Here is a 55,696-nt window from a genome sequence, read left to right on the forward strand (position 1 = left end):
AAGACGCTCGACTGGGATAACCCAGCCGAGCGCCTACGTGATCTACTGACCGCCTGAATCTGGATCGGTGTTGCGACGATCACTAGAACCCAAGCACTTGTCGGGGGCCCGCCGTCGTTCACCTCAAGGTCGGCACACCGCACAGTTGCCGAAGCTAAGAGGTCATCTCAACTGGCTTGATCGTTAGGCTGGCCGCCATGATGGCGATGGTGGAACGGTCTGGTGCCGACGGGGTTGTGGGAGCTGTTCCAGCGGGTGGTTCCGGCTGCTCCAGTACGCCCTCAGGACGGTGGCCAGCGTAGGTACGGGGACCGACAGGTGCTGGCGGCCATCGTGTTCGTGGCCATGACGGGCTGCACGTGGCGGCAACTACCGTCGGATTTCGGTCCTTCTGGGACGACTCAGCACAGGCGGTTCACCGAGTGGAGCCGGGCCCGGGTATGGGGCAAGCTCCACCGCTTGGTCCTGGACGAACTCGGCGCGCGCGGCGCCTTGGACTGGTCGCGGTGTGCGATCGACTCGGTCAACATGTGGGCAAAAGGGGGTACCTCACTGGCCCGAATCCCGTAGATCGCGGTAAGAAAGGATCAAAAATCCATTTGATCACTGAGCGGACCGGTCTACCCCTGTCCATCGACATCTCCGCCGCGAACACCCACGACAGTCAGGGCCTGGAGCCTCTGGTGCGAGGAATCCCGCCGATCCGGTCCCGGCGCGGCTCCCGTCGGCGACAGCCCGCCAAGCTCCACGGTGACAAGGGCTACGACTATGAACGCCTGCGCCGATGGCTCCGCTCCCGGAGCATCACTCCGCGCATCGCTCGCAGGGCATCGAGTCCTCCCAGCGGCTGGGCCACCGCCGTTGGACCGTGGAGCGCACGGTGGCATGGCTCGCCGGATGCCGCCGCCTGCACCGCCGCTACAAGCGCAAGGCAGAACACTTCCTGGCCTTCGCCGGGATCGCCGCCGCCCTGATCTGCTACCGCCGTCTTGCCAGGTAGACGGTCCACCAGTTCTCTGTATCCCGTTGCAGCGGGCCGTTTTGCGGACCAGCATGGCCGTCATGGAGCGGCCACGGCAGATCATCGAGTGCGGAGACTTCGTCCTGCGATGTTGGCGGGGGCAGAGCGACTTCGCTCCGGCATTCAAGTTGATCGAGGAGTCTCTGGACCACTTGCGCCCCTGGGAGTCGTGGGTCGCCCGTCACAGCGCGAAGAGCACCCGCGAGTTCCTCGCGACGTCAGAGTCGAAGTGGACAAGCGGTGACGTGTACAACTACGCCATCGCCAAAAACGGCACTCTCATTGGCATGTGCCAGACCTACCGTGGGGCCGAGCCTCAAGGCCGGCGCCTGGGGTACTGGTTGCACCCTGCCGCAACTGGCCAGGGCATAGCTACCAGAGCAACGGCGGCCATGGTCACCGAGATGTTCACCCTGCCGGACGTGGAGTACCTGGAAATCGCGCACGACCTATCCAACACCTCCAGCGCCGCGATACCGCGCCGGTTGGGCTTCACCGAAGTCCTGCGTGAACAGGGAACACCGCCCGCAGTACCCTCCGGCAGCGGGATCGTCGTGGTCTGGCGGCTGAACCGTCCTACGCCGCTCGTTAACACTCCCTGCCCATAACCATCCGAACCGACCGAGCTCAGTTCCAGTCTCTTCGGCACCAAACGAGACGACCTCTACAGTTTGTTACACAAGGCTCTGAGCTGGGCATCTCATCTGTATGGCCGGGGTGTTAAGGGCTGAGCGGTTGTGGGTGGAGACGTTCACCGGGCTGCGGGTGCGGAAGGGCCGGGACGATGCTCGCATGACCGGGCTGAGCAGCGTCGGCCTCGCCCGCCAGGCCCTGGTCGCCGCCCGTGCAGCGGCACGGCACTACGACGGCGGCCAGAAGACCAAGCAGCGGCAGCAGCCGCGCCCGGTTCGTACAGTGCGCCGGGACCGGCGCGAGCTGATGGATCCGGGGCGGCGACCGGTGCGCCGGTCCGACCCGCGGCCCGCGATCCGCCGCTCCCCGGCATCGCGAAAAAGCTGACCATCAAGGCCGGGAAGAACGCGGGCAAGCACCCCTCGGTCGCCTCGCTGTACCGGGCGCTCGCAGAGGCCGAGGCCGTCACCGCGGACAGCGTCCTGGCGCTGCGGAGCAAGCCCGTACGCAAGGACAAGACCGCCCCCGTCCTCGAAGCAGCTTTCCAGGCCACCACCGACCACTGGGGCAACGCCAACTTCCACGTCAGCTTCTCCCACCTGGACCCCGGCACCTACGAGGCCGTCCTCAACGGGCAAGACCGTCAAGGAACGCGGCTGCATGGGGGGCCGCGAAGGCGCCACCGCGTTCTGTGGGCCAGCCGGCATCGCCGCCGGCAACTACTCCACCGTCCAGCCCTGCCCCATCCGTCTGGCCATCACCATCTGACCCGCGCGCCTGTGACCTGGGTGCGGCCCCGGCCACAGGCAAGACCAGCCCCCACACCGCCCGCCGACTGCGGACCGAACTGCTGCGCCGACATGCGGCGCGAGCCACCCTGCGCATTTGCGGAGAAGCCCGCAACCCACGCCGAACTCGAAGCCATAAGTGCGCATCGCCGCGGGTTCCCGGGCAGCGTCCTTCGCGATTCGGCGACCCGTCGGTTTCCGGGCAGCCGGGCAGCTGATCCGGCCGCTGATCCGCACGCTGCTTCCCCCAGACGAGGAAGCCGTCGCGTGCCTGCCGCGGATGGTGATGCCCGGCGACCCGGGAGTCGAGGTGGAGCCCCCAGCCGTGCACGGGTGTCACCGCCTGCCTCGTCGGCGTCGCGGCGAGCAACCTCGGCGCGGACGAGGAAGGAAGACGGCTTCCTGGCCACCGGAGACCGTCACCGACAGCAACCGACAGCAACCGCGTCAGCAAGGCCGCTTCCGGCCGGAACGAAGGAGCCGCCCCAGGGCGCGCCATCCGCGTGGTGTCCGGGTGAAGCGGACGCCGGGCCCGGCGCGGTATGCCTGCGGTGCGGTCGTGAGACTTTCACCTGGTGTGGCCGACCTCCGGGAAGTCGGGTGAGGGGCCGTCGAGCAGCCGCCCCCGGTCGCGAAGGTGGAGGTCGAAGAAGGCCCGCGGGTAGGCGCGTTGGAACGCCTGCGCCCGGTGCCGGGGAATTGTCCCGACGTCTGTCTCCAAGTCGTGCGGGGACATGCCCAGGAGAGGGGCGATCAGCGGGAGAATCAGCACGTCGTCGCCGAACGCCTGGTGCGCGGCTCCCCGCACGGTGAGGCAGAGCCGCCAGCCGCGCAGACGCGACCAGAACGCGCGCAGGGCGGGATTGTTGTCCATGCCGCCCTTCCCCGGGGTGTCCACGACCAGGAACGGGCGGTCGAGCCCGGCGTCCACCACGGGGCCCGCCGCGCCTCCGTCCAAGCTCGCTCCCGCCGTGATCCGCCCGTCGGTGAACATCGTGGCAGCGGTGGTGGCTCCGCCCAGGGAGTGGCCGAGCATCCCGACTCGCCGCAGGTCGAGCGTTCCGGGCAGGCCCGCGGGCAGCGGGGTGCGACAGACACCGGGGCGCCCGCTCGACCGGAGCACGGCGAGCCGGTCGAGGACGAACCGGATGTCGGCGGTGCGGACCGAGAGGGCCTTGGCGTAGTCGCTGATCCCGCCCGCGGGATTCATTTCGACCCGGCCACCGGGGAACTCGACCACCGCCGCGTCGTAGGTGTGGTCGACGGTGACCACCAGATAGCCGTGGCTGGCCAGGTCTTCCACGATGCCGGTGCCGAACGAGCGTGACGCGTTCGCGCCGGGAGAGTACAGCACGACGGGCAGGGGGCCCGGCGGGCCGCCTGCGGGAGCGCCCTCGTGCGCATGGGCGCGTCCCAGGCGCACCCGGCCGGGAGGCAGACCGAGGAAGCTCAGATACCGGTCGGCCGCCGCCGGCGGCATCCAGGGAACGGCGGGACGGATCGGACCGCCGCGAGCGGGGTACCAGATGCTGATCATCAACTGGCGGCAGGGGCGGGAGGGCACCCAGGGGTCCGGCCGTGTGGTGTCGGCCAGGTGGAACGAGACTGTGCCCAGCGGGTACGGGCCGCTCGGGGCCGGCAGTTGGAACCGCACGGGTTCCTCCTCCCGTGGTCGCGCGACGGCCGCCGAAGCGAGCAGGCCCGGGATCGCGGCGGCGGTGACCAGCCCGGCGCACGAGGTCAGAAGTGTTCTCCGGTTCATGCACTCCACTGTTCCGGCCGATGGGCCCGCCGGCTTCGTCCCCGGGCAGGAACCCGGTGTCAGCCCAGGAGGGTACGGCGGGCATCAGCCGCGCGGATGACTCAGCCCCTGAGATGACGTCCTCCGGGCTGACCGGCCCCGGGTCCCCCCATGGATAGCGTGGCGGTCATGGACGACGGGGAGTGGCGGCCGCTGGTGGCCGGACGTCTGCGGAAGGGGCACTGGCACGGCGTGGACACCGTCGCGGCCGTGCTCCTCGCCCTGGCGTTCGCCGCGAGCGAGACGCGGGGCGGCTGGGACACGGCCACCGTGGCGGCGGCGGTCTGGCTGCCGGTCGCGGTGCGGCGCCGGTGGCCCGTCCCGGTGTTGTACACAGTCCTGGCCGGAGCGGTCTGCGCCCTGGCGTTCACCGGCTGGGAGGAGTCATGGATCCCCGTCGGGGTCGCCCTGTACACGGTGGCGGCGCAGGAATCGCAGCGCCGCTCCGCGACGGCACTCGGCTGTTCGCTGGGCGCCGTCACGGCGGCCATGATCCTGATACCACGACCGGTCCCGGCGCCCGAGGCCGCCTCAGGCGCCGTCTTCGCGTCGCTGCTGATGACCCTGCCCTGGCTGATCGGCACCGCTCTCAGAGAGCAGCGGTCGTACGCGGAACTCGCCGCCCGGCAGGCCGTGGCCAACGAGCGCCTGCGGATCGCCCGGGAACTCCACGACGTGGTCGCCCACCATCTGACCGTCATCACGGTACGGGCCGAGATCGCCCGCGCGGTCACCTCCAGCAGCCCGCAGGAAACCGAGCGGACCCTCACACTGGTCGGGACCGCAGGGCGGACAGCTCTCACCGAGATGCGGCGCATGCTCGGCGTCCTGCGAACCCCCCGGGACGGAACCGAGCTGGGAACCGCCCCCGGCCTGGCGGACCTGATCACGCTCACGGGCGACGCGGGCCCGCGAGTGGAACTGTCCGCCGACCCGGATCCGCCACTCCCCCCGGGCGTGGAACTGACGGTCTACCGGATCGTTCAGGAAGCCCTCACCAATGTGGTCAAGCACGCGGGATCGGCGGACTGCCGGGTGACCCTGTCCCGGACGGACCCCGAAACCGTCGAGATCGAGATCGTCAACGACGCACCGCCCCGGCTCCCCCCACGGCTCCCCGGACGGCGGCCCGGCGGCGGGCACGGGCTGACCGGGATGCGGGAACGGGCAGCCATGTGCGGTGGAGTCCTCTCCGCCGGCCCTATGGCCACAGGCGGCTTCCGGGTGCACGCACGGCTGGCCTGCGGACGGGGGACAGCCCGGTGAACCCGCCGATCCGGGTCCTTCTCGCCGATGACCAGGCGCTGTTGCGGACAGGCTTCCGGCTGCTCATCGAAAGCGTGCCGGACCTCACCGTGGCGGGCGAGGCCGCCAGCGGCGACCAGGCCGTCGATCTCGCGCTGCGACTGCGGCCCGACGTCGTGCTGATGGACATCCGGATGCCGGGCACCGACGGCCTGGAGGCCACCCGGCGCATCTGCGCGGACCCGGACGCCGCTGGCACCCGTGTGCTCGTGCTGACCACGTTCGATCTGGACGAGTACGTGTACGCGGCGCTCCGCGGCGGAGCCAGCGGATTCCTCCTCAAGGACATCCTCCCCGCCGATCTGCTGACCGCACTGCGGGTGGTCGCCTCCGGCGACGCTCTGCTCGCGCCCACCGTCACCCGCCGTCTGATCCGCGAGTTCGCCGGACACCATGAGCCACGCCCCCGACTCGCCCAGGAACTGTCGGGCGTGACCCCAAGGGAACAGGAAGTGCTCCGCCTGGTAGCCCGGGGCCTGCCCAACCGCGTCATCGCCGAACACCTCGGACTGAGCATCGCCACCGTCAAAACACATGTGAGGCGGCTGCTGGCCAAACTCCACGCCCACGACCGGACCCAGCTGGTCGTCATCGCCTACGAAACGGGCCTCGTCTCCGCCACAAGCGGCAACCACCCATCCACCCACTGACACCCCGCCACCAGGCACGTAATGCCATCGGCCCGCCGACCCGGACACAGGCATGCCCAGCACGCGGGCGAAAATCACCAACTGCCGCCGTCCGCCATGGACAGCCAACAACTCCCCGACCACGCCCGGCGGCCAAGGAGGCGCTCGAAGCCCTCACCTTCGAGTTCGATTCGTGGTGCCAAGGTGGTTCCCCAGTTCACGGACACAGGACTGGAAACTCGGCCTTGACCCAAAGAGCACGGATAGCGGCGGACTTATCGTCGGTGGGGGCATCGTCGGTGCTCCAAATTTTGGCCTGGGTGGAGTTGTTGACGGATGGCCAGCCCGGATTTCCGGTGGTAGCGAAATCGGCCCACGCGCGCACCATGCGACGTGCCAGTCCAAAGTCCGCGTAGGTGGGTACGCCGCCTATGAGGAATGCCAGGCAGTCGCTGTCGGGGTTGCCGAAGGCGAAGGGGATGTCCGCACAGTGCCAGGCCCGCACGACTCCGTCCGGGCCGGTGCGCCGGCGATCGAAACGCGACAGGAACGCCCGGCCGCCGGCTTGGGCGTGAAGCTCGACGAGTCGGTTGCTGTACTCGCCGAACAATAGATCACCGAAGACGGCAAGGTAGACGTCGAGCAACGGGGCATGGGGCATCGCAGCGCGATAGCCGAGCACCAGGCCGTCAGGGAGACTGAAGTGTTCGGCGAAGAGGGCCAACTGTTCGTCGGTGGCGATCTTCGCGCTGCTTCCGACGGCGTCGAGCAACCAGTACTCCTCCGTGGTGTGGCAGACCAGCAGGTCCACGCCCCCGGGTCGCGCCGGCGGCCATCCTCGTGAGGGGGTCGGTGGGCAGGACATCGCCGTCAAGGACGGGGGCGTACAGCGAGGGATCGTAGTGACGGGATCCGGACGCGGGGTTCCGCCGGTAGTCGTCGACCACTTGGTCGGAGGCGGTGATCAGGGCCTGCGGAGTCGCAGATGTCAGGCCCTCGGGTGTGGCCGGGCAGCGCGCCGCCGCAGCGACCTCGCGGGTGGTTGCCGCAGCGATTTCGAGCGTGTAGTAAGGGCTGGCGGGGCTGTGGACGGTGGCACGGTGGAACAGGCCACGGGCGCGTTCCATCACCATCAGGCAGGCAACCGAAGCGGCCCCGGAGGACTGGCTGGCGACCGTGACGTTGCCCGGATCGCCACAAAGGCGGCGATGTTGTCACGAACCCAGGGCAGGGCGGCGACCTGGTCGAGCAGGCCCCGGTTGTCCGGGTAGACGGCTGCTTCGGCGGCGGGGATGTGGCCGAAGCCTTCGAAGCCGAGCCGGTAGTTGAGGGTGACCGGTGTCAGGGCGGTGGCGTGGTGCTCGCCCTTGCCGACGTCCAGGCCCAAATAGACGTCGACGGTCTCGTTCTCGGTCACGCGATCCTGACTCCCCAGCTCCACACCATCCCGGCCTACCTGCGGCATCAGCGTGCCGGCATCCACGTTACGGAGAGCTGCCTTACCCGGTGCGGGCTCGGCGCTCATGTCTCTGATCAGCGGTCTGCCAATGCCTCCGAGCCCGGTGACAGCACCCTTTCGATCACGACTGACGGGCGACCGGAATCATGCCGGGACCGGAGGCCGGGAGCCCCATTGCGGGGCCACGAAGAAGGTGACGGGGACCACATCGGCCCCTCGCCCGTCGATCGGGCCCTCCCGGGCTCGGTTGGGGTGTCGATGTGGTGGCCGTGTGCTTCCAGGGGTGGGCGGACTTCCTGTTCCGCGCGGCTGACGGTCATGGCGGTGACGCCGAAGAGTTGGCCCAGGAGGTCCAGGGTGGCGAGTTCGCGCGGGCTGGCGGGATTCCGCTCGGGTCCCGGTAGCTGAGCGGCGGCAACATGACCCTGTCGGCGCCGGGCAGTTGCATCGCTGTGGCGATCCGTGTGTCGGCGTTGACGTGCTTGAAGCCCGCGTACGTGCACTGGTTGGTGTGGAGTCCGGAGCACAAGGGAACGCGCGGGTTCAGGACGGTGTGGTGACCGGCGCCGGTCGGCCGGGGCGCTCGCACCGGCGGCGCTTGTCGGGGAGCAGCTGGGTAATGCCCTGACCGTCGCAGTGCTCCAGCAGGGGAACGGTGACGCGTCGGGTGGTGTCCAGGGCACGGCTCGCCGTTCCCACGGTGAACGGCTGGTCGAGTTCGCTCAGCCGCTCGGCCGCCAGCCGGGGGGCGTCCGGTAGCAGCACCACGTGTTCCGCGAGTCGCAGTACTGCTCCGTGGCGGACCGCCGTGGCGAGTTCGCGGCGACCGAAGCCGAGTTCCGTGAGCTGCTGGGCGTGGGGCGCGGCGAAGGGCCGGCGGGCCAGCTCCGTGGTGAGTCGGTGCACCGCGTCCGCTACAGCGGCGGGCAGCGCCGCGGGCCCGGCGGTCACGCGCCCGCGGCTCATCCGCAGGGGCGGCGTGACCAGTGCCTCCACCAGGGAGGCGGCCGGCAGCCCAAGACGGTGCCGAGCGGCCTCCACCGGCATGCCCTCCTCGGTGGGCCGCTCGGAGCGGTACGCGGTGACCAGTTCGGCCAGCCGGGCGCTCAGGGCGGCCCAGTGGGCGGGGTCCGCGAGCCAGTCGCCCGCGACCGGCGTGGTGTGGACGGCCACCCCCATCGCGGTCAACTCCCCGCGCCTGACCAGCAGCCGACGCCGTAGCTCGGCCGCCTCGCCCGGAGTGCCGCGAGCGTCGCCGAGTTCGGCCGCGCGCCGTGCCGCGGAGCCGCGGAGCCGCAGTTCCGGTGGCTGGGGGTCGAGCACCGTCAGGCCGGCCAGCACACGCCGCAGACCGGGATCACGCAGCACCGCGCGGTCACCGATACGGAGCGGCAGTGGCGCCGGAAGGGTCAGCCGGACGACGTCCGTACCGAGCGGCCGTACGCGTACGGGCACGGCCGCCGAGCCGATGTGGGCGACAGCGGTGCGGGGCAGCGCCGCGGCCGGTGTTCCGCCGTGGACGCGCACGTCGCAGCGGAGGCAGGGAAGGAAGCTGTCGGGGGTGAGCAGGGCGTCGCCGCGGCCCGTCGACTCCTTGTCGAGGTCCCTGACGTTGACGGCGACCCGGGCGGTGGCCCGCACCAGATCGGTCTCCTCGCCGAGGGCCTGCAAAGCCCTGACGCGCACGGTACGGCCGGTCTTGGCGGTCACCAGGACGTCGCCCCGGCGGAGGCGCCCCGCACCGAGCGTGCCGGTGACCACCAGCCCGCTGCCGCGCACGGTGAAGGACCGGTCGATCCACAGCCGCACCGGGGAGTCGGCGTCCCCGTCCGGCAGCCGCGCGGCCAGTCGGCCGAGGGCGGCGCGCAAGTCCGCGAGGCCCGCGCCGGTGCGGGCACTGACGGCCACGGCCTCGACGCCGCCGAGAGTGCTGGACCAAATCCGGTCCTGTGCCTGCGCCGTGGCGGGGCGGGGGTCGGCCAGATCGCAGCGGGTGACGGCGAGCAGTCCATGCCGTACACCCAGGGCGTCCACGGCGGCGAGGTGCTCGGCGGACTGCGGCTTCCAGCCTTCGTCGGCGGCGACGACGAACAGCACGGCGGGCACGGGGCCCACGCCGGCCAGCATGGTGGGGACGAACCTCTCGTGTCCCGGGACGTCGACGAACGCGAGCCTTTCACCCGATGGCAGATCCGTCCACGCGAAGCCCAGGTCGATGGTCAGACCACGGCGCCGCTCCTCTGCCAGCCGGTCCGGGTGGCTGCCCGTCAGCGCGTGGATCAGTGTGCTCTTGCCGTGGTCGACATGCCCCGCCGTCGCAATGACCCGCATGGTCACAGCCCCGCCGCGCGCAGCACCGCGGCAAGGATGTCGCCGTCGCACGCCTGCGGTACGCACCGCAGGTCCAGAAGCAGTCGGCCGCGCACCACCCGGCCGAGTACAGCCGGTTCACCGAGGCGCAGCGGCGTCGCCAAGTCGTCGGGGAGGCTGAGCGCACAGGACGGCAGGGCGGTCCCGGGGGCGCCGCCTCCTCCCACCACCGCCTCGCAGGGCACGACGTGCGCGTCCAGACCTCGGCGCGCCACGTCCTCGGCCAGGCGCAGCGTGCGGATGCGCAGCCGCGGCAGCGGCATGTGCACGGCCGCGTGCACAGGTGGCTCGGGACCGCGCAGTGTCGCTTCCAGCGCGGCCAGGGTGAACTTGTCCACGCGCAGGGCGCGGGCCAGCGGATGGCGGCGCATCCGCTCCACGACGGCGGCCCTGCCGAGGACCAGCCCCGCCTGCGGACCGCCGAGCAGTTTGTCCCCACTGGCGGTGACCAGTGTGGCCCCGGCGCTCAGGGACGTGGCCGCATCGGGCTCGTCCGGCAGCACCGGGTCGGGCGCGAGGAGACCGGAGCCGATGTCGACCACCACGGGCAGGCCCAGCGACGCCAGTTCGCCGGCGTCCACTCCCTGGGTGAAGCCGCTCACCGTGAAGTTCGACGGGTGGACCTTGAGGATGAAGCCGGTGTCCGGGCCGACGGCGTCCGCGTAGTCGGAGAGACGGGTGCGGTTGGTGGTGCCGACCTCGTGTATCCGGGCGCCGCAGGAGGCCAGCAGTTCGGGTATCCGGAAGCCGTCGCCGATCTCCACGAACTCGCCCCGGCTGAGCAGGATGTCGCGCCCCCGGGCCAGTGTCACCGCCGCCAGGGTCAGGGCGGCGGCTCCGTTGTTGACCACGTGCACATCCTCAGCGGCCGGCACCGCTTCCCGAAGGGCCGCCATGGCGCTGCGGCCGCGCGACGCCCGTCTGCCGGTTCCCAGGTCCAGCTCGACGTCCGTGTATCCACCGGCCGCCGCCATCGCCTCCAGCGCGGACCGCGACAGCGGGGCTCGTCCCAGATTGGTGTGCAGCACCACGCCGGTGGCGTTGTGCACGGGGCTCAGCCCGGCCGCGCGTGCCGGCAGCGCGGCAAGAGCGGCACGGACCGCGTCACCCGGGCCGATCCGTCCGTCGCGTACGGCCTGCTGGGCGATGGCGACCGCCGCCTTGACGATGGGCCTGCCCAACCGTGCGGACGCCTCGCTCAGCAGGGGATCGCCGAGCAGCACCGTGGCGCTCGGCACCTGCCGCCGAGTGTCCGTCGGCGGCTGCCGAACCTTGTCCGCCACCCGCGCCACCCCGATCGAAGTCAGCGGAGGCGGACGGGAATCGAACCCGCCTGGCCCGGTTTCCGGACCACACCGATTTTGAAGATCGGGAGGGGCACCAGCCCGCCCAACGCCTCCGGAGCAAGATTGTGATCGCCGCACGCTGCCGGGGCAAGGGGTGAAATGATCGTCGTATGACGACTGTTGGCCCCGCCGCCGGGTCCGCCGCGCCCGTACGGCTGACCGGGTACGCACGCGGCGGCGGCTGCGCGTGCAAGATCCCTCCGGGAGAGCTGGAGGCGATGGTCGCGGGACTGCTGCCGCCCCGGAGCCCCGGACACGCCCTGGGCGGCGACGAGGACCGGCTGCTGGTCGGACTCGACGACGGCGACGACGCCGCCGTCGTGCGCACCGGTGACGGCACCGCCCTGGTGTCGACGGCCGACTTCTTCACGCCCGTCGTCGACGACGCCCGCGACTGGGGCCGAATCGCCGCGGCCAACGCCCTGTCCGACGTCTACGCGATGGGCGGTCGGCCCCTCGTCGGGCTCAACCTGCTGGGCTGGCCCCGTGTCGTTCTGCCCACGGAGCTGGCCCGGGAGGTCCTGGCCGGAGCGCTCGACGTCGCCCGTGACGCCGGCTGCTTCGTCGGCGGCGGCCACAGCATCGACAGCCCGGAACCGCTCTACGGAATGGCCGTGACCGGCCTGGTGGATCCGGACCGGCTGCTGCGCAACGACGCCGGCCGGCCGGGTGTGCCGCTGACTCTGACCAAGCCGCTGGGTGTCGGGATACTCAACAACCGCCACAAGCGGACGGGCGAGGTCTTCGCGCACGCCGTCGCCGTCATGGCGGCGCTCAACGACAAGGCCAGTGCCGCTGCCCTGGCGGCGGGCGCCGTGTGCGCCACCGATGTGACCGGATTCGGTCTGCTCGGCCATCTGCACAAACTGGCCCGGGCCAGCGGCGTCACGGCCGTGGTGGACGCCGCCGCCGTCCCCGTGCTCGACGGCGCCCGGGAGTCGCTGCGGGCCGGGTACGTCAGCGGAGGCACCCGCCGCAATCTCGACTGGGTGCGTCCGCACCTGGACGCGGGACGGGCGAGCGACGACCAGTTACATCTGCTTGCCGACGCGCAGACCTCCGGCGGGCTGCTGGTCGCCGGGGAGATACCCGGACATCCGGTCATCGGGGAACTGGTGCCCGCCGTGGCCGGCACCACGCTGGTGATTCGCTGAGCGCTGCGGACGGCTGCGGGTCCGAGGACGAGGCCCCCGGGCCCGCGGCCCGGCCGCTACTTGTAGCGGATGTGCAGGTGGTTGTCGTGGTTCGGGTAGCTGGTGGTCAGTCCTTCCGAGATCAGCTGAGGATCGTTGAAGAAGATCAGCGCGACGTGGCCGGGGGCCTTCGCCCGGATCTCCTGCACGAGGCTGCGGGTGGCCGCGCGGTCGTAGGTGCTCGACTGCCAGGTGATACGCCCGGCGGTGCACTGCGCCGAGTCGGTGCGGATCGGCCACACGTCCATGTCCATCCCGACGTTGTGGCTGGCGTGGCCGGGTATGGCCCCGCCGTGCTCGAAGCCCGCGTCGCCGACCGGCAGTTTGCCGTTCCCGGTGGTGGCGAACGTGGCGGCGGCGGCCTCCAGTTGAGCGACGGCGCCGGCTGTCGCCCAGTGGGCGTTCGCGTTGCCGTCGGGGCTCTGTGCGCACATCGAGCCGGCACCGAAGTCGGTGTTCTCGTAGTGCCACAGCAGGTTCTGCCAGGTGGTCGGCCCGACGACGCCGTCCGCGCCGATTCCCGCATGGGACTGGAAGGTGCGGACGGCGGAGTCGGTGGCGGGTCCGAAGGCCCCGTCGGCCGAGAGGCCGGCGCCCCGCTTGGCGTTGAGCAGCGACTGGACGGCCTTCACGGCCGGCCCGTTGTCGCCCTGTCGTACGGTGATGGCGAGCGCGCCCCACGTGGCGGGGCCGACGATGCCGTCCGCGGCCAGGCCCTTGGACTGCTGGAAGCCCACCACGGCGCTCTGCGTGCCCGAGTTGAAGACGCCGTCCACCGCCACGGAGCGGCCGTGCGCGGCGAGCAGGTGCTGCAGCGCGACGACGTCGGAGCCCCGGTTGCCGTTGCTCGTCAGCGGGAACGCGGCCTGTGGGAAAGCGTTCGCGGGGACGCCCAGCCCGAAGAGCAGGCCCGCCATCGCGGTGAACAGCGTGATGATGCGTGCGAGTCGCCTCACGATTCCTGCCTCACGTTCCTGTTCGTTTCTCGGCTCACTTTCCTGCTCACTTCCCCGACTGAAGGGCGCTCCAGGTGGCGGGGCCGACGATGCCGTCGGCGCCCAGCCCGCGCGAGGACTGGTAGTCGCGTGCGGCCTGGGTGGTGCCCGGGCCGAAGGCGCCGTCGATGGCCACGGTCCGTCCGAGCGCGGCGGTCAGGGCGCGCTGCAGCCGGGTGACGGCCTCTCCCGTCGAGCCGTTCTGGATGGTCGGGGTGGATCCGCTGGACAGCAGAGCCGTCCAGGTCTTCGCGCCGACCACACCGTCCGCCCCAAGCCCCTTGCTGGTCTGGAAGTTCCGGGCGGCGGTGGTGGTGGCGGGCCCGAAGGCCCCGTCCGGGGTGCCCGGGTCGAAGCCGGCTGCCTTGAGCAGGCACTGGGCCGCCTTGACCTGGTCTCCGGACGAGCCGTTCTGGACGGTGTTGTACGCGGTGAAGTTGAAGTTCGCCCCGGTGCAACTGGGCGGGGGCACGGTGCCGTTGCCCACGTCCAGGTAGTCGCGGTCGATGGTGATCGAGTAGCCGCCGTAGGACTCCGTGACCTCACCCGCGTACTGGTGGATCCGCTGGTGGTTGGACCAGTAGGTGGACGGCACATAGGAGCCGGTGTTGGTGTCGGCGGCGCCGTTCCACCACGCGTAGAAGAGGTGGTCGACCCGTGTGTAGGCGCTGTTGTTGTACTCGCCGGCGGCGTCCTGGATGCCGGAGGCGGCGCTGGAGTAGAGGCCCGACAGATAGCCGCTGCTGTGCAGCCGCTCGGTCCAGCCGGACAGGTACGACATCACGGCCGCCTTGCAGGAGGCCGTGGAGTTGTACGCTTCGATGTCGCTGTAGATGGCGCTGCCCGCCGGGATACCGAGGTTCGACGCGGCGGTGATGGCGCCGGCCGCGGCGGTGACACCCTGGGACTTGGCCGTGGCCGGATCGGTGGAGATCTTCAGCGAGTAGCTGGTGCACGGTGCCTGGCGGCCGACGTCGATGGGGAACAGACGCCATCCGTTGTTGGTCTGGGCGGTCACCCAGCTCGCCGTCAGATTCGGCTGGGCGCAGCCCCGGAAGGAGCCACTGATGTAGACGCCGACCGCGCTGTACGGCGAACTCGCCTGCCAGGCGTTCATGGCGGCCTGCGAGGGCGCGGTACAGGCGTCGAAGCCCTTGCCGAGGTAGCTGCCCGGTTGCGGGCCGGCCGCGGCCAGGGGGGCCACGTCGGACCGCTGAGCCGCGCTGGGCAGCGCGGTGCGCTCGGCGCCTCTGGTGAGGTCGGCCGAGGCGAGAACGCCGCGCACCAGGCTCTCGGTCTGCGGGGTGTGGGCGGCGGTCACGAGGACGCCGGCGTCCTCGACCGCGATCTGGATGGTGTCGTTGCTGGACGCGGCGCTCGGGGCGGTGGCCTTGCCGCGCTGGGTTCGCGCGGTCGCCGCCGTCGCCTGGCCCGCGGAGCGGGCGGTGATGGGCTGCACGACGATGCCCGCCGTACGGCCGACGACTCCGGAGGGGCAGTCGTTCTGGTCGGCGGGCTCGCCCAGGTAGACAGCGGGTCTGTCGAACCGGAGGCAGGCGCGCGGGTTCTCGGCCAGATCGACCACCTGCCAGTCGGCGGGCACCTCGACGCGGTAGCCGTGGTAGGTGACGGTCTGCCGGCTCTCCGACGGGGAATCGGCCAGGGCGGGGCCGGGGACGGCGAACGCGCCGATACCGGCGAGCACCGCCAGCAGGGCCGTTCCGGCGCGGGCGCGCCAGGGGGTGCGGGACGACATCAGGGCACTCCAACTCGAAAGTGGGGGAGAAAATCTGAGGACTTGCGGGTCAGACGCCGCAATTGGGCGCGGACCAGGAGCGGCTGGCGCGTCCGTCCACGTGGGTGTGGTCGTTGTGGTCGGGGTAGCCGGGGCCGAAGATGCCGCCGAAGCCCTGATAGCGCGCCCGTTGGGCGAGCTGGCACAACGACGGGCTGCCGACCAGATCGGCGGCGTCGCCGTACAGATGCCGGCTGTTCGATGCGCCGCCCACCGCGTTGTTGCAGGCGGTCGAGCGGAATCCGCTGGTCACGACGAGCGGCACGTCGCCCATGGCGTGCCGCATGGCCTCCAGCTTCCACATCGTGCGCAGACCGTTGGACTTGGCCGTCGCGGCACTGACCGCACCGCCTGACCAGTCGGAGTTGCACGTGTTCAGCTCGGCGTAGGTGAAGTGGATGGGGGTGCAGTCCGGGTCCTGCAGTGCGTAGATCTTGCTGAACGTCTGGGAACCCGCGACGCCGTCCGCCGTCAGCCCGTACGCCTGCTGGAACTTGGTGACCGCTGCCTTGGTCCGCGGGCCGAAGTTGCCGTCGACGGTGAGGATCTCGCCGTAGTCGACATGCCCGGCCACCCGGATCTGCAGCTCGGTCACGTCGGAGCCCGACATGCCCTCGGACAGGGTGCGGCCCCACGTGTAGCACTCGTCGGCCTGGGCCGGGGCGGCCGTGACCAGCATGCCGCCCAAGGTGGCCGCCATGACCATGACAATAGAGAGAACAAGTTGCGTCGTACGCCTCAACATCGCACCTCCGCTATGAGTCCTTCCCGATGCCCCTCAAGAGGACTGAGGGGAGTTTGACGTCCAAGACCATCGCGTGTCCACACCGCCTTCACCTGCCACAGGATCAGACCTCCGGCACAACCGGCCCGCAGACCACGGTCGTTGCGTTCCGTGGTGCGACATGATGTTCGGCCCCGACGCGGAATCCCCGCCGCCGACCGGGGCCGGGCGAGCGCGGCGCTACCTGTTGGGCCAGGCTCGACATGCGGGAACGGATGGGGCGCGGGCGCATACGACCGCCACCATGACCGCCATGCCGGCGGGGCGGGTTCGTACAACCTCCGCGCCCTGTCACGACATCGGGCGATGACGCTATCGGAAGATCGCGCAGGCGGCAGCGGCGATCAGTGCGGAGCACAGGACGGTCATGCCCCTCAGCCGCCGCGCGAGCAGGTCGTCCCAGCGCTCCCCGTCTCCGGAGAGCCTGCGCAGAGCCGGGGTGAATGCCCGGCCCGCCCCGAAACCGAGTCCGGCCGCCAGGGCGGGCGCGTAGGAGCCCCCCGACAGCAGCACCGCGACCGCCATCGCGTACGGCGCGCTTGCCGACACGTAGGTACGCACGCCCGTACCGAGTTCGAAGCCGAACTGCAGGGCGCCGCACGCCAGATGGCGACGCAGTACGTCCTGCGGTATCTGCCGGGCGTTCTGCGGCATCCGTAGCGGCAGCTTGCCCGCGTCGCGCAGTGCGGCCAGCAGCGCGACGGCCACGATCAGCCCTTGCCGCACGTCGGCCGGGAGCGGTGTGAAGAGACCGGACAGGAGCCACAACACCCCGGCCGTCAGCACCCCGCCGACCAAGAGGCCGACGGTGAACACGCCGAGGACCAGCGCCTGTCTGTACGTTGCCCGCCAACCTGGCGAGGCCAGCGCGAACGCGCTGTTGCGCGTTCAAACCGAACCGGAGAGCGAGTAGCCGGCAAGACCGCCGGTGATCGCCCAGGTCAACACGGGGGCGTAGAGGACGGCGGCGATCGCCGCGATCCCCAGGGCCACCGCGGGCAGGGCGGGATCGGTGAGCAGCGCCCTTACGGCACGGGCGCCGCTCGGCCAGGCCACGGGACGGCCGGACTCGCTCATCTAGACGGTCCCGGTCAGTGTGAGCCAGGTGTTCTGACCGACCACACCGTCGGCGGTCAGGCCGTGCAGGGACTGGAACGAGACGACGGATTGACGTGTGAGCGAACCGAAGTTGCCGTCGACCGTCAGTGCCGAGCCGTACTTGTTGAGCTGCCGCTGCGCGCCGCGTACGGCATCGTTCACATCTCCTTGGCGCACGGTGACGACGAGTACCGGCCAGGTCGCCGGGCCGACGCTGCCCGTGGGGCTGAGTCCCTTCACCGACTGGAACGCGTCGACCTGCGCCTCGGTGTCCGGCCCGAAGATGCCGTCGGCAGTCGTCGGATGACCCTGGTGGGTGAGCAGGTGCTGGATGGTGTGGACATCGGGCCCGGTGGCGCCGCGACCGAGGGTCGGCCAGCTGATGGTGCCAGGGCAGTCACATTCGGTGGTCCAGCGGCAGATGGACTTCACCCAGCCGGAGCCGGTGTTGCGGTACCCGTCGTGGCAGCGCCGCTCGATACCGCAGCCGCAACTGCCGCAGGCCGCGCTGTAGCGCCACAGCCAGCCGTCGTAGGTACCGGCGTAGCACTGGTTGGGCCGCAGCATCCAGGTGACACCGTCCGACCGGTGGAATCCGGTGTTCGTCCCCGATGTCACGCACGCGTCGGCATAGATGGTGCTGGGCCCGCAGCCCGGGGAGCAGTTGTGGTCCGCGGCGTAACTCGGGCACGCACCGGTCCAGATGTCGTAACCGTCGGCATACGCCTGCCGGGCGGCGGTGAACACCCCCAGCGCGGCAAATCCCGCGGCGGTCGCCGCCTGCAGCATGGTGCGCCTGGACGGCGCGAAGGAGGGAAGAGCCCCGAGCCTGGCCCGGGAGCGGCGGCCACCGCTCCCGGGGCGGCGCAGCGTGGGTACGTCGTCCAATGAAGTCACGGCAGGCTCCTCGGCGTCGCGGGCTGGATGTCGTCGAGCAACCGCAACAGAGCGGTGGGTGAACCGAGCGGCTCCGAACGCGTGATCCGACCCTCCGGATCGATGGCCACCGCATAGGGGGTGGCGTGGATGTCGTAGGCCGTGAACAGCTCCGGACGGTGATCCCTGACCGGGACGACGCTCTCGTCCGCCTGCGGCCCCGCGCCCGCGTAGAGCCCGAGCATCTGCGGGACGGCGGCGCCCTGACGGACCGTCCAGGCGCCGGCCTCGGCGAGCACCTGTCCACAGGTACGGCAGTCGGCATCGAGGAAGAGCAGCAACCCGGCGCGGCCCGGCGTCAGGAGCGTCGAATCGAGGCCGGGCGCCGATACGCCGGGTGCGATGCCCACCCGCCCGGGGTGGTGCGGCTGCGTTCGTGACAGCTGGTGGACCTGCCTGATCAATCCCGAGACGACCAGCGCGAGCAGCGCGATCGCCGCCCACGAGGCGATCACGGCGCTGGTGGTGAAGTTCATCGGGTCGACACTCCTTCGGCAGTCCGGTGCACGGTGGTTCCGGTCGGCTGGTGAACAGTGGCCCCGGTCGGCGCGTGAACGGATGCCGCGCTCGGCTCGCGCAGGGCAGCGGGCAGGGACCACAGCAGCGCGGTGCAGGCACACGCGGCGAGCATCAGTGTGATCAGCTCCGCCGCGGAGAGCCGTACGGGGCCGGCCCCGGCGATGACCGTGCCGGCCAGCGCGAGCCCGGCGAGGGCCACGGCCCGCCGGGTCACCCAGTGGCTCAGGGGCACATCCTGGTGTGAACAGCCGCACGGCCCGCCGCCGCCGAGGGCGAGGACGTGCCGCGTGTAGCCGGCGTAGAGCCCGAAGAGGATCGTCCCCACGGCGAGTACGGCCTGCAGCCCCCGCTGATGACCCGTCAGCAGCGCGGCCGCGCCGACCACTCCCAAGGCGCCCTCCGCGAAGGGCAGGACGGCGGCCGCGAACCGGCGGAACCGCGGGCCCAGCACGCCGTGCGCCCGGAGCGCCTCACCCAGGGCAGCAGGACGGGCGGCGTGAGAGCTCGCACCCATGAGCAGGCTCAGTATGACGATCGAGGCGGTCAGCCCGCCGTAGAAGCCGATCACCGCCGGCTCACGCGGTGTGCCGCAGCGCGAGCCGCCCGACGAGTTCGGGCACCCGCTCGACGGAAGTCGACGCCAGCGGCACCAGCGTGGCCCAGATGTCGGTGGAGGAGAGCACGAAGAACGGGCTGCCGTCGGAGAGCGTGTCGCGGAACAGCTCACCTGACGCGACCGTCACCCCCTTCCAGGGAGGAAGTTGGGCGGTGTGCTCCTTCGTCCGCCGGGACAGTTCCAGCAGTCCGAGGCCGGGCAGCTCCTTGATCAGCGTCGCGGGCCGCGCGAAGGCGCTTCGGGCCGACAAATCCGGCTGAAGGCTGAGCCCGTACTCGCTCTCCGCGATACGCACCGCCCGGAGCAGCCCAAGCACCTCGGCCACGCTCAGGCCGTACAGCCGGGTCACGAGTGCGTGGCGCCGACCGCGCCACACAACGAGCGACGGCCGCTCCACGAGCCCCGATCGCGGCTCGCGCTCGATCGACTGGAAGACGCGCAGCGTACCCTTCTGGAAGGTGAGTTCGGAGTCGGGTGACGCGACGCCCAGGGAAGCCGCGACATCGTCCCCCAAAGAGGCCGGCCCGGCGGTGAACTCGACCAGTCGGCCACCGACCACCACCTCGACGGCCGAAGTACACGGCGACGCGAGGTCGAGATCGCCCTCCAGGTGATAAGTCCCGCCGTCGAGGGCGCGATGGGTGACGAACGATGCGACCATGTGCATCCTCCCGGGGAGGGCGGGGGGTCTGTGTGACACCGCTGCCGCAGGGGAACCTAGACAATAGTCATGCCCCTGTCAATCATGACGCAGGGCCGGCTCGGCGGTCAGGATGCGGCGGGGATCAGGGTTGTCAGGGCTCCTACGGGGCCCACGTCCGGGGTGCCTCGGGCCACCAGTGCGCCGCTGGTAGTACACACCGTCAGTCCCGACACTTGCTCGGCGAAAGTCACCTTTGAGCAGGTCGGGTTTTCGCAGTACAGGCGGCGTATGGACAAGTGGATGCGCACAGGCCAGCCTCCGGGCGTGACATCGGCGAGGCACCGTACACAGCGGCTGTGACACGACTGCACGGGCTTCGCCGGTGGTCGCTTGCGGCGAGTCCGCTCTGCGGACGGCGCCGTCGCGTGGTCGAAGACGCGCTGGCCAAGCGACGCAACCAGGTCGGTCATCCCTCTGGCCATCATGTTGACACGCCAGTCGGGGCCGCCCGGACGGTGCGGGAGCTGGCGGAGCTGATCAACCAGCTCTGCGGTCAGGCCACTCCCGGAGGGCGCCTGCCGTCGGCGTCCCTGCGCCGGGAGATTGTTGTGCTGAGCTGAAATGGCACCGGGCGGGTGCGCAGGGAGGACGCCGGAGCACTTGTCATCCCCGCCCCTTTGAAGGAGCAGGAGGAGGACAATTATCAGTACGTCGTAGGTACGGGCCATCCCCTTCAAGCCGGACATACTGGTTCGGCAATCACGTCGGCGAGCGCGCCACGTACCGCAGACAGCGCAGCGCCGAATGGGCATCAGCGGCTCCGTTGGCGGCGGCTCGTCGCGTACATCCGACGCGACCGACGCAAGGCACTGGGTTGACAGTACGGCTCACCGGCAGGGAGTGGGGATGGATCTGCGTCAGATGCTGCGCCACCGGGTCGGTGGACCTCGCCGTGGTCGCCCCGGACCGCCAGCAGCAACGCGGCCTGGCTGGGCCGTCCGCGCCGCCGTCGACCGCGCCTTCCGTGCGGCGGGCGTCGACCGGGACGCCGTCTTCGAGGTTAACGACATCGTCGCCACCTCCGAACGCGTCCGCCACGACCTCGGTGTCTGCGTGCTGCCCGAGCCCATCGCGGCCCGCTTCCCGGATCTGTCCCCGCGGCGCTTCGTCCAGCACGTCCCGCGCTGGAACGTGATGGTCGTCCACCGCGGCGGCGACCTGTCCCCGGCGGCGGGGGCGCTCCTGCCGTGGATCACCTGACAGGGAGAGAGCGAGCGACGGGAGTCCGCCGACCCGACGGTCCCCCGCACCCGCCACACCGTCGCAGTGACCCGTAGCCGTGCCCGCCGCACCGCTACCGTCAACGGGTCGTGCGGGGCCGGACGTTCCGCCGCAGACACCCGCCATGAGTCCAAGGCCACCCGCAGTTCCGGTCACGCCGCCGCGAAGAACCTCCGGCCACCCGGCGTTCCGAGCTGCGAGCGGGCCGCGAGGTCCATGCCCGCTCCGGACAGCGTGACCAGCTGGACCAGACGGTCCTCCTCCCACTGGGCCAGGCGCTCGGCGGGCAGCGGCCGGTCCGCAGCCCAGTCCCGCAACGCCGCCGCAAGGCCCGCCGCGTCACCGAACGCCTTGGAGGTACCGGACGCCGTGTGCGGCCGTACCGTTCCCGCCGCGTCGCCGATCAACGCCGCGTGGTCGGCGACCATCCGGTACGGCGCGAGGTCGAACACCGGCTGCATGAAGACGTCCGACACCTCGATCAGCCGCGTGAACTGCGGCGGCAGCGCCACCTCCGCCGTCGCCATCAGCTCCTTGCCGACCTCCGGCAGGATCTCCCCGGGCGGCAGAAACGTCGCGTACGTCCGCCCCGACCGACTCGTCAGCAGTCTGGGCAGATCCCGCTCGGCCACATTCGTGTACCAGACCCAGTTGACCCGCCGCGCCCCCTCGCTCACCTCGCCCCCGGCGCCGGGTACCAGGTAACACAGCATCTGCTGCCCCTCCGTGCCGAAGGACGTGAACCGCCCCGAGAGCAGGTCCAGCAACTCGTCCGGCACCGCCGACTCCGGCTCCAGCCCGCGCCAGGCCACATACCCGGAGTACGAAGGACGCGTCGCCGGATCGAGCAGCCGGCGCGTCGCCGAGCCGATCCCGTCCGCGCCGACCAGGAAGTTGCCCCGCGTCGCATACCCGTCCCCGAACTCCGCCGTGACCTCCGCACCCTCCACGGTGACCCGTCGCAGCCTGCTGTCCAGCTGGTAGCAGACACCGTCCAGGGGCTCGCGCAGCGTCCGGTAAAGGGTGTCCCAGGACGTCATCAACTGTGGCATCGCATAACGGTCCGGCTGCCCGTGCCGGTGCAGATACTGGCGCTCCCGCAGTTCCACGCACACCTCACCCGCCGTGACACCCAGCCGCCCCAGCAGGTCCTCGACCTCCGGCTGCATCACGATGCCCGCGCCCCGCGCCCGCATGTTCCCCGCCGACCGCTCGTACACGGCGACATCGGCGCCCACCGCCGCCAGCTCATGCGCCGCCGCGAGCCCGCCGAGGGACCCTCCGACGATCACGGCCCTGGCTGTCCTGCTCGGCTCCATCGCACGCCTTCCCGTAATCGCTCCGCCCGCACCCGCCGCCAGGCGGCGCGGTCTTACCATCCTGACCGGTCGCCCTGCCACTCGCACGGCCCTGTCCCCGCACACCCGGCAAACCCGGGCGGCTCTCATCTGCTCAAGAGATAACAGATATCGAGATCCATTGTCGGAAGCGGGGAAGCGATCCACCTCCCCCGGCGCTGACACCCCCGTGAGAGCGGCGAGCACGCCGCTCTCAGTAGGCAACCGACGAAGAAGGTCCCGTGTCCCAGTCATCCGTTCTGCAATGATCCGCACGGCAATGGACCGACGGCGCGAAGCCGAACCCCGGCTCCTCCACCGAAGTCCCGGGCTGGCTGGTCGCTCTGCTGGCCGTCGCCTCCGGCACGACCGTAACCAACCTCTACTACGCGCAGCCCCTGCTGACCTCGCTGCGCGAGGTCTTCCACGTCTCCACCTCCGCCCTCGTGCGCAAGCACCCGGCACTGCTGCGCCGCGGCCTGTACCAGGCAGCCATGTTCGCCGTGTTCAGCGCCTTCTGGACCACCGTGTCCTATCCGCTGATCGGTCCCGGCTTCCACCACTCCACCGTGGGTGTGGGCATCTTCGCCTTCGTCGGGGCGGCGGGTGCGCTGATCGCGCCGGTCGCCGGACACTGGGCCGCCCGCACGTGGGGCCGCCCGATGACGGGTGCGTCGTTCGTCGTCGCCGCCGGAGCGTTCGCCCTGGCGGGCTTCGGACAGCACAGCATCGTCGCCATCGCCATCGCCGCGATCCTGATCGACATGGTGGTGCAGACCACGCTGATCCTCGGCCAGCACACCATCTACGGCCTGGACCCCGATGCCCGTGCCCGCCTCAACTCGGTCTTCATCGCCACCTTCTTCCTCGGCGGCGCTCTCGGTTCCGAGGTCGGCTCCCTCGCCCACAAGGCGGCCGGCTGGGGCGGGGGTCAGCCTGTTCGGCGCGGTGATGCCGCTGCTGGCGCTGCTGTACTGGCTGACCGAACGGCGCTCCAGCGCGGCCGGGGACGCCACCGCGAAATGACATGGCACGGCGACGGCGACCTTGCCGCCCACCGACTCCGGTCACGTGTCCTCCCCCACCCCCGCTCGTCTCTCCCGCACGGCTTCGGGCCGGTCCTTCCTCTGTCGGAGGCACCGGCCCGAAGCCATGACAGCGACTACCACCCGGTCACCGACGCCCCGTCACAGCCCGAGGAACGCCCGTGCGTTGGAGATTAGGGTGTCCGCCGCCGGACCGTGGTCCGTGGCGAACCGCACCGGGTCGCTCTCGGCCATGTCGAAGGGACAGTCGCTGCGGCAGACAATCCCCTCCTTGGACGCGTGTCCGGCCAGCAGCCGCAGAAGATGCGGGTCGTGGGTGACCGTGTCGAAGTACAGCTCGCCGAACAGTTCGTCCGGCGGCCGGGTCGAGTCACGTCGTACGTCCGCCCGCGCGTGCCAGCCGTGCGTCCAGCGGCCCAGCAGGCCCGGCGCGCACCCGCCGCCGTGCCGCCAGGTCCCCCGTTTCGACGCCCGCATGTTCAGCGAGTCGATCGCGCACCGCGACCAGTCAATGGCGCCGCGAGCGCCGAGCTCATCCAGGACCAGGCGGTGGAGCTTGCCCCACACCCGGGCCCGGCTCCACTCGGTGAACCGTCGATGTGCGGTCGGCCCGGACGGGCCGAAGCCTGCTGGCAGTTGGCGCCACGTACAGCCCGTCGTGGCCACCAACACGATGGCCGCCAGCACCTGCCGATCCCCATACCGGCGTCGGCCACCGCCTTGGGGCCGTACCGGAGCGGCCGGGACCACCCGCTGGAACAACTCCCACAGCCCATCCGGAACCAGCTGCTCCACCATCGCCATCACAACCGCCAGCCTATTGACCAGTCCAGTTGAGACGATCTCTCAAGGGAGGCGCGTTGTCGACGATCGGCCAACTGAGCGACCGGAGTATGGTGCCGCTGGTTTGTCAGTGGGCGGTCGTACGCTCAGTCCGTGAATATTGATGATCTTGAGTGGCAGTCACGGGGTCTCGGTGGATACCCGTCCGTGTTGGTCGACCTGCTGGTAGAGCAGGGGCACGTAGAGCTGCTGGTCCGGGCGGCTTCAAGGGGAGCGTGGTCCTGCGCGAGGGCGGCCGCTCGCGAGCTGTGCAATATAGCGGAGTTCGAGCGGGCTCTGGGCGTACTAAATCCGTTTGTCGAGCTTGGTCGGGAGCCAGCACGCTGGGCGGCTGCCGACGTCGTGCTGCAGGCGGGACGGGTGCAGCAGGCGCTGGACTGGGTCCGCCCGGACGATGTGGGGCTAGCTTCGGAGCACGTGTGCCGCGACTTTGCGGAGCTGCTGGTCAAAGCGGGGCAGGTGGATGAGGCGATCGCCGTCCTCACCCCGCATCTGGACCGGTCGTGGATGCTGTCCGTCCTCTTCGAGCTGACCGAGGGACAGAACCGGGACGAGCGGGTCCTCGAACTGCTCGCACCGAGGGCCGAGCGGGCCCGCAGCGCCCGCGGTGAGGAACGATGGAACCTCGAGGCCAGTAATGCGCAGGGCCTTCAGGCCCAGGTCCTGGAACGCGCGGGCCGCGTCGACGAGGCCGTCCGGGTACTTGGGATGGACATAGCTGCCGGCCGCTTCCTGGTCCAGAACACGCTCACCGCCTATGCCGAACTCCTCCAGCGCAACGGCCGCATGGACGAACTGCGCGAACTGGGCATGGGGGAACACGCGCACGTTGGCTTGCCGTACTACGCCAGGGCACTTGAGGACCACGGTCAGGCCGACGAGGCCGAGACCGTCCTGCGGCGTTTCATCGCGGCCGACGAGTGGGACCGCTTCCGCTGGCCATTGATCGAACTGCTGAGGCGCCAGGGCCGGATCGAGGAAGCCGTCGAGGTGGGACGACCCACGTTCGACCACCACGACGCTTGCCCTCTCGAAGGCGTCATCCACCTTCTTGCCGAAGCCGGGCGTTTCGATGACGCCCTGGCCATCCTCGACGAGCGCGATGCCGAGTACATCGACGAGCACCCGTCCTGGTTCCATACGAACCGGATAGGGCTACTGGGCGAGGCAGGCCGGTACGAGGAAGCCCTCGCCTACGCCACCGTGCTGCCGACGGACCTGTACGGACTGACGTCCAGCACGGCCTGGATCCTGGAGCAGTCGGGACGCGTCGAAGAGGCTCTCGGCCTGCTCCGCGCAGATGCCGAGGTGGAGGCGTGGGAGGCGGCCGCGCTCCTCGTCAGGCACGGACGTGCGGACGAAGCAATCGACAGCATGCCCTCCATCGCCGATCTCCGCGCAGCCAGTCGGTGGGGGTAGTCGACACCGTTCTGCTCTTGGACCTGGCGCAGTGGCGAGATCCTATGTGGATGTCAGAGCGTGTACAGGTTCGCGAAATCGATGACGATGAGGGCACGCGGTTACTGCGGATCATTCGCAGGGGCACCGGGTCGGTGGTGACCTGGCGGCGGGCCCAGATGGTGTTGCTGTCCGCGCAGGGGGGTGCCGGTAGCAAGGATCGCCGCGGTGTCGTTCACCAATAGGACTCCGTTAGGTCTGTCTTGATCTTGGCGTTGTGGGAGTCCTGCTGGGCAGGGGTTGGTGGCAGGTGGTGCAGATGCCGGTCCAGCACCTCAGAGTGTTCTGGAGGGTGTCGAGGACCTGATAGCGAGTGAGGCCGGCGCGAGGACTTTTGGGGACAGGCGCTGTTCGGTGAAATAGGCGTGGGCGGCGGTCACGAGGGTGACGTGGTGATGCCAGCCCTGCCAGGTGCGCCCGTACGGGGAGGTGAATCTCGACGTGGACGCTCGGTTGAATCTGACCCTCAGGTACGGTGCCCGGCCTCCGTGGCGCGGCCGCGGGTGCTGCACCGAGTCGATCGGATGCGGGATCATGAAGCATGCGTCCGGATGCCTGGCACCTCACCGAAGACATCGACGACTTCCTCGCCCGCGCCGGAGACTTTCTCCGCTCGCGCCCCGCTCTCCACAACACGCCGCTCACCACACTGGAAAAGTGGCGGACCCAACCGGGCGGGTTCACCCCAGGAGCCGTCCTCTTCGGCCGACTGGAGTCGGCGGGCGAGACCCAAGCGATCTTCTACCGCCCGCCGACCCGCCGGCTGACCCTCACCCCACTCTCCCTCGAGCGGGCCGACGCCCTCGCCGTCCATCTGACCGGCCTCGGCCACACCCTCGCAGGCGTCACCGCGGACCACGACACCGCCACCGCATTCGCCGAAGCCTGGCAGCGGCACACCGGCGCGACGCCCACACTCCGCGTCCGGATGCATCTCTACCGCCTCGGCATCCTCACTCCGCCGAACCCGCTCCCCGACGGCCACAGCCGCCCGGTGGGCGAGCAGGACCACGACCACCTCATGCGCTGGTGCCGTGGGCTCGCTGCCGACCTCGGCGAGACCGTCACCATCGACGCCGCCTCCTGGGCCAGCACCCGCTTCGCCGAGAAGAGCTACACCTTCTGGGAGACTCCCGACGGCACCCCCGTCTCCATGGCAGGCGTGAACCCGATGATCGCCGGCATGGTCCGGGTGGACCCCGTCTACACCCCAGCCCACCTCCGCGGACGCGGATACGCAGCCGCCGTCACCGCAGAGGTCAGCCGGGCCGCGCGCGCCACAGGCGCCACAGAGGTCGTGCTCTTCACGGACGCGGGCAACCCCACCAGCAATGCCCTCTACCAACGCCTCGGATTCCGCCGGATCACCGACTGGGCTCCGTACGACTTCGCCTACGCCACACCAGAAGCCAGCTAGGAAGCAGGAACGCGACCGGCACAGACAACACCACACCATCCCCGGACTTCGCACCCAGCCCCTGCCGGCCGGAATGTCGATGAAGCGGACGGCACTCTGCGGCGTCGGCCGGAGCCGTCCGCCGTCGGCATCAAGGCGGTTCAAAGACAACAACGTTGGCTACGGGGTTGGGTGACGCGGTGGTCCGGCTCCGCTGCCGACAGGCAGACCTCGGCCAGAGCCGCCTCCCGGACTCGTCGACATCGAGGCCCGGGCCCGGCCGGTGCCCTCCCCAAGGCACCGAGAAGTGACGCAAGCGCTCTATAAAGCACGGCCTGGGTGCGTGACGGAACGTAGACAGTCGCGGCTCGACGGCCTGGCCGAGGTCCTGAAGGGTGTGGCTGTGGCCACCGCGATGCCGGTGTTCGCCCCTTCCTGCAAGTACCTCTGCGCTACACCTGTCCTGCGATCAGCGCTGCGGGAAGCTGCCCGTGCAGCACCGGTTCCTTGGGCAGAGTGAGACGGAACCGTTCCTCAACGACGGTGAGGGACTTACGGTGTGCGGTGTCCCGGTCCGTCTCACCGGGGATGCCCGCGGTCTCGACGTCGCCGCGGATCAGATCGGGGCGCGGCCCGCTGATCTCCAGTGACCAGGCCATGAACATGTCGAATCCACACATGTACTGCCCGTCATGGAAATAGGTGAAGACGGGCGGGGGCAGCTTCGGGTTCTCCTTCTCCCAGTACAGCTGGAATACGTCCGCTCCCCCGTCGGAGAGGCCGTCGGTGTATCCGGGGCCCATCCGGCCAGGCCAGTTGTCGCCGTGCGCTACCGCGAAGGCCAGCCCGCCGGCCTCCCCGTACCGCACCGCGATGCTGTCGCTGGTGCCTCGCTCCCGGTCCCGCCGAGCCAGGCGTGCCTCCACCTCAGCGGCGGTGTGTTCGCCCAGAGGGGCGGGCGCCTGATCGCCTGCAAGGCGGGTGACCAGCTGCTCCGGGGGCAGTCCGCGGGCGACGGTGATGCAGTAGCCGAGCCAGGACAGGTCAGTGCGGGCGATCCACGCGATGCCGTCGTCGTTCATCTTCTTCCTCCAGCGGATGCCGGGGGGCGGCGCGCCTGGCGTCGACCCCCGGCCGGTGCTACCGGACTTCTACCTGATGTCGCACTTCACGACGGCCTGGGAGGCGTCGCAGTTTCTCGAAGCCGGGCGTCTTCACAACAGATCCTCATCCAGCAGCCGAAGCTGCTTGGCGAAGGTCGAAAAACGGCTCATCGAGGTGGAGTTCACCCAACCCGACATCGTGGAACGGCCGCACACCTCCTTGAACGTCGGTGCGGCCCGGCGGTCATCGTCGAAGAGGTGCCAGTTGCCGCTCGACGTAAGCTTCCTGGAGAACGTCTGCAGGCACTGGTCTCCCGAGGCCACCGGGTTGGTGCCCTCCATGTCCGCCGGCATGCCACCGCTGTTGTACGTGGAGGCGAAGGCCAACTCGTCACAGGACAGTGTGTCGGACTCCGAGATGTCCGTGACCGTCGTGGCGGACTGATGGTCGGACTTCGCGGCCCACCCGTCGGGGCAGATCACCCTGCGGTTGGCGTCGGGGTCACGGCCCTACTTGTTGCGCTCGCCATGCGCGCCCGTGGTGCCGCGCCGGTCCGGTTGCCGGCGTCGGTGCGCAGGCGGCGGAAGACCTCGACGGAGGGCACCCCCTCCCTCAACTCGTACGGGTCCTTCACGCTGTCCACTTCCGATCGTGCGATGGGTGCGGGCCCGGTCTGATGCGGTGCTCGGCTCATTGGTCAGTGTCCTGCTTCGGCATGATCTCGGTGGTCGCTGAGCTGTGCTTCGAACCAGCCGTGCAGGGCATCGACCAGGGCGGGCTCGTCGGTGGTGCAGGTGAGGGTGGCCCCGTCGGACCGCTCCTTGTAGCGGACTTCGATGCGCTCGTAGCCGTCCTGAAGTTCCGCACGTCCCGGCATGCCGCAGGCGTAGCCGTTCGGCTTCGCCTCCGCGGCCCGCCCCTTACCGGGCCCTTAGGCGTGCGGCCTGGGTCTACTGCTGCTTGGCGGGGATCAGCCACCAGACGATGACGGCGGAGACCGCGGCCAGACCCGTGGCGACGAGGAACGCGTCGTCGAAGCCGGAAGCGGTCGCGTCTCGGGCGGCGATGCTCGTGGCAGCGGCACTGGAGACGGCCGCCGCCCCGACGGAGGCACCGAACTCGTGGAAGGTGCTCACGATCCCCGACGTCACCCCGGCCTCATGGGGAGCGACGCTGGCGAGCGCGGAGGCGGAGGCGACGACAAACAGGGCCCCCAGACCCGCCGCGGCCACGCTCACCCCCGTGACCATCGCGGTCGTTCCCGACCACAGCACCGGTACGAGGAATCCGGCGGCTGCCACCGCCAGCGCGACCACTGCCAGCAGCCGAGCTCCCAGACGACCGATCACACGACCGGCGGCCGCGGCGGCCACCATGGTCAGCAGCGCGACCGGCAGGAACAGCACACCGGTTATCAGGGCACCGTGGCCCTGCAGGTTCTGGAGGTAGAAGGAGCCGAGGAAGAAGGCCCCCACCATCAGCGCCGTGGTCACAGCGATCACGAAGATGCCCGCCACCACCGGCCGCCGGGTAAGCAGCCGCAGGTCCATGAGCGGCGCCGCCGCCCGGTGCTGCCAGAGAGCGAAAGCCGCGTAGACGACTGCCGCAGCGACGGCCAGGGCCACGGTGACGAGGTCGAGCCAGCCGTGGTCGCCCGCACGGATCAGGGCGTAGATGAGGGCGCCGGTCGCGACGGCGACCAGGAGGGTGCCGGGTATGTCGAGGGAGCCGGTGGCCGCGCGGGGCAGGCGGGGCAGGATCCGGGCGAGTGCGACGAGGACGGCCAGGCCGATGGGGACGTTGACGAAGAAGACCCAGGCCCAGCCCGGACCTGCTGTGATCAGCCCGCCCAGCAGCACGCCGAGGGCGGCACCCCCGCCGCCGAGCGCCGACCAGATGCCCAGCGCGCGGTTGCGTTCGTCGCCGTCGAACAGCCGCACCACCACCGACAGCGCAGCGGGCGAGATCATCGCGGCACCCGCCCCCTGGGCGATACGGGCGCCGAGCAGCAGCGGGGCGCCAGTGGCAAGCCCGGCGGCCAGTGACGCGGCGGTGAACACGACGAGCCCGGCCAGGACGACATGCTTAGGACCGAACAGGTCCGCGGCCCGGCCGCCCAGCAGCATCAGGCTCCCGAACGTCAGGGCGTATCCGCTGACCACCCAGGTCAGCGCCGCGCGGTCCAGGTCCAGTTCGGCACCCATGTCCGGCAGGGCGATCGCGACCACGGTGATGTCGAGGATCAGCATCAGCTGGGCCAGCCCCAGCAGTCCCAGGGCCGTCCAGCGCAGCGGATGCGGCGCATCCTGCGCGCGGCTGGTGGTGGTTCCTGTGTCGCTCATGACGCTCACTCCTCATAACTAAGTCGAACAGTAGTGTTCACGTTATACGCCCCGGGGGTATAAACCAAACAGTGCTGTACGACTTACCGGGGTAGGATGGGCGCCATGGGCAGCAAGAACTCCACGGCTACCAAGCGCGCCGACGCGCTGCGCAGCATCGAGGCGATCGTGCAGGCCGCCGCCGAATGCCTCGGGCAGAACCCGGAGGCGAACCTCAGCGAGATCGCCCGGGCTGCGGGCGTGGGCCGGGTGACGCTGTATGCGCACTTCGCCTCACGGACGGAGGTCGTGGACGCGGCGATGAGCCGCGCCATCGACCGGGGCAACGAAGTCCTGGACACCATCAACCTCACCGGTGACCCGCGGCTCGCCCTGACCCGGTACATCGAGGCCGGCTGGCACCTGGTGGACCAGGCACGGGCGCTGCTCGCCGCCGCGCAACGGGAACTGTCCGCCGGGCGCATCCTCGAACTGCACGCCGGGCCCGCCGCCCGGGTCGAGGCGCTGGTCGCCCGCGGCCGCGCCGAGGGAGCCTTCCGCACGGACCTGCCGACCGCCTGGATGGTCAACGTCCTGCACGCGGTCATGCACAGCGCGGCAGAGGAGATCCGCGCCGGCCGCCTCACCTCTGACCGGGCCGCCGCCCACATCACCGCCACGGTGCTTGCCGCCTTCACCCCGCCGGGCACACCAGTGCCCGAGACCGACGGCGCGGACGCCTCGTCACCGGCGCCGAAGGAGCCGTGATCTGCCAGGAGTCCTCGGTCCCTCCGCGGTGCGGCGACCTTTCGCGTGGGCGGTCAGGCGGTGAAGAGCAGCGTCTCGTGCGGGGTGAGGCCGCCGCGCGGCGCTCGGCCTCGGAGGCATGCGGCATCGCCGCGTCGACGGCGGGCCGCGACCGCACGGCGCTGGTCGCGGCGGTCGTCCTGCTTCTCCGCGCAGCGCGAGCAGTCCTGCCCGGAGTCGAGCAGCACCCGGTCGTCGCACCGCACGTCGCCGCACCGCTGACGCTGCGGCAGGGCCAGACCGATCAGCCAGCCCACCGGGCCTTTGACCGGCACGGCCAGCCGCATCTGGTCCTATAGGCGCCGGGCGACCCGGTCGGCGAGGACCTGCGGCGCATCTGTACGGCCGGCGCGACCCGGCCCCGGGACCGGACACGGCCGACGACGCCCTGGCCGAACTCCTCACCGCCATCGCCCGCCGCCAGCACGAACACCGCGAACGCACCGCCGAACGCCTCACCGCCGTCCTGGAAACCGGCCTGCTCTCCGGTGAACTCGCCGAACTCGCCCTGTACTACCGGGCCAAAGCCCACAAGGACCTCGGCCGCACCGACACAGCACTCGACAACTACCGCCAGGTCGCCGACGCCGACGGGCGGCTCACCCCGCGCGCCCGCCGCGGCCTGGCCAACCTCGCCCGCATCCGCGGCGACTTCCCCACCGCCCTCGCCGCCGTCCCCACCCTCGGCTGGAAAGGCCGCCACCCCGCGTCCTGGGCCACATCAAGTGGCCCCACGGCGACATGGACCATGCCTGGCTTAATTCACGAGATTGGACAGCAGATGTGGACCACTTTGGGTTCTGGATCAATTTCTGTGGGTCGGCCACTCTGCGTGACGGTTGACTTTGCGGACGGCTCTCGGGAGGTCGCCCGAAAACAGCCGTGGGCACTCCTGTCGTGGCTGACAGTTCTCGGCTGTGAACGAGGTCTTGCTCCGCCTGGAGGAGTTGCTGTTCCTGTCGGCTCCAGAGGTTGCCGTGGTGTCGGTGAATGAAGATGACGAGGCGACGATTCGTATTGGCGTCAGTTGTCGTGCAGCCGGAGCCGTGTGCCCGGGGTGTGGAGCTTGGTCAAGCCGGGTGCACGGTTCCTATCAGCGGTTTCCTGCTGATCTGCCGTGCGCGGGGCGCCGTGTTGTGCTGTGCCTGCATGTCCGTCGGTTCACCTGCGTGGATGCTTTGTGCAACCGGCGGACGTTCGCCGAACAGGTCCCGGGGCTGACGCGTCGCCACAGCCGGTGGACCGAGCGGCTGAGGTCGGCCCTGGCCGAGGTGGGCCTGGCGCTCGCCGGCCGGGCTGGTGCCCGCATCGCGGATGTCTTCGGGATCTCGGTCAGCCACAGCACGGTGCTGCGGCTGGTCGAGGCCCTTCCGGATCCGCGACCAAGGACTCCGCGGGTGCTTGGCGTCGACGAATACGCGATGCGAAAGGGCCGGGTATACGGGACCGTGCTGGTCGACGTCGAGACCGGCCGGCCAGTGGACCTGCTGCCGGACCGCGAATCGGCGACGCTCGCAGCCTGGCTCAGCAAACGCCCTGGGATCGAGGTGATCTGCCGCGAACGTGCCCCTTTCTTCGCCGAAGGCGCCAGAACCGGGGCACCGACCGCCGCCCTCCAGGTCGCCGACCGATTTCACCTCTGGCACAACCTCGGTGAGGCCGCGGAGCGGTGCGTGTCGCGGCATCGGGCCTGCCTGCGGGTACCGTTCACCCTGCCACGCCAGGAGTCCGCCAAGGCTCCTCAGGCAGCCGATGGGTCGACGACGTCACCGTGGCCCACGGGGCACCGGTTCGCCGACCGCACCCGTGAGAAGCACGCAATCGTGCACGCGCTGCTGGCCGAGGGCCACAGCAGGCGAGCCATCGGCCGCCAGCTCCACATGACTCACCGGACGGTCAAACGCCTCGCCGACGCCGCTGCCCCAGAGGAGCTCTTTCATGGGCAGTAGCAGAACCGGCCTACGAAACTCGACGACTTCAAGCCGTACCTGCACGAACCGTGGGCCGAGGGATGCATGAACGCGTGGACGCTCTGGGAGGAGATCAAGGAGCATGGATATGCTGGTGGCTACGGAACCGTACGCGCATATCTTCGCTCCTTCCGTGGACCGACGCCGACGGGCACGCGGCCACCCACACCTCGGACGGTCAACAGGTGGATCCTCACTCACCCGGATTCCCTCCCGGAGACTGAACGGCTCAAACTCAAGTCCGTCCTGGTGCACTGCCCTGAACTGGAGGCTCTGACCAGGCATGTCCGTACTTTCGCTCAGATGCTCACTCAGCTCCAGGGCAGTCGACTCCGCGAATGGATGGCGGCGGTCCGCGCGGACGATTGCCCAGCATGCACACCTTCATCAACGGCCTCGAACGTGATCTCGACGCCGTCATCGCGGGTCTCATCCTGCCCTGGAACTCGGGGATCGTCGAAGGCCATGTCAACCGGATCAAAATGATCAAGCGTCAAATGTACGGCCGAGCTGGCTTCTCACTCCTCCGGAAACGGGTCCTCCTGGCGTGAAGGGGGTCAGCCAGGGAGAGACCAAAAGCCACAACGGCTCGGCCGTGCCCCTCGCTTCCGTTCAAGCCCAGTTCGGCAGATCGGTACCCCACTGGGTAGGTGCACGGTTCCAGTTCGCGGGTGCGCCGTCATAGTGGACCGGAGGCAGAACATGACGCAGCAGACCGTAGGGCGATTCGGTCTCGGTGAGCCAGGATCCGGGGTCGTAGAGGTCGGCTTCGCCCTGGGCGGGGGTGGAGCGGATGTCATGCAGCAGCCAGGACGCCGTGCCTGCCAGGGAGAGCCGAAGATGCCGCCCGCCGCCGGTGGCCTGGCGGTCGCTCAGCGCACGTAGGACGGCGGCGGCGAGCAGATACCCGGTTCCGTGGTCCAACGCCTGCGCGGGCAGTACACCGGGGTGGCCGTCGGCCGTGGCCTCGATCGCGGCGATACCGGTACCGGCTTGAACCAGGCTGTCGAAGCCACGGCGTTCGGCCCAGGGGCCGGACCAGCCCCAGGCGCACAGTTGGGCGACGATCAGGCCGGCATGCCGGGCCAGGAGCGCGTCGGGTGTCAGTCCGTGCCGGTCCAGGGAACCGGGGCGGTAGCCGGTCACCACGACATCTGCCTGGCTGAGCAGGCCCTCGAAGGCGTGCCGGTCGCCAGGGCCGGTGAGGTCCAGCAGGGTGGAGCGTTTCCCCATGCCGGTGTCAGCGTGGGCATCTGCGTCCTCCGCGAGTTGCGGGGCGTCCACGCGCAACACATCGGCGCCCAGCAACGCCAGTGTGCGTGTGGCGACGGGACCGGCGATGACGCGCGTCAGGTCCAGCACCCGCACTCCTTGGGCCGGCACGGATGCGGGCGCCAGCAGCCGGGGGCTGCCCCGACCCACGCGCCGCGTCTCGACCAGAGCGGGTCCGGCTGGAGCGGGTGCGGAAGCCACCGCCACGGTCAGGCCGCCTCCCGCGTAGACGGTCTCCTGGACCTCCCGAGCCGGACGCGATGCCAGCTCCTTCGCGAGCACACCCACCAACGCCTGGTCCTGTCCCGTGTCCGCGATACCCAGGGCGCTGAGCAGACGGGCACGGTGGTGCGGGTAGTTGGCATGGGTGCGCACCCATCCGTCGGCTGCCTGCCAGAACCCAGACAGCGGAGCGAACGACGTCGGCGCCCGGCCGTCGATCCGCAGGTGGCGTTCACTGACGAACGCGGTGGCCACCGCCGCCTCGTTCACCCGCACCGCCGGCACCGGCACGCGGTTGCGCAGCGCCAACAGTTCCGCCGCCGCCAGCGAAGACACTCCCACGCAGGCCCGCGCCAATTCCCTCACCGGCAAACGCGAAGGCAGGACAGCGCCCGCCCCCTCAAAGCACACCCTCTGAACCAGTTGGCCCCGGCCCCCCAGAGCCGCCCAGGCGTGTACGGCGGCCGCGTCCTCGGTGTACGTCATCCGCTCATTGTGCGGCGCAACCCAGGATGAGTCCCCAGCGGGCTGTTGTGGCTTTCGCCCTCACCTTGGCTGACACCCGGAAGGATCACGAAACGTAATCGACCACAGAAATTGATCCAGAACCCCACATTTTGGGAGGCGCGAGAGTCTGGCGCTGTTCGATTGCCAGACGGCTAGATGATCTAGTCCAAGGGGTCAGTGATCGTAAGCGATCAGTGAGCGTAGGACGGTTTGTCCGGTGGCGTCGTTGTGCCAGATCGCGGCGGTCAGCGCGAGGATGCGTTGCATGACGCGGGCTATGACACCTCCGGGTGTGCGCCCTCGGTGCCGTTCGAGGTCAAGCTGTCCCTTGAAGGTCTCGTTGATCGATTCAACGACCTGTCGCAGCGGCTTGGACAGGGCTGCGCCAGGCCGTACCCATTCACCTTTACGGGCAGGCCGCAGCAACTGGACTCCATGCTCGGACAGTTCGCGTTCGAAACCACGGCCGAAGTAGTTCTTGTCGCCGATGAGAGTCTGTCGGGGGCGCTCTCGCAGAAGCTCGCATTCGGCTGCCAGGAGGTCAAGGAGGTCTCGCGTTCGTCGGCCTTGGCTCCGGCCAGGGCGAAGGCGATGGGCAGGCCCTGAAGGGTGCAGACCAGGTGCAGGCGCAGGCCCCAGAAGAAGCGGCTGTGGCTGGCGCGGTAGCCGTATTCGGCCCAGCCTGCCAGGTCGGAGCGCTCGACGGTCTCGCGGGAGCGGCCGCATTCCACCGGGGTGGAGTCCACGACCCATACGTTGTCGCTCCACACCGAGGTGGTGGCGGCCAGGATCCGGTTGACGCTTCGCATCAGACCGGCGGCCTTGCGCAGCCGCTTGTTGTAGCCGGGCTGCTGGGGCAGATAGGGGAAGAGGTGGCGCAGGTGGGCACGGGCATGGCGGAGCCATTTGGCCTCGGAGGTGTAGCCGGGTATGGCCTGCATCGTGGCGAGGGTGACCAGTTCGGCATCGCTCAGGCGGGGCGTAATGCCGACCGGCGGGCGCCACGGCGCCAGCCCAGGATGCTCCTTCAGCATGTCGTCGGTCGTCGCATAGAGTGCTGTCGCGAGGGTGTCCACGTCGTTCGTCACAAAACGATCTTGGACACCCTCGTTCTCGTCTCCGCAGGCACCCCTTGGACCACACCGCCAGGAGGAACCAGTGTCGGACCCGCAACTGCTCACCCCCGAGGAGAGGCTCGCCGACGCGAAGAAGCTGTTGAGCCTCCCGCGTATCGTCGTGATCTGCGGCTCCACCCGCTTCATGACCGAGATGAACGAGGCCGATCTGCGGCAGACCAAAGCCGGAAATATTGTCGTCAAACCGGGCTGTGACATGAAGTCGCCGCACGAACTTTGGTCCGATCCTGTCGAGGCCGAGGCGCTGAAGGTTCGACTCGACGATCTGCACCGGGCGAAGATCCGGCTCGCTGATGAGGTGCTCGTAGTCGGCGACTACATCGGAGACAGCACCCGAGCCGAAATCGCCTACGCCCGGTCGCTGGGCAAGCCCGTGCGGTTCACGCACCCCGAAGTCGACCCCGAAGTCGACCCCGACGCCTGACCACCCGCCGCCACCTCGACAACCAGAGCCGGCAGCCCGCCGCCTGACCGTCTCGCGGTGGCTTCGGCCGCCGCCCACCCCACACCCTCCGCGGGCATCCCTTGGAATTGATCATCTAGAAGAGGTCGGCCGAGGTGCCCTGCGTGAGGTTCTCGAGGGTCGTGCGCAGCCACGGGCTGCGAACTGCCGATAGCCGGACCAAGGTGTGCTGGAACGTTCCCCGGTCGGCCCGGAACAGGCAGTTGGGAAGCAGCGGGAGGGGGTCGTCTCGTAGGACGTCTTGGGGTATGCGGCCCGACGCGGGAACCGGCAAGTACGGCTGGGGAGAGACCAGCCACAGCCACACCCCCAGCGGCAGGGGCACCAGGTATGCCGACGCAGTCGGGCCGGCGGGGGTCCAGGTCTGACCCGTCTGGGGATGGACCGGTACGAGGAGGATGTCGACGCCCGGGTCCGGGGAGGGCCGTCCCGGTCCAGCCAGGACGGCGCGCCGTTTCGGGGGGCCTGCGGGCAGCAGGGCGTCGAGCGAGCGTTGGAACACCTCCGCGGTCAGACCGCCCGGCATCTTCACCGGCTGCCCTTGGGAGGCGACCAGCAGGTGGGCGAGCGCCCGGCCGGCTGCCGCCTCCCACTGCGGGCTCCACGACCAGTAGTGGTTCGATCCCAACCGTCCTCCCCACGTGGCAATCGGCTCGAACGGGGGCGATTTCTCCCCCTTCTCTGCCAGCTCCGCCCAGGAGAGAGGCGCAGAGTGGATACCGTCAACGGGCACGCGGTGCACGGCGTCCGAGCAGAGCCGCACTGCCTGCCAGAGCGAGCAGTCGTCGACCCTCGTCGCCACGGGGAGGTCGCATGCCTCGCAGGCCATGTTGGGCCCGTCGGCTCCGCCGAGGCCACAGCAGGCACCGCCGCGCTTCTCAGGAATCAGCCGGGTTCCACGGATATCACCGGGCGCGATGACACTCGCCCCGGGCGTACTGTCGGACAGGGCGTGGACCGGCGCGTAGATGCCGCGTGCCTCCGCCTCGTCCGGATCGATCTCGTCCCACATCCGCCACGGCCCTCCCCAGGGGTCCGGGTCCACGGCAAACGTGCCTGACCGCATGAGCACCGGCAGCTGCGCCCCGTTCCCGTACGTCTGACGGGCGTGGACTGGCAGTGAGACCTGGGACAGCGGGGTGGTCAACTCGGCGCCGCATCCCGCACATACGAAAACGAACAAATGTCCTCCACCTGGGAAACAGACGCATCTTCGCAGCTCGCCGGCAGCCAGCCAACATTTTTTCTCATCCATTGCGGGAATGGCAGCTGCCACCGTCGTGGAGTATCAACGCAACGCGGGCAAGTGCCAGTTGCCGCTTCTGACTGCGGCAAGCGACTCACTCAGTGTTCGAATTCCCGGTGTGCTGCGGCGCCTTCCAAAGTGGTGAACATCTGCTGCCCATTCTCGTAAACGAAGCCACCATGCCCTCACCGCCTTCGAGGACGCGCGGGCCGAAGCCGAACAGCACGACGCCCCGGGCGAACAGGCCATCGCCCAGACCCACATCGCCCTGGTAACCGCCTTCACCGACCCAGCCCGCGCCGACGACGAACTCGCCCTCGCCCACCAACTCCTCGACCAGCGCCACCACCCTCCTCGCCGACATCGCCGCCCTCGTACACGACACCGGCACCAACCACGACGTCACCGGCCGCGCCACCGTCCTGCGCACCGAGATCACCGTCACCGGACTCCCGTGGCTCAGCCCGCTCCTGGAGACCGCCCTCGCCTTCCACCACGCCGTACGCGGCACCGAAGACGACCTGACCGCCAGTTCGAGGAAGCCTTCGTTCACGGCCCCGACCCGCTCCACCTCGCCGAGGTCTTTGGCTTGCGTGAGAAGACCGCGATCCGATATGCGAACGCCGCACCGCGCTCTTCTGTCGCGGGACGCCCTCGCGACTTCACCGCGAACCCACGGCCCAGTCCCTGGAATCCAGGGCACCCGACCATCGGGTGCCTGCTGAAAACCTTTCAGTTCTCGCGAACTCGCTGAGAGATAACCGGGGTTGAGGAACACCCGGATCGGATCGTGTGCTGAAGCCGGATCGCCGTCGGTCGTCACCCGACGGGCCGTCGGCGGTCGGACGAACCGGAAGTCCTCCCTCTCCAACAGGGCCGAAAACCGGGGCGCGGCGAGATCCCTTGCCATGTGATGATCCTTCCGGCGCGCCGGGGCTGCCGACGCGTCAGTCGCGTTACCACACCCTTGGGGGGTAGCAATGAGACTGTTCTCTGCTGAACGCCCGTTACGTCTCAGATCCGGCGCCGCCGTGGCGGTGGTCGGTCTGCTGACTGCCGGCCTCGCCGCACCCGCGTTCGCTGACGACGACTCGCCGCAGACCGACCAGTTGTGGATCAACAGGCCGTACGAGCAAACGCTGCCGCTCGGCACCGACGGCGGTCAGCCGCAGTCCCGCACCCTCAGTGTCGGCCTCTATCACGACAACGAGAACTTCACGGTGACCGACGGCAGGCTTGCCGTCGACGTCTCCGATCTCGCCGGGGTCGCCGAGGTGACCTGGCCCGACAACTGCACGCCGAGCGGCGCGAGCGCGGTGTGCGACATCTCCGTGGTGCCCGCGATCGGGGGCGACTACGAGCACCAGGTGTTCCTGACGGTGCGCGCGGCCGACGGCGCCGAAGTCGGCGCGCAGGGCAGGATCACCTACGAGGCGACTGCCACCGGCGGGCCCGACGGCACGCTCACCGCGCCGCACGAGAGCTTCGACACCACGCTCACCCTCGGCGTCGGGCCCGACCTCGCCATCGACCCCATCGCCGACATCAAGGACAGTCAGCCCGGCGACGAGCGGACGATCCCGTTCAGGTTCACCAACAACGGCAACATGAGCGCGAACGGTTTCACCGTCAAGCTGTACGCCTCGTACGGCCTGACGGATCTGACCCGGTACGACGCCTGCACCTACAGCACGACGGACGGCAACGACTACGCGCCGTCGAACAAGGCAGTCTGCACGTTCGACCAGGTGCTGGCGCCGGGCGACTCATTCGAGCTGCCCGAGCCGCTGAGGGTGCGACTCGCCCCGCACGCGCTGAACGAGCGGCTGGACATCGACGTCGAGCCGGGCGACGGCGCCCAGGACATCGACTCCCAGAACGACTACGTGGCCCTCCAGATCGGCGCGGAAAACACCGCGGACTTCTCCGTGACCGGTGACGCCATATCCGGCGCGGCAGGCGAGACGGCCACGGCCGAGCTCACGTTCAAGAACAACGGCCCGGCCTGGTTCGGCAACCTCGGCTCCGGCGACCCGGCCGCCCAGGTCCGGCTGATCGTGCCCGAAGGCACCACGGTCACCGGCGTGCCGTCCGGCTGCGTCCCGCGCACCCTCGGCGGCGGCTACTACCCGAAGCAGACGGGCGCCCCGCGCTACGACTGCAACCTGCGGTACTGGGTGCTGCAGGACACCCGGCGCACGTTCGCGTTCTCCGTGCGCATCGACACCGTGGTGCCCGGCGCGACCGGTGCCGTCAGCATCCACCCCACGTTCGGCGAGTTCGGCGAATACCCCTTCGACTTCGACCCGGACCTCACGAACAACACGGCGGTCCTGGCCGTCAACTGACCAGCCGGGGGTTCGGAGCAAGCCGTCCGAGCGGCTGCTCCGAACCCGTGCTTCACAGTGCGGTCTCCCATCGGGCTACAGCGTCGCATCCAGCGCGAGAACCTCGCATCGCATGCGATGCCCGTTCGGGGCGGAGCCGCGAGATCGAAGGTGAGCACAGAGCGGAGCCACCGGCGATGAGGCATCCGACGCCCACCAGCCGCTCGAACGTGTAGAGGCGAACCTGGTCTTCCAGGTGATCTCCAAGCGTTACGAAAAGGGCTCGATCATCCTGACTTCGAACAAGACTTTCAGCAAAGCGCACGTTCCGACGAACCCGTGCGAGATACTGCCGAACTGCGACAGGTTCGACGAGGCATAGCGGGAGCTCTCGTAGTCAGACGTCCTGTGGCCATCCGCCCAGGGCCCGCCTCAGATGCTCGTGAAAATCCAGATCGTCCGTCGCCGCGGCGAGGCAATAGGCAGTCGGCCCGACGCGCCAACCCGAATCGTGATCGAAAGGCGGTCGCTGTCCCGCTGCGTTATGCGCAAGCTTGGCCACCAGTTCCGCCAGTGCAAAGTACAGAGCGTTTTCCGCAGCCAGCGGGTGTTCTCTGCTCAGGCTCCTTCGCCGGATTCGGTCGAAAACTTCGCGGCCCCGCGGCCACTGGTCTTCACGTTCTGCCAGGATCAGAGCCTCGTCGATCTCTGGTGACCGCCCCAACTTCCGGGCCGCAGCAGCAAGAACGCTGCCTGCCCAAACAACGGGGTTTCGCTGTTGCTGGAACAAGTTCCGCCCCCAGATATAGAGACGCTCATTCGCCGGCAGACCAGCCACGATCACTCCAATTCTCGTGGAGGAAGTGGCGGAGATCGGCAGCGAGGTCGGACATCTGTTCGCCGGCCTCCAGCCATGTGGTGACGGAACCCTCCCAGCCGCCGGCGGCAGTCGGCCAGGGCCGAAGAGTCCAGGTCAACCCGACATGCCCGCCCGACCGGAAGACCGCTCTGAGGGTGACGTCGTGATCGTTGTTCTGCCAGACTCGCTCTCCGTCCCACCCTCGAAAGTCCCGGGCCAGCTCCTCCAGAAAGGGCACCAGGTCCCCGTCCCAGATCCATGCGACGACTTCGTCGACACGGGCATTGAGCCCGGGTGCGCATGCCTCTATGGCGTAGCGCACGCAGTCTTCGTCTGGACGGAAACGGTCACAGAACCTCACCCTGACCGCCGGGTTGGTCTGGGAGTGGACGACTACCTCGGTCAACTCGTTGAGGCCAGCGTCGTGAGTGCTCATCCGCTGAACACTAGGCCAGCCGGTCGCCCGCCGTCACCGTGATTCCGGCCGGGCAGGCGGCCGGGATCGACGCGGTTGGCGAGGTAGATCACGGTGGCTTCGGGGTCCATGCCGAAGGCGGCGGCGAGTTTGGGGTCCATGGTGTTGACCAGGTCAAGTAGTCGAGTGCAGCGGATCATGCGGGACGGGAAGCCGCAGGCGTCGAGGACGTGGCTGAGATAGGCGATGGACCCCGGTCGCCGGCCGGACTTCGTCTGGCGGGTGCCCATCACGTGGGGATTGTCAGTCCGCTGAGCATCGCGGTGAGCCAGACAGCGTTCCAGCACTGCCCGTGACGCCGGGTTCAAGGAGACCGGATGCGGGCGGTCGCCGAGCCTGACGGTCCTCGCCTGCGGGGCCAGATCATCGCTCTGCAGCATCTTGACCTCGCGACTTGAGGCACCGTGCAGCAGCGCGAGCATGCCCAGCAGTGCCTCGTGCGGGTGAACGGTCGGTTCGGTGGTCCAGCGGCGGAACAGGACGCGTTGCTGATCCAGTGTCAGCGTCGCCCCGGTGAAGCCGCTCGACCCTCGGCGAGCGAGCGAAGCGGAGGAACTGTCCGAGCACGACCAGCCGACGTTTTCGTGCCTTTGGCGAGCCGGCGAGCCGGCGAGGAAGGCTTCGACGTCGTGGACGTCGGTCAGCGCCCAGTCCTGCTTGCCGCGTTCGCCGGCGAGGTCACGCATGATGGCCAGCGCCGTCTCGACGGTCGCATCGCTGCGAGGTCGTGTTCCGGCACGGCGGGCTCTCTCGCGCGAGCGCATCATGAAGTTGGTGAACGCATCCACCCCTGGCCGCAGGGTCTCGGGGACGGCATCGATGCGGCACTGTCGGCGGCCGGCCGCGAGCCGCTCGGCCTGATCGGTGGCCATGGCCATGCCGTGACTGGTGGAGAAGGTTTCCAGCGCGCGGGCGAGGGAGCCCATCGAGCGTCCTGAACGACGAGAGCGTTCGAGCAGGGCCTGCGGGTGGTTGGACTGCTCGTCCAGGAGAAGTCGTCCCAGGAAGGTGATCATCATGCAGGCGCGGCTGACGCAGTACTTGGCGGCGAGATCGGCGGCGAAGTCCCGCAGCCAGTCCGGGGGTTCGGCGAGTTCGGCGATCAGGTTCTCGGCCCGGACGAAGAACAGCGCGGACACTGACGCGGAGGATATCTGCAGGCCGGCCCGTTCGGCCAGAAGCCGCTGCAACTGGGAGCCGGCCCACACCTGACGTTGGGCGGCGGCCATGCGCAGCCGCCATCGGATCTTCATGCAGTGCCGCCCTCATCGGCGGTGAGTTCGCCCAGCGTGGTGGTCACCGCGCGGCGATAGGCGTCCTTGATGAACGTCGCGGACGGCCGGACGTATCTCATGGTCGAACTGACCGTCCAGTGACCGAGGAGTTGCTGGATCGCCAGGAGGTCCACGCCGCGTTCGTAGTTGTGGGTCGCGCAGGCCCGCCGCAGGGCATGCGGGCTGAACCTGTCAGTGGCCGGGCGTCCTTCGAGTTCCATCAGATAGCGCAGGCGGTTGCGGGATCGTCCCGCGGTGGAGGCTGCCGCCGGACTCGTCCGCGAACAGCACCGGCACGTTGGGGAACTTGCGACGCACGTCGTCGAGGAACCAGTGCAGGACGAGGTCAAGGCCGTCCAGCACGGGCACCCAGCGCGGCCGCAGGCCGGAAGTGCGGGCGCCCTTGCCGAATCGCACGTGGAGTTTTCCGAACGGGCCCCGCGAGAAGCGGACATCGGGACGGTCCAGCAAGGAAGCCTCTTCCGACCGCAGGCCAGCGTGTTGCGAGCGGTGGCGATCCGGACCTTGAGGAAGTCGAAGAAATCCGCCACCCGTTCCGGGGTCGGCGGCGCCATCATCGAGACCGGCACCGACTCCTACCGCCTCGCCACCACCCGCGCCCGCGCCGAAGAGCAGGCAAAGGCCAACTGACAGCCTCTGCCCACTTGCTCTGCGGTCCGCCATCCTTGCGGCAGAAGTGACCCGGGGCTGGGCGGCGTTCTATCGGCTCAGCTGCGAGCGCAGCACGGTGATGAACCAACTGAAGACCGGCGCGAGAGTAGGCGGTACCGGCCATCCGTTGATGGTCGACAGAAGCTGCCAGTAGCGCTCCGCCCTGGGGTCCGCGCCGGTCTCCAATCGGGTGACAAGCCACTGCCGCAGGTCGGCGTCGTCGGTGCGTCCGAAAGTCTCCGCATAGAGACCAGCGAGAGAGTCGACGATGGGCGCCGCCAGGTCGGACGTCGGCTGGATTCCTGCTTCGAGAGCTTCGTCGACCTGCTCACACACCGCTCTGGTCAGATCATGATGCAGGCCGGTCGTGTCGCCCTGCGCCCGCTCCGCTGCCTGGTGTTCGGCCATCCTTCGGACGGCGGCCCGGAAGTCCGTGTCCTGGCAGAGTTCTCCGAGTTCGACCCATGCCTCGACCTGTTCGGGAGCCGGGTCGTCGGGGAGCTGGGGCATGGCCGAACGCATCATGGCCACGAACTCCGGGCTGGCGTCGAGACCGCCGAAGGTGTCATCGATGAAGTCGTTCACCAGCCGCTGCCGTTCGCTGTCAGAGAGCTTGGCGAGTCTGTGCATGAGATCCAATTCCTCGGGTGTAGGGCCACGCTTGGCTACCGCTCTCAGTACGGATCGCCGCAGACCGAGAGTACGAATCTGCACGTCCAGGGCGTCGGCGTGCGCCGAAGCCACCTCGGGGACGGAGACTTCCCGGTCGAGGACCTTCCTGATGGCGGAAAGATCCAGCCCGAGGTCGCGCAGGGTACGCACGAGATCGAGACGTGTGACGGCGCCGATGTCGTAGAGCCGGTAGCCGGCCGGGCTCCGGTCAGTCGGCGGCACGATTCCCGCGTCGGAGTAGAAGCGAATGGTCTTCACCGTCAGCCCGGTCCGCCGGGCAAGATCACCAATCGCGTAGAGCGCGTCGCCGTTCATGTCCTCCACTTTGCTGTCTCCCCCTACTGGAGACTCAAGCGGTCAAGCCCTCCGGCTGATCGAGCCCAGGAGTCCCGACAGGGATCCCACCCAATCTCCCGAAGTGCCGTCATTTTCCCGGGTTCTGGTCAGGTTCCGTGCAGCAGTGACTGAGCGTTGCGAGCCGGGAGGCGGCTGCCTCGTTGGTCAGGGCTGGATCTAATCCGGCCCTACGAGGTTAAGGTGCTGATTCACGAAGCGAGGAGAGCTGGCGTGCACGACAGACCGCGGATGGAGGAGGCCCTCGATCTGCTGCGTGCCGAGCTGGAGGTCGGGCGATCGACGAAGACCGAGTTGACCACTCGGGCTGCATGGCTGGCCTTCATGCGATTCGGGCGGCAGCGCTTTGCCACCGCGCCCACACGCGACTCAGACGGCTTACTCTTCCAGTACGGCACGTACGCCTTCAGCGGGCGACCGATGTTCACTGTGGACCTCACGCGACAGTTCGACATCAGTGACGACGACGGTGAGCACGACCACTACGTACAGGTTCACTGCGAACTCCGCTACGAGTGCGAACCCGCCCTGGACGCCCTGGGAGGCTTCGACTCCTGGTTCTTTCACGACGCCGATGCGGACCTCGACGAGTGGCTCGCCGCCATGGAGGGGCACCTTGAACTGTTGCTTGCCCGTGGGCCCTCCGAGATCAATGTGTACGAGCAGCCGGTGTAGGTCGTCACGCAAGCAGGACTCGCTTGCGCAGGAGGTCGAAGCTGGCGTGGCCGAATATTTGGCGCTTGAGCATCTTGATTCTGTTGACGTGGCCTTCGACGACACCAGAGTTCCAGGGCAGGGTGAGGCCGGCGATGACGGCGTCACGGTCGCGGTCAATGCCGGGTCTGTCGAACGTGGAGCTTGCCCGTGCAGTCACCGCCCGTGCTGTCGCGAGCGGTGAGAGGAACGTCAACCCGGACGAGAGCCGCGTCAGGCGATGGCTGGCCGGCGAAACCCCTCGGGCCCCTGTACCGACCTTGGTCACCGACACCATCGGCGGTCGTCTGGGCCTGCCCCTGACCTGCGCCGACCTCGGGTTCCCCGCCCCGGCGTGGCGCGTCCGTGGACAGCCCCGATCTGCCCTGGCAATCAGGGAGCACCATCGACGCCATCGCGCATCTCACCCGGAGTGAAATCATGTTGCCGCACACCCGACACAGCGCGGAGGCCGCGCACGTTCACCGCTCCGAACAGCTCCTCAACCCGCTCCAGGAGTGGGTCACATCAAAACCCTCGCCGCTGGCCGAGCGCCCGGCCGAGCACGCCCCTTCCGGGCGCGTGGGCAAGAGGCAGGTCGAGGACATCCGGGCCATCACCACGATGTTCCGCGACGCCGACAACCGTCACGGCGGGGCCCTCTCCCGCCGCGCCGTCATCGCTCAGATGTCCGACGCGACCGCCATGCTCGATTCCTGCTCCTACACCGAATCCACCAGCCGTGCCCTCTTCTCCGCCGTCGCCGACCTCGGCAGCGTGGCCGGCTGGATGAGCTTCGACGCGGGCCTGCACAAGAGCGCACAGCGCCTCTTCATCACCGCACTCCACGCAGCGGCCGAAGGCGGCGACCGGGCGGTGGGCGCGCACATCCTCCAGTGCATGGCCCGACAGATGTCCCACCTCGACCACTACGAAGACGCTCTCGATCTGGTCGCCCTCGCCCAGTACTGGGCACGCCGACAGATCTCCCCAGCGACCAGTTCCATGCTCGCCTCCCTCGAAGCACGGTTCCACGCCATCCTCGGAAACCTGGACGACAGCGAACGCGCGGCCGGACAAGCAGAAGAGATCTTTGATCGGATCGACCCCGCCGACGAGCCTGCCCACATGGCCTTCTTCGACGCAGCCGAACTGTCCGCCACCATCGGAGTCGCCCACCAGATCGCCGCGAAGAAGAGCCACGGCTCACACCGCGCCCGCCGGGCCGAAAAGTCGCTGAGTCTCCTGGGCCACGCACTCAGCCTCCGGCCCGAACACCGCGTACGCTCCAAAGCCTTCGACCACCTCGGCTTCGCCCGAACTCACCTGACCGTAGGAGAGATCGACGGAGCCCGAGAAGAGACCGACACGGCGCTTACTCTCTTCGGATCGATCAGCTCCAAACGGGTGGCTGACCGCCTCGCCGAACTGCACGACGAGGCAGAACCATTCATCGGCAACCCGGCCATCGCACACATGCGCAGCAGCATCGGGCACGCAGTGTCCAGTGCAACTGCGTAGCGGACCCGGCACGGTGGTGAGCCCAAACAGGCAACCACTCCTGCCAGCATCCGACGCACCTCCGGCTGGGCACAGCGGCGGAGAACCGGGCGGAATGGCTTTCCCGGCGCCGCGACCCCGGCGGCCGTCTGGCCGACCTGTGCTGGCGCCAGCACCAGGTCTTCGCCGATGCCGGAGGTCTGACCGGACCGATCGCCGTCATGCCGTTGATGCCGCTGGTCAACCTCTCCCGGCTGCTGACCCGTGACGGCCAGGGCGAGGCCGCCCACGATGCGCTGATCCGCCTCAACCACGCCGCCCGGCAGCGGGAGAGGATCGAGATCGACGGCCGCACCGTCGATCTGTCCGCCCTGACCGTCGCCGACGACGATCAACGCCGGGTGCGCCGGGAGCTGTGGGGCACCGTGCTTGTGGACGCACTGCCAACCCCCGCACAGGCCCGTCCCACAGCCTGACCTCGACCGCACCCTGAGCGAGGCCACCACGCTGCTGACCCGCCCGACATCGGAACCGCCGTATTCCAGACCCGGGCCGACCTGACCACCCCGGAACTCAACCCCGTCGTCGACCCGTACGCGGGCACTCCCGCTCGAAGCCGTCGCCGACGTGGCCTCAGCCTGCCCTGCTCGACGCCCACGCCGCACGTGAGGTCCTGCACCACCCGACCACGCGCATCACCCTAAGCTCCGACCGGCACTACGCCCTCAACGCGGCGATCACGGAAGCGGGACTGGGGGGCGGCATCCTGCCCGCCGGCCACCGGCGGTCGCTGTCCGACTCCGTCACCCTCGCCGAGACCGAACTGCGCCATCTGCTGCGGGACGACAAGGCAGCGCCCGCCAATCCCCCGCGAGAGGTACCGCAACCCACATGAGTGATCGAACGCAGCATCACCCCAAGCCGCACCCGGCCGCACAAGGACAGCGCCCGCTATTCGAAACCGAGTTCTAGATTTCGCCCCCGCGCACCCGTGACGGCGACAGGAGAACCTCCGTTACCCGATCACCTGTCCGTATCCCACACCGAGGAGCCTCCATGCATCCCGCACGCCGCCCCGCACTCGTTCATCCTGCGTTCGAAAACACCGCCGGCTCCTCGGACACCACCGCCCGCCACACCGCCCTCCTGACCGACGGGACACGACCGGATACGAGGTGCCCGGCATGACGGACTCCACCCGCCCCTCGTACCAGGAGCTGAACTCGCCCATCGCGGGAGGCTGCCGGTGAAGAGGTTCTTCGGACCGGTACGGATGGCCGAACCCAAGGTCTCCGACGCCGAGGAGGAGCTGTTCGGCGGGCCGCTGCGCTACGACATGGGCTGGTCCCGTCACGAACACGCGGGCCTGGACCTGACCATGATGTCCGCGCTGCGTTCCATGCCCGCGCTCGTCGGCACCACGCTGCGTCTGGCGTGGAGCGCCGATCGGCGGGCGCTGCTCACCGTGGCGATCAGCGAGATCGGCCAGGGCATCGCCGCGGCCGTGGGGCTGCTGGCCATCAACGCCGTCATGCACGCCCTGCTCGCCGGAAGTGGCGATGCCGCCCAGCGGATCCATGCTCTGCTGCCCGGGTTGCTGGCCGCCGCGGCCGTCGGTGTCGTCAACTCCGCCCTGTCCGCGTGGTCCACGTACCGGGCCGGGCGCCTGGAGCCGATGGTCGAGCGGATCGCCACCACGCAGTACCTGGCCGCTGCCGCGGGCGTCGAGCTGGAAGCCATCGACGACCCCGACTTCCGCCGGCTCGTGGACATCGCCCAGCACGGCCCCGCCTCCGCCCGGCGCATGATCGGCGCCTGCGTCGCCGCATTGAACGGCTTCATCTCCCTGATCACCACCGCCGGCGTGCTCGCCGTGCTCCACCCCGTCCTGCTGCCCATGCTCGTCCTCATCGCCGCGCCTCGCGGCTGGGGCGCCATGCGCGTAGCCCAGGAACGGTACGTGTCGGTGATGAGCTGGATCGAGCACGCGCGGGCCAGCAGCCTCATCGGCAACCTGCTCACCGAGCGCACCGCCGCCCAAGAGGTCCGCCTCCACGCCGTCGGCACCTTCCTCCTCAGCCGCTACCAACGGATGGCCGAGAGCGCCGAAGCCGAACAGGAACGCCTCGCCTCCAGCAAGGCACTGACCGAATGGGTCGCCTCCGCACTGTCCGGCCTGGCCATGGCAGCGACGTACGGGGCGATGTTCGGGCTGATCACAGGCGGACACATGAGTCTCGCCATCGCCGGCACCGCCGTGATCGCGGTACGGACCGGGTCGGCCAGCCTGGGCATGCTGGTGATGAACGTCAACCAGCTGCACGAGGAGTCCCTCTACGTCCGCGACCACGGCCGGTTCCTCACCCAGGCAGCACAGCGCACCATCCCCCAGGGCGGCGACCCGGTACCCGCACAGATCAAGGAAATCGCCCTCGACCACGTCACCTACCAGTACCCCGACCGTGACGCCCCTGCCCTGGACCAGGTGTCACTGACGCTGCCGATGGGATCGGTCACCGCCGTGGTCGGTGAGAACGGCTCCGGCAAGAGCACCCTCATGAAACTCCTGTCGGGCCTGCTGCTCCCCCAGGCCGGCACCCTGCGCTGGGGCAACGCGGACATCACCGGCCTCAACCGCTCACAGGTCTTCGAACGGGTCTCCCTGCTCACCCAGGACTTCCAGCGCTGGCCAGTCACCGCCGCGATGAACATCCGCCTCGGCCGCCCCGCCCACGCCGCCACATCCCAGAACCTCAAACCCTCCGTCGACTACGCCGCTGCAGGGCCGGTCGTGGCCAAACTCCCCAACGGCCTGCACAGCCTGCTCGCCCGCGTGTTCCGCGGAGCCATCGAACTCTCCGGAGGGGAATGGCAGAAGATCGGTCTCGCGCGCACCCACTGGCGCAGCTCGACATCGCGGACGGACAGCGTCCTGATCGTCGACGAGCCCACCTCCGCTCTCGATCCCGAAGCCGAGATCGAGGCATTCGACCGCATCCGCCGGCTCGCCGCTCCGAACCGGGCCGTCGTCCTGGTCACCCACCGCATGTCCGGCATCCGCCACGCCGACCGCATCTACGTCCTCAACGACGGGCACCTCGCCGAACACGGCACACACGACGAACTCATCGCCGCACAGGGGCGGTACGCCGCCATGTTCGCCGCGCAGGCCGCCCAGTACGCCCCCAACCCCGGCATCCCCCATCCCGCCACCGGCACCGTCACGGATCCCGCATGACCCGACCGACCGAAAGACCCGACGTGACGGCACATCCCGCCACCGGCACCGATGAGACGAACACTCTGCGCCACCATCTGGCCGACCAGCTCACCGCGGCCGGCCACATCCGCACCCCCGCGATCGAGCACGCCTTCCGCACCGTGCCCCGGCATGCGTTCGCCCCCGAAGCACCAGTCCAGAAGGCGTACGCGAACGACATCGTCGCCACCCGCCACACCGGCGACCGCCGCATCACCAGCTCCATCTCCGCCCCCTGGCTGCAGGCCGACATGCTCGAAGCAGCCCGTATCCAACCCGGCCACCGCGTCCTGGAGATCGGCTCCGGCGGCTACAACGCCGCCCTCATCGCCGAACTCGTCGGTCCGACCGGCAGCGTCACCACCCTCGACATCGCCCCGGCCGTCACCGACCGCACCACCCGCCACCTGGCCCAGACCGGATACGACCGCGTGCGCGTGGTCACCGCCGACGCCGAACGCCTGCCCGCTGACGCCGTACCGGACGGAGGCTTCGACGCCATCCTGGTCACCGTCGACACCTGGGATCTGCCCTGGATCGGCGCTCTCGCCGACGGCGGACGCCTCGTCGCACCGCTGCGCCTGCACCAATACACCTGGGCCATCGGCTTTACCAAGCGCGACGGCGCCCTCCACAGCAACGAGCGGCTCATCGTCTGCGGCTTCGTCGCCATGCAGGGCGCCGGCGCCTGGACCTCCGCCCGCCGGACTGTTGCGGGCACCGGCGTCCACCTCACCTGGGAGGACGGCACCCCACGAGCCGTCGACCAGCTCGCACCCGCCCTCTGCCCGCAGATCACCATCCACCCACAGGCCGACGGTGGTCCCACGCCCGCGACCCACGATCCGCACCTCTTCATCAAGAAGCACACCCGCGTCGCGACCGACTGGCCGGTCATTCCCGGCACGGCGGCCCTGCTCACCGACGACGAAGGCCGCTACCTGCTCCACCTCCGCTCGGCCAACAAACCGATCTGGCGCCCAGGCCAGTGGGCCCTGCTCGGCGGCAACACCGAGAAAGGCGAGACCTGCGACAAGGCCATCATCCGCGAACTCGACGAGGAGATCGGACTCGCCATCCCGGACCTGACGGCCTTCGCCACGCTGGACACGCTGCACGCGGACGGGTCCTTCAAGGACCGCGTACGCGTCTACCACGGCACGCTCAACACCCCCGCCCACGAGATCGAACTCCGCGAGGGCATCCAGCTGCGCTGGACCCGCATTGAGGAAACAGCAGAAATGACCATGGACCCCGGCGCCGCCGCGATCCTCCAAGCACATCAGGACGCCCCGCATCCTGACCGCGGCAGTGCCGACAGCCTCGCCACCGTGCAGGTCCGCGAACCGGGCGATCACCGCAGCCGCAGTATCATCGGCGCCCACCTCGTCCTCATCCAGAACGGGGCCGTCCTCCTGGGCAAACGCCACCCGAGCAGCACCTTCGCCCCGTCGACCTGGCACCTGCCCGCCGGCCACCGCGAAGACATGGAATCCGCCGTCACCTGCATGGTCCGCGAAGCAGAGGAAGAGACCGGACTCCGCATCCCCAAGAGCGACTTGACGCTCGTCCACGTCCTCGACCTGCTCGACCCTGGGAGCACGATCCCGCGCATCCAGTTCTTCTTCGCTCCCTCCCACTGGGAAGGAGAGCCCCTCGTATGCGAACCAGAGTGCTGCACCGAATGGCGTTGGTGGCCACTGGACGCCTTGCCCGAACCCACCGTGGTCTACACGCGCGTCGCATTGGAAGCCATCTCCCGCGGCACGCTCTACACCCCCATGGGCTGGCCCTGACGGGGCCACACACCACCAACCAGCCCAGGCGGCTACCAGCGGCCTACCCCTGCGCTCCCGTCCCCCCGTACAGCTACCGAGAAGGGCGTCTCCACACATGTTCACCACGCAGGACGCATGGGACCGCGGCTACGCCGAAGGGCGCCGTTACCGGCCGCTCACCGACCCCGAACGCTCGCTGCTCGCCGACGTGCTGCCCGCCGCCGAGGGACGGGCGCTTGACGTAGGGTGCGGGACCGGCGAACTCGCCGCGCACCTGGCCTCGGCCGGATGCACCGTGGACGCCGCCGACTGGTCCGAGACCGCCCTCACCGAAGCCCGCACCCGCCACGGCGACACCGCCCGCTGGCTTCGACTCGACATCGAGGAAGACGACGCGGCATCGCTGAACGGCGACGGCTATGACCTCATCACCCTGCGGTTCGTCGCCCCGTTCCTCAGCTCCCGCGACCGCACCCTGGATGCCCTGGGCCGCCGACTGCGGGCGGGCGGCGCCCTCGTGCTCATCACACCGCTCGCCGCCAACACACCACCCGAACGGCGCGGGACCGCCCTGGAAGGGGCCGAACTCGACCACCTGCAGAACCGATGGACCGCTGCCGAGCGACACGATGTCGACGGGTTGGTCTTCCTCGTCCTTCATGGGCCACGCCAGAACGAGGCCGCACCACACGTCGCAGCGCAGCGCACACCGTCGAAAGCCCACAACGGGGAACCCGACTCCCGGCGCCAGCACCACTTCCACCCCGTCCGTCGCCTACCACCCGACCAACCGGGGCGGGTCTCCAGCCGCCCCCGCAGCGCAAGGCCACCGCTGCCGCACGCGGCCGTGGGGGTCGGCGCGATCCTCCACTGCGAGCAGGGACTGCTTCTGGGCCGCCATCGTCGCGGCACCCTCGAACTGCCCGGCGGAACCGTCGAGGCCGGGGAGTCCTTCGAAGCCGCAGTAGTCCGCGAACTCGGCGAGGAGACCGGCTGATCACCCGCCCCACTGACGTCAGGCTCCTGGGAACCCTCGTCGACCACGTCGAGGGCATCCTGCGAGTCACAGTGGGCGCGCTCGTTCACGCCTGGCAGGGACGGCCGACCACGCAACCGCACGAAAGCATCGCTGACTGGTCCTGGTATCCCCTCGACCAACTTCCCGACGACCTGTTCGAGTGCAGTGCGCAGATCCTGACCGCCTGGCAGCCCGCCCTACCCATCGACCACACCCCCGCACACTTCACCCCCTATGCCAACGGCTGCCAAGACCACCACGGCCACCAGGAGTGAACCCACCGACCAGCCAGCTCCCACGGCCGCGGGAACCCACCGTCGTGAAAACGATCGCCGTGTATCCGGATCCACGGCCACTCGGCCGCACAGTCCTGCCCTGGGGCGTGCTCGAACCGAAGCGGGGAAACCGCACGTCCACGCTCGCCCTGCTGGTCCTGGTCCAGTGCGAGGGTTCCGGTTCCCTTCAGAAGTTGCCCATGTGCCGCGCAGTGCGATGCCCCAACTGCTCTCTGAACGTCGAACAGAACCCGTCGGAGAGCGGCGGCCAGCCCCAGAAGTCGAAGGCGAGGGCACCCACCGCGAAACCGGACTCCCACTGCCACTCGGTGACCGGGACCGAGGCACCGCAGGTGGAGCAGGGGGCACTCCCCTCGCCCGTTTCCTTCCAGGCGGCGATGCCGTCCTTGAACGGCGGCCAGACCTCCTCGTCCGCCTCGAACTCCTCGGGATAGTTGATGATCACAGTCCTGGAATCGCACCGCGGGCAGACGGCGTACTCCGCTGCCGGTAGCTGGCGTTGCGACGACCGATTGAGTCCAAGCAGTACACGTCGGCCGCGTTCGCGCAGGTCTGCGACGGTTTCGGGATCCGCAGGAGCATGGGTCGGGTCGGGTCGGGTCGAGCTATGACAACGCCCTCGCCGAGTCGTTCTGGCAGGGACTCAATAGGGAGACGATGCGCCGGAGGCTGTTCTCGACGATGCGTCAGGCGAGGCTGGAGATCTTCCAGTGGCTGACCTACTACAACTCCCGACGGCGCCACAGTGCCCTCGACTACCTCTCGCCAGTCGAGTTCGAACAACGGCACCAGCGAGAACGTAAACCCACACTCGCAGCATGAACCCCCGTGTCCACACCCCGGGGGACGCCCCAGTCCTCACCCCTCCCCCGACCACGGCACGCCGAGGCTGCAAAGGGCTCATCGGCTGTGTCGGTGTCGGTGTCGGCGGATGCCGTTCCGCGATGACTCCGGGGGGCCGATGCGCCAGATCCCGGCCGGTGACGTGAACTGCCGTGATGTCGGAACGGTGCGCGCCTGGCTGACGCCGGACTGGTCCGGGAAGCGGTGGATCCCCCCTCTTCGGGGGGCGCGAGGTTCTCAGCAGCGCCCTCCGGTGAGCGCCTGCGCCATCCGTTCCAGGAGAAGACGGCGCTCGTGCGGGGTGGGCGCGAGTTCCGCGGCCCGCTCCAGTTCGGCGGCCGCTTCCGCGTTCCGTCCCAGGCGCAGCAGGATGTCACCCCGCACCGCGCCGAGCAGGTGGTAGCGGGCCAGCCTCCGATCGTCCCGCAGGGCGTCCGTCGCCGAAAGCGCGGCCTCCGGCCCGTCACCGTAGAGCAGTGCCACCGCCCGGTTCAGCTCGACGACGGGCGACGGCGTCAGCTGGGCGAGGGCGTCGTAGAGCGCGACGATGCCGGCCCAGTCCGTGTCGGCGAACGCGGCCGCCCGGGCGTGATAGGCGGCGATCGCGGCCTGGAGCGTGTACGGCCCGAGCAGACGGCCAAGCCCCGTGGCCCGCTCCAGCATGGCCAGACCGTGAGTGATGAGCGTACGGTCCCAGCGCGAACGGTCCTGATGTTCGAGCAGCACCGGCGCCCCGTCGGCACCGGATCGGGTGGGGAACCGCGATGCCTGCAGCTCCATGAGCGCCACCAGACCGAAGACCTCGGGTTCGCGCGGCAGCAGCCCGGCCAGAATCCGCCCCAGACGCATCGCCTCCCGCGCCAAGTCCCGTCGTACCCAGATGTCCCCCGTCGTGGCCGAGTAGCCCTCGTTGAACACCAGATACACGACGCCCAGGACCGCGCCGAGCCGCGCCGGCAACTCGTCCGCCGACGGAGACTCAAAGGGAACGCGCGCTTCCGACAGCGTCCGCTTCGCCCGGGACACGCGCTGGCCGAGCGTGGCATCCGGAACGAAGAAAGCACGGGCGATCTCGGCGGTCGTGAGACCGCCCACCAGACGCAGCGTGAGCGCGACCCGGGACTCCGGCGGGAGCACCGGGTGACAGGCAGTGAAGATCAGGGTCAGCAAGTCGTCGGGAACGGCATCGAGCGCCTGATCCGCGGCGTCCGGAGCCCGGTCGTCCGAACTGGCCGCGATCAGCGCCGCCTTACGGCGGCCGGTCTCCTCCCGTCGCGCCCGGTCGGTCGCCTTGTGCCGGGCGGTGGACATGAGCCACGCGCCCGGCTGCGGCGGA

Annotated in this window: 51 protein-coding genes, 1 tRNA gene and 10 pseudogenes (1 of these 62 cut by a window edge); 26 read left to right on the plus strand and 36 right to left on the minus strand. The window is 69.4% G+C overall.

All coding sequences use genetic code 11. The annotated features are described in order from the left end of the window. Positions 1–219 precede the first annotated feature (219 nt). The 3 genes and pseudogenes from ACFVT5_RS41790 to ACFVT5_RS41800 all read left to right on the plus strand — a co-directional run bounded on the left by ACFVT5_RS41790 (position 220) and on the right by ACFVT5_RS41800 (position 2,041). Positions 220–1,000 (plus strand): annotated as a pseudogene (locus ACFVT5_RS41790) (IS5 family transposase). Positions 1,001–1,053: 53 nt separating this feature from the next. Further along, a complete protein-coding gene (locus ACFVT5_RS41795; RefSeq protein WP_389899388.1) occupies positions 1,054–1,629 on the plus strand; it encodes a GNAT family N-acetyltransferase in 576 nt (191 codons plus the stop codon). 184 nt (positions 1,630–1,813) lie between these two features. After that, positions 1,814–2,041 carry a hypothetical protein gene (locus tag ACFVT5_RS41800; RefSeq protein ID WP_389899390.1) on the plus strand — a complete coding sequence of 76 codons (228 nt, stop codon included), beginning with the start codon at positions 1,814–1,816 and terminating at the stop codon, positions 2,039–2,041. Positions 2,042–3,010: 969 nt separating this feature from the next. Here the strand turns inward: ACFVT5_RS41800 and ACFVT5_RS41805 are convergent. Continuing rightward, positions 3,011–4,204: an alpha/beta hydrolase family protein gene (locus tag ACFVT5_RS41805; protein ID WP_389899392.1), complete on the minus strand. Its 1,194-nt coding sequence runs from the start codon at positions 4,202–4,204 to the stop codon at positions 3,011–3,013. Between the two features lie 168 nt (positions 4,205–4,372). On the opposite strand from ACFVT5_RS41805, the gene ACFVT5_RS41810 reads away from it, so the two are divergent. Together ACFVT5_RS41810 and ACFVT5_RS41815 are read left to right on the plus strand one after the other, a co-directional pair. Next, complete coding sequence (locus ACFVT5_RS41810) at positions 4,373–5,509, plus strand: histidine kinase (protein ID WP_389899394.1); 1,137 nt, start codon at positions 4,373–4,375, stop codon at positions 5,507–5,509. After that, positions 5,506–6,198, plus strand: coding sequence for a response regulator (locus ACFVT5_RS41815; RefSeq protein WP_389899395.1), 693 nt, complete (start codon positions 5,506–5,508; stop codon positions 6,196–6,198). Before ACFVT5_RS41810 ends, ACFVT5_RS41815 begins: the two co-directional genes overlap by 4 nt. 196 nt (positions 6,199–6,394) lie before the next feature. Here ACFVT5_RS41815 and ACFVT5_RS41820 read toward each other — a convergent pair. From ACFVT5_RS41820 to ACFVT5_RS41835, 4 genes and pseudogenes are all read right to left on the minus strand, one after another. Further along, positions 6,395–7,522 (minus strand): annotated as a pseudogene (locus ACFVT5_RS41820) (carboxylesterase family protein); the annotation flags it as partial. Positions 7,523–8,179: 657 nt separating this feature from the next. Then, positions 8,180–9,967, minus strand: coding sequence for a selenocysteine-specific translation elongation factor (gene selB / locus ACFVT5_RS41825; RefSeq protein ID WP_389899397.1), 1,788 nt, complete (start codon positions 9,965–9,967; stop codon positions 8,180–8,182). Between the two features lie 2 nt (positions 9,968–9,969). Continuing rightward, on the minus strand, positions 9,970–11,289 hold the full coding sequence (gene selA / locus ACFVT5_RS41830) for an L-seryl-tRNA(Sec) selenium transferase (RefSeq protein ID WP_389899399.1): 1,320 nt from the start codon (positions 11,287–11,289) through the stop codon (positions 9,970–9,972). A gap of 23 nt (positions 11,290–11,312) precedes the next feature. Next, a tRNA-Sec gene (locus ACFVT5_RS41835) sits at positions 11,313–11,406 on the minus strand. Positions 11,407–11,462: 56 nt separating this feature from the next. Between ACFVT5_RS41835 and selD the strand changes: the two genes are divergently transcribed. Then, complete coding sequence (selD, locus tag ACFVT5_RS41840) at positions 11,463–12,506, plus strand: selenide, water dikinase SelD (protein ID WP_389899401.1); 1,044 nt, start codon at positions 11,463–11,465, stop codon at positions 12,504–12,506. A gap of 56 nt (positions 12,507–12,562) precedes the next feature. On the opposite strand, the gene ACFVT5_RS41845 is transcribed toward selD, so the two are convergent. The 9 genes from ACFVT5_RS41845 to ACFVT5_RS41885 all read right to left on the minus strand — a co-directional run bounded on the left by ACFVT5_RS41845 (position 12,563) and on the right by ACFVT5_RS41885 (position 19,949). Next, the gene (locus ACFVT5_RS41845; RefSeq protein WP_389899403.1) at positions 12,563–13,501 is read right to left on the minus strand and encodes a penicillin-insensitive murein endopeptidase; all 939 of its coding nucleotides are present in this window, start codon (positions 13,499–13,501) and stop codon (positions 12,563–12,565) included. Between the two features lie 46 nt (positions 13,502–13,547). After that, positions 13,548–15,296 (minus strand): glycoside hydrolase domain-containing protein, encoded by a 1,749-nt coding sequence (locus ACFVT5_RS41850; protein ID WP_389899405.1) that lies wholly within the window; start codon positions 15,294–15,296, stop codon positions 13,548–13,550. Positions 15,297–15,345: 49 nt separating this feature from the next. Next, on the minus strand, positions 15,346–16,080 hold the full coding sequence (locus tag ACFVT5_RS41855) for a D-Ala-D-Ala carboxypeptidase family metallohydrolase (protein ID WP_389899406.1): 735 nt from the start codon (positions 16,078–16,080) through the stop codon (positions 15,346–15,348). Between the two features lie 351 nt (positions 16,081–16,431). Further along, positions 16,432–16,935, minus strand: a complete 504-nt coding sequence (locus ACFVT5_RS41860; RefSeq protein ID WP_389899408.1) for a hypothetical protein — start codon at positions 16,933–16,935, stop codon at positions 16,432–16,434. Positions 16,936–17,007: 72 nt separating this feature from the next. Then, entirely contained in the window at positions 17,008–17,196 is a 189-nt protein-coding gene (locus ACFVT5_RS41865; RefSeq protein WP_389899410.1) for a hypothetical protein, read from the minus strand. After that, positions 17,197–18,114 carry a peptidoglycan-binding protein gene (locus ACFVT5_RS41870; protein WP_389899412.1) on the minus strand — a complete coding sequence of 306 codons (918 nt, stop codon included), beginning with the start codon at positions 18,112–18,114 and terminating at the stop codon, positions 17,197–17,199. Further along, the gene (locus ACFVT5_RS41875; RefSeq protein ID WP_389899413.1) at positions 18,111–18,629 is read right to left on the minus strand and encodes a hypothetical protein; all 519 of its coding nucleotides are present in this window, start codon (positions 18,627–18,629) and stop codon (positions 18,111–18,113) included. The genes ACFVT5_RS41870 and ACFVT5_RS41875 overlap by 4 nt, the downstream gene beginning before the upstream one ends. Then, positions 18,626–19,240, minus strand: coding sequence for a MauE/DoxX family redox-associated membrane protein (locus tag ACFVT5_RS41880; RefSeq protein ID WP_389899415.1), 615 nt, complete (start codon positions 19,238–19,240; stop codon positions 18,626–18,628). The genes ACFVT5_RS41875 and ACFVT5_RS41880 overlap by 4 nt, the downstream gene beginning before the upstream one ends. A gap of 7 nt (positions 19,241–19,247) precedes the next feature. After that, positions 19,248–19,949 (minus strand): hypothetical protein, encoded by a 702-nt coding sequence (locus ACFVT5_RS41885; RefSeq protein WP_389899416.1) that lies wholly within the window; start codon positions 19,947–19,949, stop codon positions 19,248–19,250. Positions 19,950–20,837: 888 nt separating this feature from the next. Here ACFVT5_RS41885 and ACFVT5_RS41890 point away from each other — a divergent pair. After that, positions 20,838–21,191 carry a LysR substrate-binding domain-containing protein gene (locus ACFVT5_RS41890; protein ID WP_389899418.1) on the plus strand — a complete coding sequence of 118 codons (354 nt, stop codon included), beginning with the start codon at positions 20,838–20,840 and terminating at the stop codon, positions 21,189–21,191. Positions 21,192–21,364: 173 nt separating this feature from the next. Here the strand turns inward: ACFVT5_RS41890 and ACFVT5_RS41895 are convergent, their stop codons facing one another. Continuing rightward, positions 21,365–22,531 carry an FAD-dependent monooxygenase gene (locus ACFVT5_RS41895; RefSeq protein ID WP_389899420.1) on the minus strand — a complete coding sequence of 389 codons (1,167 nt, stop codon included), beginning with the start codon at positions 22,529–22,531 and terminating at the stop codon, positions 21,365–21,367. A 464-nt stretch (positions 22,532–22,995) separates the two neighbouring features. Between ACFVT5_RS41895 and ACFVT5_RS41900 the strand changes: the two genes are divergently transcribed. Continuing rightward, on the plus strand, positions 22,996–23,772 hold the full coding sequence (locus ACFVT5_RS41900; protein ID WP_389899421.1) for a hypothetical protein: 777 nt from the start codon (positions 22,996–22,998) through the stop codon (positions 23,770–23,772). A gap of 285 nt (positions 23,773–24,057) precedes the next feature. Here ACFVT5_RS41900 and ACFVT5_RS41905 read toward each other — a convergent pair. Next, positions 24,058–24,399 (minus strand): annotated as a pseudogene (locus tag ACFVT5_RS41905) (transposase); the annotation flags it as partial. Between the two features lie 456 nt (positions 24,400–24,855). On the opposite strand from ACFVT5_RS41905, the gene ACFVT5_RS41910 reads away from it, so the two are divergent. Together ACFVT5_RS41910 and ACFVT5_RS41915 are read left to right on the plus strand one after the other, a co-directional pair. After that, positions 24,856–25,857, plus strand: a complete 1,002-nt coding sequence (locus ACFVT5_RS41910; RefSeq protein ID WP_389899422.1) for a hypothetical protein — start codon at positions 24,856–24,858, stop codon at positions 25,855–25,857. A 50-nt stretch (positions 25,858–25,907) separates the two neighbouring features. After that, positions 25,908–26,079, plus strand: a pseudogene (locus tag ACFVT5_RS41915) (IS630 family transposase); the annotation flags it as partial. A 92-nt stretch (positions 26,080–26,171) separates the two neighbouring features. Here ACFVT5_RS41915 and ACFVT5_RS41920 read toward each other — a convergent pair. Next, positions 26,172–26,315: pseudogene (locus ACFVT5_RS41920) on the minus strand (IS701 family transposase); the annotation flags it as partial. Positions 26,316–26,437: 122 nt separating this feature from the next. Here ACFVT5_RS41920 and ACFVT5_RS41925 point away from each other — a divergent pair. Beyond that, complete coding sequence (locus ACFVT5_RS41925; protein WP_389899423.1) at positions 26,438–27,313, plus strand: GNAT family N-acetyltransferase; 876 nt, start codon at positions 26,438–26,440, stop codon at positions 27,311–27,313. 431 nt (positions 27,314–27,744) lie between these two features. Here the strand turns inward: ACFVT5_RS41925 and ACFVT5_RS41930 are convergent, their stop codons facing one another. The 5 genes and pseudogenes from ACFVT5_RS41930 to ACFVT5_RS41950 form a co-directional block, all read right to left on the minus strand. Beyond that, positions 27,745–28,374 (minus strand): DUF6461 domain-containing protein, encoded by a 630-nt coding sequence (locus tag ACFVT5_RS41930; protein WP_389899425.1) that lies wholly within the window; start codon positions 28,372–28,374, stop codon positions 27,745–27,747. A 132-nt stretch (positions 28,375–28,506) separates the two neighbouring features. Further along, positions 28,507–28,737, minus strand: a complete 231-nt coding sequence (locus ACFVT5_RS41935) for a hypothetical protein (RefSeq protein WP_389899427.1) — start codon at positions 28,735–28,737, stop codon at positions 28,507–28,509. A 218-nt stretch (positions 28,738–28,955) separates the two neighbouring features. Next, positions 28,956–29,039 (minus strand): annotated as a pseudogene (locus ACFVT5_RS41940) (GNAT family N-acetyltransferase); the annotation flags it as partial. A 54-nt stretch (positions 29,040–29,093) separates the two neighbouring features. Next, complete coding sequence (locus ACFVT5_RS41945; RefSeq protein WP_389899428.1) at positions 29,094–29,273, minus strand: hypothetical protein; 180 nt, start codon at positions 29,271–29,273, stop codon at positions 29,094–29,096. Between the two features lie 73 nt (positions 29,274–29,346). Beyond that, a complete protein-coding gene (locus tag ACFVT5_RS41950; protein ID WP_389899429.1) occupies positions 29,347–30,738 on the minus strand; it encodes an MFS transporter in 1,392 nt (463 codons plus the stop codon). A 105-nt stretch (positions 30,739–30,843) separates the two neighbouring features. On the opposite strand from ACFVT5_RS41950, the gene ACFVT5_RS41955 reads away from it, so the two are divergent. After that, the gene (locus tag ACFVT5_RS41955) at positions 30,844–31,485 is read left to right on the plus strand and encodes a TetR/AcrR family transcriptional regulator (protein WP_389899430.1); all 642 of its coding nucleotides are present in this window, start codon (positions 30,844–30,846) and stop codon (positions 31,483–31,485) included. Positions 31,486–31,538: 53 nt separating this feature from the next. Here the strand turns inward: ACFVT5_RS41955 and ACFVT5_RS41960 are convergent, their stop codons facing one another. Both ACFVT5_RS41960 and ACFVT5_RS41965 read right to left on the minus strand, forming a co-directional pair. Beyond that, positions 31,539–31,799: a hypothetical protein gene (locus ACFVT5_RS41960; protein ID WP_389899431.1), complete on the minus strand. Its 261-nt coding sequence runs from the start codon at positions 31,797–31,799 to the stop codon at positions 31,539–31,541. After that, positions 31,769–32,227, minus strand: a complete 459-nt coding sequence (locus ACFVT5_RS41965) for a hypothetical protein (protein WP_389899432.1) — start codon at positions 32,225–32,227, stop codon at positions 31,769–31,771. Before ACFVT5_RS41965 ends, ACFVT5_RS41960 begins: the two co-directional genes overlap by 31 nt. Before the next feature lie 214 nt (positions 32,228–32,441). On the opposite strand from ACFVT5_RS41965, the gene ACFVT5_RS41970 reads away from it, so the two are divergent. Beyond that, positions 32,442–33,473, plus strand: a complete 1,032-nt coding sequence (locus tag ACFVT5_RS41970) for an ISL3 family transposase (protein WP_389899434.1) — start codon at positions 32,442–32,444, stop codon at positions 33,471–33,473. Between the two features lie 395 nt (positions 33,474–33,868). Beyond that, complete coding sequence (locus ACFVT5_RS41975) at positions 33,869–34,045, plus strand: hypothetical protein (protein ID WP_389899435.1); 177 nt, start codon at positions 33,869–33,871, stop codon at positions 34,043–34,045. 61 nt (positions 34,046–34,106) lie between these two features. On the opposite strand, the gene ACFVT5_RS41980 is transcribed toward ACFVT5_RS41975, so the two are convergent. Further along, positions 34,107–35,324, minus strand: a complete 1,218-nt coding sequence (locus tag ACFVT5_RS41980) for a CoA transferase (RefSeq protein ID WP_389899473.1) — start codon at positions 35,322–35,324, stop codon at positions 34,107–34,109. Positions 35,325–35,669: 345 nt separating this feature from the next. Further along, positions 35,670–36,583, minus strand: a pseudogene (locus tag ACFVT5_RS41985) (IS982 family transposase). Positions 36,584–36,653: 70 nt separating this feature from the next. On the opposite strand from ACFVT5_RS41985, the gene ACFVT5_RS41990 reads away from it, so the two are divergent. After that, the gene (locus ACFVT5_RS41990) at positions 36,654–37,055 is read left to right on the plus strand and encodes a hypothetical protein (RefSeq protein ID WP_389899436.1); all 402 of its coding nucleotides are present in this window, start codon (positions 36,654–36,656) and stop codon (positions 37,053–37,055) included. Between the two features lie 115 nt (positions 37,056–37,170). Here the strand turns inward: ACFVT5_RS41990 and ACFVT5_RS41995 are convergent, their stop codons facing one another. Continuing rightward, positions 37,171–38,277: a hypothetical protein gene (locus tag ACFVT5_RS41995; RefSeq protein ID WP_389899438.1), complete on the minus strand. Its 1,107-nt coding sequence runs from the start codon at positions 38,275–38,277 to the stop codon at positions 37,171–37,173. Between the two features lie 157 nt (positions 38,278–38,434). Next, positions 38,435–39,250, minus strand: coding sequence for a hypothetical protein (locus tag ACFVT5_RS42000; protein ID WP_389899440.1), 816 nt, complete (start codon positions 39,248–39,250; stop codon positions 38,435–38,437). A 70-nt stretch (positions 39,251–39,320) separates the two neighbouring features. Here ACFVT5_RS42000 and ACFVT5_RS42005 point away from each other — a divergent pair, with 70 nt between their 5' ends. Both ACFVT5_RS42005 and ACFVT5_RS42010 read left to right on the plus strand, forming a co-directional pair. Beyond that, the gene (locus ACFVT5_RS42005) at positions 39,321–40,688 is read left to right on the plus strand and encodes a hypothetical protein (RefSeq protein WP_389899442.1); all 1,368 of its coding nucleotides are present in this window, start codon (positions 39,321–39,323) and stop codon (positions 40,686–40,688) included. A 193-nt stretch (positions 40,689–40,881) separates the two neighbouring features. After that, positions 40,882–40,986: pseudogene (locus ACFVT5_RS42010) on the plus strand (ATP-binding protein); the annotation flags it as partial. Between the two features lie 78 nt (positions 40,987–41,064). On the opposite strand, the gene ACFVT5_RS42015 reads toward ACFVT5_RS42010, so the two are convergent. From ACFVT5_RS42015 to ACFVT5_RS42030, 4 genes are read right to left on the minus strand one after another with little or no spacing between them, the layout of a single operon-like run. Further along, on the minus strand, positions 41,065–41,505 hold the full coding sequence (locus ACFVT5_RS42015) for a hypothetical protein (protein WP_389899444.1): 441 nt from the start codon (positions 41,503–41,505) through the stop codon (positions 41,065–41,067). Continuing rightward, a complete protein-coding gene (locus ACFVT5_RS42020; protein ID WP_389899445.1) occupies positions 41,483–41,962 on the minus strand; it encodes a DUF6228 family protein in 480 nt (159 codons plus the stop codon). The genes ACFVT5_RS42015 and ACFVT5_RS42020 overlap by 23 nt, the downstream gene beginning before the upstream one ends. Beyond that, positions 41,959–43,254 (minus strand): integrase, encoded by a 1,296-nt coding sequence (locus tag ACFVT5_RS42025; protein WP_389899447.1) that lies wholly within the window; start codon positions 43,252–43,254, stop codon positions 41,959–41,961. Before ACFVT5_RS42025 ends, ACFVT5_RS42020 begins: the two co-directional genes overlap by 4 nt. After that, positions 43,251–43,853, minus strand: coding sequence for a tyrosine-type recombinase/integrase (locus tag ACFVT5_RS42030; RefSeq protein WP_389899448.1), 603 nt, complete (start codon positions 43,851–43,853; stop codon positions 43,251–43,253). Before ACFVT5_RS42030 ends, ACFVT5_RS42025 begins: the two co-directional genes overlap by 4 nt. On the opposite strand from ACFVT5_RS42030, the pseudogene ACFVT5_RS42035 reads away from it, so the two are divergent. Beyond that, a pseudogene (locus ACFVT5_RS42035) lies at positions 43,840–43,926 on the plus strand (AAA family ATPase); the annotation flags it as partial. The gene ACFVT5_RS42030 and the pseudogene ACFVT5_RS42035 overlap by 14 nt on opposite strands. Before the next feature lie 69 nt (positions 43,927–43,995). Here ACFVT5_RS42035 and ACFVT5_RS42040 read toward each other — a convergent pair. Beyond that, positions 43,996–44,934 (minus strand): MerR family transcriptional regulator, encoded by a 939-nt coding sequence (locus ACFVT5_RS42040; protein ID WP_389899475.1) that lies wholly within the window; start codon positions 44,932–44,934, stop codon positions 43,996–43,998. A gap of 252 nt (positions 44,935–45,186) precedes the next feature. On the opposite strand from ACFVT5_RS42040, the gene ACFVT5_RS42045 reads away from it, so the two are divergent. Continuing rightward, positions 45,187–45,648, plus strand: coding sequence for a hypothetical protein (locus ACFVT5_RS42045; protein WP_389899449.1), 462 nt, complete (start codon positions 45,187–45,189; stop codon positions 45,646–45,648). Between the two features lie 4 nt (positions 45,649–45,652). Here the strand turns inward: ACFVT5_RS42045 and ACFVT5_RS42050 are convergent, their stop codons facing one another. Continuing rightward, positions 45,653–45,964 (minus strand): hypothetical protein, encoded by a 312-nt coding sequence (locus tag ACFVT5_RS42050; protein ID WP_389899478.1) that lies wholly within the window; start codon positions 45,962–45,964, stop codon positions 45,653–45,655. A 68-nt stretch (positions 45,965–46,032) separates the two neighbouring features. On the opposite strand from ACFVT5_RS42050, the gene ACFVT5_RS42055 reads away from it, so the two are divergent. The 6 genes from ACFVT5_RS42055 (at position 46,033) to ACFVT5_RS42080 (ending at position 53,496) form a co-directional block, all read left to right on the plus strand. Continuing rightward, positions 46,033–47,187, plus strand: coding sequence for a transcriptional regulator (locus tag ACFVT5_RS42055; RefSeq protein ID WP_389899450.1), 1,155 nt, complete (start codon positions 46,033–46,035; stop codon positions 47,185–47,187). Positions 47,188–47,387: 200 nt separating this feature from the next. Further along, positions 47,388–47,642 (plus strand): hypothetical protein, encoded by a 255-nt coding sequence (locus tag ACFVT5_RS42060; protein WP_389899451.1) that lies wholly within the window; start codon positions 47,388–47,390, stop codon positions 47,640–47,642. Positions 47,643–48,412: 770 nt separating this feature from the next. Continuing rightward, positions 48,413–50,404: an ATP-binding cassette domain-containing protein gene (locus ACFVT5_RS42065; protein WP_389899452.1), complete on the plus strand. Its 1,992-nt coding sequence runs from the start codon at positions 48,413–48,415 to the stop codon at positions 50,402–50,404. Next, on the plus strand, positions 50,401–52,221 hold the full coding sequence (locus tag ACFVT5_RS42070) for an NUDIX domain-containing protein (protein ID WP_389899454.1): 1,821 nt from the start codon (positions 50,401–50,403) through the stop codon (positions 52,219–52,221). The genes ACFVT5_RS42065 and ACFVT5_RS42070 overlap by 4 nt, the downstream gene beginning before the upstream one ends. Before the next feature lie 97 nt (positions 52,222–52,318). Next, positions 52,319–53,200, plus strand: coding sequence for a methyltransferase (locus ACFVT5_RS42075; RefSeq protein ID WP_389899455.1), 882 nt, complete (start codon positions 52,319–52,321; stop codon positions 53,198–53,200). Between the two features lie 71 nt (positions 53,201–53,271). Beyond that, positions 53,272–53,496 carry a hypothetical protein gene (locus ACFVT5_RS42080; RefSeq protein ID WP_389899456.1) on the plus strand — a complete coding sequence of 75 codons (225 nt, stop codon included), beginning with the start codon at positions 53,272–53,274 and terminating at the stop codon, positions 53,494–53,496. Positions 53,497–53,683: 187 nt separating this feature from the next. Here the strand turns inward: ACFVT5_RS42080 and ACFVT5_RS42085 are convergent, their stop codons facing one another. After that, complete coding sequence (locus ACFVT5_RS42085; protein ID WP_389899457.1) at positions 53,684–53,962, minus strand: hypothetical protein; 279 nt, start codon at positions 53,960–53,962, stop codon at positions 53,684–53,686. A gap of 78 nt (positions 53,963–54,040) precedes the next feature. On the opposite strand from ACFVT5_RS42085, the pseudogene ACFVT5_RS42090 reads away from it, so the two are divergent. Beyond that, positions 54,041–54,339, plus strand: a pseudogene (locus ACFVT5_RS42090) (integrase core domain-containing protein); the annotation flags it as partial. A 258-nt stretch (positions 54,340–54,597) separates the two neighbouring features. Here the strand turns inward: ACFVT5_RS42090 and ACFVT5_RS42095 are convergent. After that, positions 54,598–55,696: the 3' portion of an RNA polymerase sigma factor gene (locus tag ACFVT5_RS42095; protein WP_389899458.1), read on the minus strand. It continues 155 nt past the right edge of the window; the window shows 1,099 of its 1,254 coding nt (coding positions 156–1,254); its start codon lies beyond the right edge, outside the window; its stop codon occupies positions 54,598–54,600.

The sequence above is a fragment of the Streptomyces sp. NPDC058001 genome (genome assembly GCF_042886315.1).
In the GTDB taxonomy this organism is placed as follows: Bacteria; Actinomycetota; Actinomycetes; order Streptomycetales; family Streptomycetaceae; genus Streptomyces.

Excerpts from the sequence above, each read along its gene's own strand:
- ACFVT5_RS41795 (WP_389899388.1), top strand. The coding sequence starts at position 1,054 with ATGGCCGTCATGGAGCGGCCACGGCAGATCATCGAGTGCGGAGACTTC.
- ACFVT5_RS41800 (WP_389899390.1), top strand. The coding sequence starts at position 1,814 with ATGACCGGGCTGAGCAGCGTCGGCCTCGCCCGCCAGGCCCTGGTCGCC.
- ACFVT5_RS41805 (WP_389899392.1), bottom strand. The coding sequence starts at position 4,204 with ATGAACCGGAGAACACTTCTGACCTCGTGCGCCGGGCTGGTCACCGCC.
- ACFVT5_RS41810 (WP_389899394.1), top strand. The coding sequence starts at position 4,373 with ATGGACGACGGGGAGTGGCGGCCGCTGGTGGCCGGACGTCTGCGGAAG.
- selB (WP_389899397.1), bottom strand. The coding sequence starts at position 9,967 with ATGCGGGTCATTGCGACGGCGGGGCATGTCGACCACGGCAAGAGCACA.
- selD (WP_389899401.1), top strand. The coding sequence starts at position 11,463 with ATGACGACTGTTGGCCCCGCCGCCGGGTCCGCCGCGCCCGTACGGCTG.
- ACFVT5_RS41850 (WP_389899405.1), bottom strand. The coding sequence starts at position 15,296 with ATGTCGTCCCGCACCCCCTGGCGCGCCCGCGCCGGAACGGCCCTGCTG.
- ACFVT5_RS41855 (WP_389899406.1), bottom strand. The coding sequence starts at position 16,080 with ATGTTGAGGCGTACGACGCAACTTGTTCTCTCTATTGTCATGGTCATG.
- ACFVT5_RS41865 (WP_389899410.1), bottom strand. The coding sequence starts at position 17,196 with ATGAGCGAGTCCGGCCGTCCCGTGGCCTGGCCGAGCGGCGCCCGTGCC.
- ACFVT5_RS41875 (WP_389899413.1), bottom strand. The coding sequence starts at position 18,629 with ATGAACTTCACCACCAGCGCCGTGATCGCCTCGTGGGCGGCGATCGCG.
- ACFVT5_RS41885 (WP_389899416.1), bottom strand. The coding sequence starts at position 19,949 with ATGGTCGCATCGTTCGTCACCCATCGCGCCCTCGACGGCGGGACTTAT.
- ACFVT5_RS41890 (WP_389899418.1), top strand. The coding sequence starts at position 20,838 with ATGGATCTGCGTCAGATGCTGCGCCACCGGGTCGGTGGACCTCGCCGT.
- ACFVT5_RS41895 (WP_389899420.1), bottom strand. The coding sequence starts at position 22,531 with ATGGAGCCGAGCAGGACAGCCAGGGCCGTGATCGTCGGAGGGTCCCTC.
- ACFVT5_RS41925 (WP_389899423.1), top strand. The coding sequence starts at position 26,438 with ATGCGTCCGGATGCCTGGCACCTCACCGAAGACATCGACGACTTCCTC.
- ACFVT5_RS41930 (WP_389899425.1), bottom strand. The coding sequence starts at position 28,374 with ATGAACGACGACGGCATCGCGTGGATCGCCCGCACTGACCTGTCCTGG.
- ACFVT5_RS41935 (WP_389899427.1), bottom strand. The coding sequence starts at position 28,737 with ATGGAGGGCACCAACCCGGTGGCCTCGGGAGACCAGTGCCTGCAGACG.
- ACFVT5_RS41945 (WP_389899428.1), bottom strand. The coding sequence starts at position 29,273 with ATGCCGGGACGTGCGGAACTTCAGGACGGCTACGAGCGCATCGAAGTC.
- ACFVT5_RS41950 (WP_389899429.1), bottom strand. The coding sequence starts at position 30,738 with ATGAGCGACACAGGAACCACCACCAGCCGCGCGCAGGATGCGCCGCAT.
- ACFVT5_RS41955 (WP_389899430.1), top strand. The coding sequence starts at position 30,844 with ATGGGCAGCAAGAACTCCACGGCTACCAAGCGCGCCGACGCGCTGCGC.
- ACFVT5_RS41975 (WP_389899435.1), top strand. The coding sequence starts at position 33,869 with ATGCACACCTTCATCAACGGCCTCGAACGTGATCTCGACGCCGTCATC.
- ACFVT5_RS42000 (WP_389899440.1), bottom strand. The coding sequence starts at position 39,250 with ATGGCAAGGGATCTCGCCGCGCCCCGGTTTTCGGCCCTGTTGGAGAGG.
- ACFVT5_RS42005 (WP_389899442.1), top strand. The coding sequence starts at position 39,321 with ATGAGACTGTTCTCTGCTGAACGCCCGTTACGTCTCAGATCCGGCGCC.
- ACFVT5_RS42020 (WP_389899445.1), bottom strand. The coding sequence starts at position 41,962 with ATGAGCACTCACGACGCTGGCCTCAACGAGTTGACCGAGGTAGTCGTC.
- ACFVT5_RS42025 (WP_389899447.1), bottom strand. The coding sequence starts at position 43,254 with ATGAAGATCCGATGGCGGCTGCGCATGGCCGCCGCCCAACGTCAGGTG.
- ACFVT5_RS42030 (WP_389899448.1), bottom strand. The coding sequence starts at position 43,853 with ATGATGGCGCCGCCGACCCCGGAACGGGTGGCGGATTTCTTCGACTTC.
- ACFVT5_RS42040 (WP_389899475.1), bottom strand. The coding sequence starts at position 44,934 with ATGAACGGCGACGCGCTCTACGCGATTGGTGATCTTGCCCGGCGGACC.
- ACFVT5_RS42050 (WP_389899478.1), bottom strand. The coding sequence starts at position 45,964 with ATGGTGTCGGTGACCAAGGTCGGTACAGGGGCCCGAGGGGTTTCGCCG.
- ACFVT5_RS42060 (WP_389899451.1), top strand. The coding sequence starts at position 47,388 with ATGCCGTTGATGCCGCTGGTCAACCTCTCCCGGCTGCTGACCCGTGAC.
- ACFVT5_RS42070 (WP_389899454.1), top strand. The coding sequence starts at position 50,401 with ATGACCCGACCGACCGAAAGACCCGACGTGACGGCACATCCCGCCACC.
- ACFVT5_RS42075 (WP_389899455.1), top strand. The coding sequence starts at position 52,319 with ATGTTCACCACGCAGGACGCATGGGACCGCGGCTACGCCGAAGGGCGC.